General features: G+C 42.1%; 50 protein-coding genes (2 of these 50 cut by a window edge). 26 read left to right on the top strand and 24 right to left on the bottom strand.

Annotated elements, in window-relative coordinates:
- The 6 genes in view from CVP04_RS00990 to CVP04_RS00965 are tightly spaced (at most 59 nt apart) and all read left to right on the top strand, a layout consistent with a single transcriptional unit that may run on beyond the window.
- Positions 1 to 232 carry the 3' portion of a helicase-related protein gene (locus CVP04_RS00990; protein ID WP_207761600.1) on the top strand. The gene continues 2,963 nt to the left of window position 1, outside the view, so only the last 232 of its 3,195 coding nucleotides appear in the window; its start codon lies beyond the left edge, outside the window; the stop codon is at positions 230 to 232.
- Positions 229 to 2,070 (top strand): DUF1998 domain-containing protein, encoded by a 1,842-nt coding sequence (gene drmB, locus CVP04_RS00985; RefSeq protein WP_100295654.1) that lies wholly within the window; start codon positions 229 to 231, stop codon positions 2,068 to 2,070. The genes CVP04_RS00990 and drmB overlap by 4 nt, the downstream gene beginning before the upstream one ends.
- Positions 2,071 to 2,075: 5 nt before the next feature.
- Positions 2,076 to 3,275, top strand: coding sequence for a 3'-5' exonuclease (locus CVP04_RS00980; protein WP_100295653.1), 1,200 nt, complete (start codon positions 2,076 to 2,078; stop codon positions 3,273 to 3,275).
- Positions 3,259 to 4,779 (top strand): hypothetical protein, encoded by a 1,521-nt coding sequence (locus tag CVP04_RS00975; RefSeq protein WP_100295652.1) that lies wholly within the window; start codon positions 3,259 to 3,261, stop codon positions 4,777 to 4,779. The genes CVP04_RS00980 and CVP04_RS00975 overlap by 17 nt, the downstream gene beginning before the upstream one ends.
- A 6-nt stretch (positions 4,780 to 4,785) precedes the next feature.
- Positions 4,786 to 5,853, top strand: coding sequence for a nuclease-related domain-containing DEAD/DEAH box helicase (locus tag CVP04_RS00970; RefSeq protein WP_100295651.1), 1,068 nt, complete (start codon positions 4,786 to 4,788; stop codon positions 5,851 to 5,853).
- A gap of 59 nt (positions 5,854 to 5,912) precedes the next feature.
- Complete coding sequence (locus CVP04_RS00965; RefSeq protein WP_100295650.1) at positions 5,913 to 6,338, top strand: hypothetical protein; 426 nt, start codon at positions 5,913 to 5,915, stop codon at positions 6,336 to 6,338.
- A gap of 66 nt (positions 6,339 to 6,404) precedes the next feature.
- On the opposite strand, the gene CVP04_RS00960 is transcribed toward CVP04_RS00965, so the two are convergent.
- From CVP04_RS00960 to CVP04_RS00940, 5 genes are all read right to left on the bottom strand, one after another.
- On the bottom strand, positions 6,405 to 7,361 hold the full coding sequence (locus CVP04_RS00960) for an ABC transporter permease (RefSeq protein ID WP_100295649.1): 957 nt from the start codon (positions 7,359 to 7,361) through the stop codon (positions 6,405 to 6,407).
- Positions 7,362 to 7,399: 38 nt separating this feature from the next.
- Positions 7,400 to 8,917 carry a sugar ABC transporter ATP-binding protein gene (locus CVP04_RS00955; protein ID WP_100295648.1) on the bottom strand — a complete coding sequence of 506 codons (1,518 nt, stop codon included), beginning with the start codon at positions 8,915 to 8,917 and terminating at the stop codon, positions 7,400 to 7,402.
- 173 nt (positions 8,918 to 9,090) lie between these two features.
- Positions 9,091 to 10,026, bottom strand: a complete 936-nt coding sequence (locus CVP04_RS00950) for a substrate-binding domain-containing protein (protein ID WP_100295719.1) — start codon at positions 10,024 to 10,026, stop codon at positions 9,091 to 9,093.
- 393 nt (positions 10,027 to 10,419) lie between these two features.
- On the bottom strand, positions 10,420 to 11,556 hold the full coding sequence (locus CVP04_RS00945; protein ID WP_100295647.1) for a Gfo/Idh/MocA family protein: 1,137 nt from the start codon (positions 11,554 to 11,556) through the stop codon (positions 10,420 to 10,422).
- A 171-nt stretch (positions 11,557 to 11,727) separates the two neighbouring features.
- Complete coding sequence (locus tag CVP04_RS00940; RefSeq protein ID WP_100295646.1) at positions 11,728 to 13,236, bottom strand: CoA-acylating methylmalonate-semialdehyde dehydrogenase; 1,509 nt, start codon at positions 13,234 to 13,236, stop codon at positions 11,728 to 11,730.
- A 232-nt stretch (positions 13,237 to 13,468) separates the two neighbouring features.
- Between CVP04_RS00940 and iolB the strand changes: the two genes are divergently transcribed.
- Positions 13,469 to 14,299, top strand: coding sequence for a 5-deoxy-glucuronate isomerase (iolB, locus tag CVP04_RS00935; protein WP_100295645.1), 831 nt, complete (start codon positions 13,469 to 13,471; stop codon positions 14,297 to 14,299).
- Between the two features lie 85 nt (positions 14,300 to 14,384).
- Here the strand turns inward: iolB and CVP04_RS00930 are convergent, their stop codons facing one another.
- Positions 14,385 to 15,230: a MurR/RpiR family transcriptional regulator gene (locus CVP04_RS00930; RefSeq protein WP_100295644.1), complete on the bottom strand. Its 846-nt coding sequence runs from the start codon at positions 15,228 to 15,230 to the stop codon at positions 14,385 to 14,387.
- Positions 15,231 to 15,503: 273 nt separating this feature from the next.
- On the opposite strand from CVP04_RS00930, the gene CVP04_RS00925 reads away from it, so the two are divergent.
- From CVP04_RS00925 to CVP04_RS00915, 3 genes are all read left to right on the top strand, one after another.
- Positions 15,504 to 17,414 carry a bifunctional 5-dehydro-2-deoxygluconokinase/5-dehydro-2-deoxyphosphogluconate aldolase gene (locus CVP04_RS00925; protein ID WP_100295643.1) on the top strand — a complete coding sequence of 637 codons (1,911 nt, stop codon included), beginning with the start codon at positions 15,504 to 15,506 and terminating at the stop codon, positions 17,412 to 17,414.
- A gap of 91 nt (positions 17,415 to 17,505) precedes the next feature.
- Positions 17,506 to 19,380: a DUF294 nucleotidyltransferase-like domain-containing protein gene (locus CVP04_RS00920; RefSeq protein WP_100295642.1), complete on the top strand. Its 1,875-nt coding sequence runs from the start codon at positions 17,506 to 17,508 to the stop codon at positions 19,378 to 19,380.
- Positions 19,377 to 20,087, top strand: a complete 711-nt coding sequence (locus tag CVP04_RS00915) for a 3'-5' exonuclease (protein WP_100295641.1) — start codon at positions 19,377 to 19,379, stop codon at positions 20,085 to 20,087. The genes CVP04_RS00920 and CVP04_RS00915 overlap by 4 nt, the downstream gene beginning before the upstream one ends.
- A 104-nt stretch (positions 20,088 to 20,191) precedes the next feature.
- Here CVP04_RS00915 and CVP04_RS00910 read toward each other — a convergent pair whose 3' ends face one another.
- Positions 20,192 to 21,013 carry an OmpA family protein gene (locus CVP04_RS00910; protein ID WP_100295640.1) on the bottom strand — a complete coding sequence of 274 codons (822 nt, stop codon included), beginning with the start codon at positions 21,011 to 21,013 and terminating at the stop codon, positions 20,192 to 20,194.
- Positions 21,014 to 21,324: 311 nt separating this feature from the next.
- Positions 21,325 to 22,377 carry a protease SohB gene (gene sohB / locus CVP04_RS00905; RefSeq protein WP_100295639.1) on the bottom strand — a complete coding sequence of 351 codons (1,053 nt, stop codon included), beginning with the start codon at positions 22,375 to 22,377 and terminating at the stop codon, positions 21,325 to 21,327.
- A 185-nt stretch (positions 22,378 to 22,562) separates the two neighbouring features.
- On the opposite strand from sohB, the gene CVP04_RS00900 reads away from it, so the two are divergent.
- The 8 genes from CVP04_RS00900 (at position 22,563) to trpA (ending at position 30,539) form a co-directional block, all read left to right on the top strand.
- Positions 22,563 to 23,153, top strand: a complete 591-nt coding sequence (locus tag CVP04_RS00900) for an FMN-dependent NADH-azoreductase (protein ID WP_100295638.1) — start codon at positions 22,563 to 22,565, stop codon at positions 23,151 to 23,153.
- 175 nt (positions 23,154 to 23,328) lie between these two features.
- Positions 23,329 to 24,870, top strand: coding sequence for an anthranilate synthase component I (gene trpE, locus CVP04_RS00895; RefSeq protein ID WP_100295637.1), 1,542 nt, complete (start codon positions 23,329 to 23,331; stop codon positions 24,868 to 24,870).
- Positions 24,871 to 24,880: 10 nt separating this feature from the next.
- Positions 24,881 to 25,462, top strand: coding sequence for an aminodeoxychorismate/anthranilate synthase component II (locus CVP04_RS00890; protein WP_100295636.1), 582 nt, complete (start codon positions 24,881 to 24,883; stop codon positions 25,460 to 25,462).
- Between the two features lie 10 nt (positions 25,463 to 25,472).
- Positions 25,473 to 25,859, top strand: a complete 387-nt coding sequence (locus CVP04_RS00885) for a tautomerase family protein (RefSeq protein WP_100295635.1) — start codon at positions 25,473 to 25,475, stop codon at positions 25,857 to 25,859.
- Between the two features lie 37 nt (positions 25,860 to 25,896).
- Positions 25,897 to 26,898, top strand: a complete 1,002-nt coding sequence (gene trpD, locus CVP04_RS00880) for an anthranilate phosphoribosyltransferase (RefSeq protein ID WP_100295634.1) — start codon at positions 25,897 to 25,899, stop codon at positions 26,896 to 26,898.
- A 97-nt stretch (positions 26,899 to 26,995) separates the two neighbouring features.
- A complete protein-coding gene (trpCF, locus tag CVP04_RS00875; RefSeq protein ID WP_100295718.1) occupies positions 26,996 to 28,402 on the top strand; it encodes a bifunctional indole-3-glycerol-phosphate synthase TrpC/phosphoribosylanthranilate isomerase TrpF in 1,407 nt (468 codons plus the stop codon).
- A gap of 134 nt (positions 28,403 to 28,536) precedes the next feature.
- Complete coding sequence (gene trpB, locus CVP04_RS00870; protein WP_100295633.1) at positions 28,537 to 29,733, top strand: tryptophan synthase subunit beta; 1,197 nt, start codon at positions 28,537 to 28,539, stop codon at positions 29,731 to 29,733.
- A complete protein-coding gene (gene trpA / locus CVP04_RS00865; RefSeq protein ID WP_100295632.1) occupies positions 29,733 to 30,539 on the top strand; it encodes a tryptophan synthase subunit alpha in 807 nt (268 codons plus the stop codon). The genes trpB and trpA overlap by 1 nt, the downstream gene beginning before the upstream one ends.
- A 155-nt stretch (positions 30,540 to 30,694) precedes the next feature.
- On the opposite strand, the gene CVP04_RS00860 is transcribed toward trpA, so the two are convergent.
- Together CVP04_RS00860 and CVP04_RS00855 are read right to left on the bottom strand one after the other, a co-directional pair.
- Entirely contained in the window at positions 30,695 to 31,774 is a 1,080-nt protein-coding gene (locus CVP04_RS00860; RefSeq protein ID WP_207761599.1) for an SEL1-like repeat protein, read from the bottom strand.
- 228 nt (positions 31,775 to 32,002) lie between these two features.
- On the bottom strand, positions 32,003 to 33,415 hold the full coding sequence (locus tag CVP04_RS00855) for an SLC13 family permease (RefSeq protein ID WP_243385054.1): 1,413 nt from the start codon (positions 33,413 to 33,415) through the stop codon (positions 32,003 to 32,005).
- Between the two features lie 188 nt (positions 33,416 to 33,603).
- Between CVP04_RS00855 and CVP04_RS00850 the strand changes: the two genes are divergently transcribed.
- Complete coding sequence (locus CVP04_RS00850) at positions 33,604 to 34,101, top strand: YbhB/YbcL family Raf kinase inhibitor-like protein (protein ID WP_100295631.1); 498 nt, start codon at positions 33,604 to 33,606, stop codon at positions 34,099 to 34,101.
- A 332-nt stretch (positions 34,102 to 34,433) separates the two neighbouring features.
- On the opposite strand, the gene CVP04_RS00845 is transcribed toward CVP04_RS00850, so the two are convergent.
- From CVP04_RS00845 to CVP04_RS00835, 3 genes are all read right to left on the bottom strand, one after another.
- On the bottom strand, positions 34,434 to 35,606 hold the full coding sequence (locus CVP04_RS00845) for a multidrug effflux MFS transporter (protein ID WP_100295630.1): 1,173 nt from the start codon (positions 35,604 to 35,606) through the stop codon (positions 34,434 to 34,436).
- 35 nt (positions 35,607 to 35,641) lie between these two features.
- Positions 35,642 to 39,589: an ATP-dependent RNA helicase HrpA gene (gene hrpA / locus CVP04_RS00840; RefSeq protein ID WP_100295629.1), complete on the bottom strand. Its 3,948-nt coding sequence runs from the start codon at positions 39,587 to 39,589 to the stop codon at positions 35,642 to 35,644.
- 120 nt (positions 39,590 to 39,709) lie between these two features.
- On the bottom strand, positions 39,710 to 40,162 hold the full coding sequence (locus CVP04_RS00835) for a DUF441 domain-containing protein (protein WP_100295628.1): 453 nt from the start codon (positions 40,160 to 40,162) through the stop codon (positions 39,710 to 39,712).
- A 169-nt stretch (positions 40,163 to 40,331) separates the two neighbouring features.
- Between CVP04_RS00835 and CVP04_RS00830 the strand changes: the two genes are divergently transcribed.
- Positions 40,332 to 41,261, top strand: coding sequence for an AEC family transporter (locus tag CVP04_RS00830; protein WP_100295627.1), 930 nt, complete (start codon positions 40,332 to 40,334; stop codon positions 41,259 to 41,261).
- A gap of 12 nt (positions 41,262 to 41,273) precedes the next feature.
- Here CVP04_RS00830 and CVP04_RS00825 read toward each other — a convergent pair whose 3' ends face one another.
- The 5 genes from CVP04_RS00825 to fdhD form a co-directional block, all read right to left on the bottom strand.
- Positions 41,274 to 43,421, bottom strand: a complete 2,148-nt coding sequence (locus tag CVP04_RS00825) for a copper-translocating P-type ATPase (RefSeq protein ID WP_100295626.1) — start codon at positions 43,419 to 43,421, stop codon at positions 41,274 to 41,276.
- A gap of 140 nt (positions 43,422 to 43,561) precedes the next feature.
- Positions 43,562 to 43,771 (bottom strand): cation transporter, encoded by a 210-nt coding sequence (locus CVP04_RS00820; protein ID WP_100295715.1) that lies wholly within the window; start codon positions 43,769 to 43,771, stop codon positions 43,562 to 43,564.
- A gap of 110 nt (positions 43,772 to 43,881) precedes the next feature.
- Complete coding sequence (locus CVP04_RS00815; protein ID WP_100295625.1) at positions 43,882 to 44,250, bottom strand: type II toxin-antitoxin system PemK/MazF family toxin; 369 nt, start codon at positions 44,248 to 44,250, stop codon at positions 43,882 to 43,884.
- A complete protein-coding gene (locus CVP04_RS00810) occupies positions 44,244 to 44,510 on the bottom strand; it encodes an AbrB/MazE/SpoVT family DNA-binding domain-containing protein (protein ID WP_100295624.1) in 267 nt (88 codons plus the stop codon). The genes CVP04_RS00815 and CVP04_RS00810 overlap by 7 nt, the downstream gene beginning before the upstream one ends.
- A gap of 103 nt (positions 44,511 to 44,613) precedes the next feature.
- Positions 44,614 to 45,429 (bottom strand): formate dehydrogenase accessory sulfurtransferase FdhD, encoded by an 816-nt coding sequence (gene fdhD / locus CVP04_RS00805; protein WP_100295623.1) that lies wholly within the window; start codon positions 45,427 to 45,429, stop codon positions 44,614 to 44,616.
- A gap of 199 nt (positions 45,430 to 45,628) precedes the next feature.
- On the opposite strand from fdhD, the gene fdnG reads away from it, so the two are divergent.
- The 5 genes from fdnG to CVP04_RS00775 all read left to right on the top strand — a co-directional run bounded on the left by fdnG (position 45,629) and on the right by CVP04_RS00775 (position 52,228).
- Positions 45,629 to 48,694: a formate dehydrogenase-N subunit alpha gene (gene fdnG / locus CVP04_RS00795; RefSeq protein ID WP_165772751.1), complete on the top strand. Its 3,066-nt coding sequence runs from the start codon at positions 45,629 to 45,631 to the stop codon at positions 48,692 to 48,694.
- Between the two features lies 1 nt (position 48,695).
- Positions 48,696 to 49,601: a formate dehydrogenase subunit beta gene (gene fdxH, locus CVP04_RS00790; protein ID WP_100295620.1), complete on the top strand. Its 906-nt coding sequence runs from the start codon at positions 48,696 to 48,698 to the stop codon at positions 49,599 to 49,601.
- Positions 49,594 to 50,268, top strand: coding sequence for a formate dehydrogenase subunit gamma (locus CVP04_RS00785; protein WP_100295619.1), 675 nt, complete (start codon positions 49,594 to 49,596; stop codon positions 50,266 to 50,268). The genes fdxH and CVP04_RS00785 overlap by 8 nt, the downstream gene beginning before the upstream one ends.
- A gap of 63 nt (positions 50,269 to 50,331) precedes the next feature.
- Complete coding sequence (gene fdhE, locus CVP04_RS00780; protein ID WP_100295618.1) at positions 50,332 to 51,252, top strand: formate dehydrogenase accessory protein FdhE; 921 nt, start codon at positions 50,332 to 50,334, stop codon at positions 51,250 to 51,252.
- A 160-nt stretch (positions 51,253 to 51,412) separates the two neighbouring features.
- Positions 51,413 to 52,228 carry a pyridoxal phosphatase gene (locus tag CVP04_RS00775; protein ID WP_100295617.1) on the top strand — a complete coding sequence of 272 codons (816 nt, stop codon included), beginning with the start codon at positions 51,413 to 51,415 and terminating at the stop codon, positions 52,226 to 52,228.
- Between the two features lie 31 nt (positions 52,229 to 52,259).
- Here the strand turns inward: CVP04_RS00775 and CVP04_RS00770 are convergent, their stop codons facing one another.
- From CVP04_RS00770 to rsmI, 6 genes are all read right to left on the bottom strand, one after another.
- Complete coding sequence (locus CVP04_RS00770; protein WP_243385053.1) at positions 52,260 to 52,736, bottom strand: 2-thiouracil desulfurase family protein; 477 nt, start codon at positions 52,734 to 52,736, stop codon at positions 52,260 to 52,262.
- A gap of 67 nt (positions 52,737 to 52,803) precedes the next feature.
- Complete coding sequence (gene dapD, locus CVP04_RS00765) at positions 52,804 to 53,631, bottom strand: 2,3,4,5-tetrahydropyridine-2,6-dicarboxylate N-succinyltransferase (RefSeq protein ID WP_100295615.1); 828 nt, start codon at positions 53,629 to 53,631, stop codon at positions 52,804 to 52,806.
- A 117-nt stretch (positions 53,632 to 53,748) separates the two neighbouring features.
- Positions 53,749 to 54,720: an HTH-type transcriptional regulator CysB gene (cysB, locus tag CVP04_RS00760; RefSeq protein WP_100295614.1), complete on the bottom strand. Its 972-nt coding sequence runs from the start codon at positions 54,718 to 54,720 to the stop codon at positions 53,749 to 53,751.
- A 59-nt stretch (positions 54,721 to 54,779) separates the two neighbouring features.
- Positions 54,780 to 55,766 (bottom strand): 23S rRNA pseudouridine(2605) synthase RluB, encoded by a 987-nt coding sequence (rluB, locus tag CVP04_RS00755; RefSeq protein ID WP_341476042.1) that lies wholly within the window; start codon positions 55,764 to 55,766, stop codon positions 54,780 to 54,782.
- A 43-nt stretch (positions 55,767 to 55,809) separates the two neighbouring features.
- Positions 55,810 to 56,433: an L-threonylcarbamoyladenylate synthase gene (locus CVP04_RS00750; RefSeq protein ID WP_100295613.1), complete on the bottom strand. Its 624-nt coding sequence runs from the start codon at positions 56,431 to 56,433 to the stop codon at positions 55,810 to 55,812.
- A gap of 98 nt (positions 56,434 to 56,531) precedes the next feature.
- Positions 56,532 to 57,380, bottom strand: coding sequence for a 16S rRNA (cytidine(1402)-2'-O)-methyltransferase (gene rsmI / locus CVP04_RS00745; RefSeq protein WP_100295612.1), 849 nt, complete (start codon positions 57,378 to 57,380; stop codon positions 56,532 to 56,534).
- A 76-nt stretch (positions 57,381 to 57,456) separates the two neighbouring features.
- Between rsmI and CVP04_RS00740 the strand changes: the two genes are divergently transcribed.
- A protein-coding gene (locus CVP04_RS00740) for a penicillin-binding protein activator (RefSeq protein WP_100295611.1) crosses the window boundary here: on the top strand, positions 57,457 to 57,671 show its start. Its footprint extends 1,510 nt past the window's final position; only the first 215 of its 1,725 coding nucleotides appear in the window; the start codon lies at positions 57,457 to 57,459; its stop codon lies off the right edge, out of view.

Below are 57,671 nucleotides of genomic sequence, written 5' to 3'. Positions count from 1 at the left end.
TCCAGAACGAAAATCAGAAATTACTCAGCATATTCAAAAACTCGCAAAAGAATGGGATGCATTGATTCAAAATTGTCAAAATAGCTGTATTTATCAAAAGCTCGTCTATCATCATTCAGAACAAGGGCAAAAAAACCTGTTAACTACTTTAGAAAGTCCGGAAAAAGGATATTGGGCAATTTTGAATTCTATGCGTAATGTAGAACATTCCGGAGAGATTGACTTACTATGACAGAAAAGCTAAAAAATAAAGATTACAATGTATCTATCCGCTTATCTCATTTATTGAGTCACGCCTCAGTTGGTGCGGTAGTACGAGGACCAAATTGCTTATTTACAATTAAAGATATTCGTTATTGGGGAAAAGGCGATCTGATTCAATATGTGTCGCAAGTTAAAGCCGTATTGGGAATTGATAAACAATTATATACACCCACATATGACGATACAGTAAAGATCCCTGCTACTATTTTTCCTCGTTGGATGCTTTGTTCAAATAATCATTGTCGTAAACTACACTACGCTCCTTGGAGAAATAAAACAGAATGCCGGTTCAACGAGATACGTTGTTTATCTTGCGGAGGAGCTTTACAGCAAGTCAGCCTCATCCAAGCAACACCAGATGGCTATATGAATGACGTTAACTGGCACGAATTAGCCCATTGGAAAGCTCAATCTCCTGAACAAAAACAATGTGGTCTACGCTTGAATCAAGCTTATTTGACGTTAAAGCAGTCCGATAAATCCCGATTTGAGATAGGTTGTTCTATTTGCCACGCAAAAGCTGATTATTCGATCGCACAATTCAAGTCAAACAATAAAAATGGACTTGAATTTAGGACTAAGATCCAACCTTGGGCAAATGAAAATGCACCTAAAAATAACAATCAATTTCCGCAAGCTGAATTAATAGAAATAAATGATATTCGCTTACATTCACCTATTTCTAAACGAGCATTAGTGATTCCACCAGAATCAAGGATTAAACGAGATCCCATATTAGAATTACTTTCTAACAACGAGGCATTACTCAATAAAATCACCCAAGCCCGAACGCCAAAATTGCGCGAGCAGGTTATTCGCTTGGCTGCGAATAAACAATTTAATTGCCACCCAGAACAAATCGAACAAGCTCTTAAGCAATTAAATCAAGATAACCAGCTTGCTGATAATATAACGGAAGGGCAATTATTTGAAAAAGAATACCAAGCTTTTTTAACCCCAATCACAAATTTAGCCGAGGATGAAGATTTTGTTACTCAACATTTAACTCAGCAGTGGCAAGATAATGCAAAGACGTTATCCCCCAATTCTACGGCATATAAAGCTAGCCGCTTAGTTAGTCAGGTTGTTGCTGCACAACGTTTGAGAGAAATTTGGATATTAACCGGTTTCCAGCGTCCATTAAATGAAGAGGCCGCTATTATTCCAGTAGATTTAGATCACTCCTGTGATTGGTTGCCTGCATTAGAACTATATGGGGAAGGAATTTTCCTTCAAATAAATCCGGAAGTATTGCAACGTTGGGAAAAGAATCAAGCAATTATTGACCGCACTTTAAAATGCAAACAACGTTTTGAAAAAGCAGAATTAAATACGAATGGGTTTGATAATCCAGCGCTAATAGTTACACCAAGATTTATGCTGTTACACGCCTTAGCGCACAAACTTATTAAATCTCTCGAGAAAAAATCCGGTTATTCCGCTGCTTCATTAAGAGAGCGGATTTATTGTTCCACCTTGCCCGAGAATCCTATGTCTGGCATTTTAATTTATACCACCGTGGTAGATATTGCCGGTACATTAGGTGGTTTAGCTGAACTGGCGCAACCAAAATACTTATTGGGATTATTAACGGATGCTTTAGAAAGTGCGGATTGGTGTTCATTAGACCCAATTTGCGCTGAAAATGAAGGTCAGGGACCACATCGTCTTAATCGTGCAGCATGTCATTCTTGTGAATTATTACCAGAAACTAGCTGCGGTTATGGCAATATATTATTAGACCGAATTTTTATTTGCGGCAATGGCCAATTTCCCTCTATTTTATCTTTTATTGATAAGGAATAATTACAATGTCAGTATCTGAAATACAACGTTCTTATGAATTACCGACAAGATTGAATCGAGATCAATTAGAAGCCAGAGATGTAGATCTTGAAGGCTGTTATTTAATAAAAGGTGGTCCGGGAACCGGAAAATCTATTCTTGCCCTATTGCGAGCGATCAAATTGGACAGAGAAGGAATTGACTACTTATTTTTGGCTTATAATCGAACCTTAATCCAAAGTAGCCTCCAACTAAGTAATTCTCTCTTGAGTTCGCCACTCAAATGTGCCCAATGGCAATCTTGGTTCTGGAATTTTTATAAAAATACATTAAATGAACCCATTCAAATACAATCAGGCGGAAAAAGTTTTGACTGGGATTGGAATCATATCGAAAAACAGATCGAAGAGAATTTTGCTAAATTCGAACAACAACCTAAGCCCTATTTAATTATTGATGAAGGGCAAGATATGCCGCCTGAATTTTATTACACATTATTGTCCATAGGATTCGAAAATATTTATGTTGTTGCCGATCAAAATCAACAACTACAAGCAACAAAAAATAGTTCATTAATTGATATCTGCGATAATTTAGCTATTGATGAAGATAATATTTATGAGCTCAAAAAGAATTATCGCAATCAATATGACGTCGCTCGAATTGCGCAAGAATTTTACATTGATAAGGCTACAGCAAAGCCCGACTTACCAGAAAAGAAAGAGAGTTTTGAACGTTCAGGCTATTGGAATTATGATAATTTTGATCGTGTAATACAGTGGATTTTAAACTTAGCAACTAATGATCGTTCCAAATTAATCGGCGTAATTTGTCCAAATAATAAAATTCGACAAAAATACTATAACCACTTAACCAGCGTTAATTTAGAACGGCAACTCGATATTAGAGTGATAACTTATGAAAGTAATCAAAGTAAAGAAAAAGATCAAGAAATTCGCTTTGATTTAGGCGGCATAATGGTGATTAATGATAAATCCTGTAAGGGATTAGAATTTGATTATGTATTTGTTGCCGATATTGATCAAATACCATTAAGCCTAGAAAATGAAACGGATGTTATTCAAAAACAAAAGCTACTCTATGTTGTTACTACCAGAGCTAAAAACAGAATTATATTCTTAAGACAGGCCAATGTAGAAAGCAATATTGAAAATATTTTACCAAATACTGAAATTTTGGAGAGAAAATATGAACAATCAAAATGATTTATTTGATAACCTACAAATAAAAGATCTCAACCCAAATAAAAATCAAATCAAAAATTGGTATTTCATTACCAATCATTATAACTTTGGCTATATGCTAGCGGCAGGCTTTATTCAAAATCTAAAAATGTACGGTATTGATCCACATTTTGACTTAACAGAAATATTCGATGGTAATATTGTTTTATATCCAGATAATCTATCACTAGAAAAAATTGAGAACTATATTGAAGAGGAGAATCAGAAAAGAAATGGAAAGAGAAAAAGAAAATATACTACTTGCTTTTTGATGTTGAATATTAATGAAATTAACACAAAAGCAAAAGCCTTTAAAAATGGTGAATGGATTGATTTTTCTTTACCAGCAAAAGATTTTTCAGGTGTAGAATGTTTGTTATTCTCAAAAGCACTACCTATTTCTCTTATTAAAGAAATTAAAGTGTTGAATAAGAAACAAGATGATAAAGCATTACAAGATAATGCCTTAGATTTCGCTAATATTCCACTAAACTATTTTGAAACAAAAAAAATTGCTAATACTACATATCGACAAAAAACAGAAACAGATTTAGAAAAATTACAACAAAATCTACCGCACTTTGATACGGAACACAGCGAAAAATTCAAATTAATTTCTCTTAGCCGTATCGGTAGCCTTTTAGCTGTATTATATCAATTAGGTAATCAATATGATTTTGCTAATAAGTTGCTAGACACACTAGACGCCGATAACCCAGCAAAATTTTCACTTTATCAGTGTTTTCATCATAATGAACAAAAATCCGATCCCTCAGTACATTTATTGAATGAAGTGCTACATTCATTAATTTTTAATGAATATACAGATGCTAAAGCCGAGATCTTAACTTGTTTGCAGAATTTAGTACTTCAAGAAAATGTTCAACATTTTAAAGATGGGTTATTAAAAACGATTGAAAGCCAAGAACTTTCTTTTGAACAACGTTTGGAAAAATATCCAAATGCTTTAAGTGCTTCCCTTGTTATTTTCTTTGCCAAAGATAATTTAAAAGGGATTTTAAGTGAAGCGGCAAAACATAATTTAAAACCAGAAACAATTATTTATGCAGCGATATTTTTTGCTGCAAGCCAGCCATTTTTTGAATTAGATAGAAACTATAAACCAAGAATATTTACATTAAAATTAACTGAGTATTTAAGTGCTTTGAATATAAGCAATAATTTTATTAAGTTACCAAAAACCTTACTTTCTTTATTATCAAAAGAATGGACAACAGCTCAGGAAAAGTATTTATTATCCATTGTTAAACAATATAATCATAGTAATATTTCACTTGACACCATTGTTAATTTAAATAAATTACTAAAAGATGGAGAGATAAAAGATGGCAGACTTCATCTAAAAAATATCAATATTGAACAATGTATTGAAGAAAAATTTGATAGACAAATCTTCTTACAAGAACTCAAGAATATTGTTATCGATGAAAAACTAGAAATGGAAATTCGCAAAAAATTTGAGTAACTCAATATGAAAATGATTCCTAATATTCCTTATTCTACAAATAGCCAAGCGGAAAAAAGAATATTTGAACAGTTACGCCCGTTATTTAATGAACAGGATTATTATGCCTTTCATTCTCTAAATTTAACTCTGCATAATTATAAACGGGCTGGTGAAATTGATTTTTTGATTTTATGTCCCTTGGGTTTATATGTTTTAGAAATTAAAGGTGGGCGTATCCAGTGTCAGGAGGGAAAATGGTTTTTTACTAACCGTTGGGGTGAATATAATAGTAAACCGGAAAGTCCTTTTAAACAAGCTGAAACTGCGCTTTACGGTATTATGGGAAAATTATGCACTCAATTTTCACCAGATTTTATGCGAAATATTGCTATTGGCTATGGTGTGATTTTGCCTGATTGTCAATTAAATGTCAGCGGAGCAGAATGGGATCGTGCACAACTTTGTGATAACGGGCAATATCGTCATCTGGAAATTTGGTTAAAACATTTATTTAGCTATTACCGACAACGTAATCAACAAAATAAATATCTTAATTCTGAGCAAATAAGAAAAATAGCAGCTTATTTACGTCCAAATTTCGAAAGTGTCATACCATTATGTTACCGTAATGAGCAAGCATTAGATGAAATTCATTCTCTCACAGAAGATCAAATACGTATTATTGATGCAGTTGAAAATAATCAACGAATTTTATGCGAAGGCGGAGCAGGAACCGGTAAGACTTTTTTAGCGATAGAATTAGCTAAAATTTGGGCAACTCAAGGATTGCAAGTTGGTGTTATTTGCCATTCAAGTTGGCTAAAAAATTATCTACAACATCATAACAGGATAAAAAATGTGTATTATTCTACCGCACTTGGCTTGAAACAAAGTTTAAATCGAGCTGGACTGAACCATTTTGATGCCTTAATTATTGATGAAGCACAAGATTTATTACGCTTTGAATATTTAGAGAAATTACATTCCTCTGTAAATCAAGGCCTAGAACAAGGGAAATGGGCTTGTTTTTTAGATATCAATAATCAAAGCGGTTTTTCAACCAATTTGAACCTGAAGCTTATGACTATTTAAAATCACTCGCTCCGACAAGTTTAGTATTAAAACATAATTGCCGTAATACAGAAATTATTTTGCATAAAATAAAAAAAGAAACTAATGCAGATATGGGAGTAAAAGGTGCAGGTGCGGGAATTGATATTATTGAAATTAAAAATGTGCAATTACTTCTCTTGGAAAATGTTTTGCAAAATCAAATTACTCAATTTCAACAAGAAGGTATAAATGACTATCAAATCACCATTCTGACTGATGAACAGTTAGCTTGGGATATTAAAGCTTATTTGCCTCATTCAGTACAAGCTCTTGATGATTTTTCAATTCAATCTTTCCCTATATCTTATATTTCTTTTGCTACAGCAACTAATTTTAAAGGATTAGAAAATGATGTGATTATTTTTATTCATAAAGGAAAAAACTTACTGAGTAACAAAAATCTTTCTTATGTTGCAATGAGCCGAGCTAAATCTATTTTAGTTATAATTTATTTGGTTGAATGATCTAGACAGCTAACAAAGCGATATTTGTCAGCTGTCAGAACACAACGATCAAATAACCACAACCAACTAAGCCGCTTTTTTACGACGTTTTAAGGTATCAATTAATACAGCTACAACAATAATCAAACCTTTAATAATTTGTTGCCAGTATGGGTCAACCCCCAACATATTTAAGCCTTTATTGGTTGTACCAATAATCAATGCGCCGATAACACACATTGGAATCGTACCAATACCACCGCTTAATGATACGCCACCAATAACCGCTGCGGCGATTGCATCTAACTCCCAAGCTAAACCATAAGATGGATTACCTGCGTAGGTACGAGCAGCAAGTAATGCACCGACAAGACCGGATAATGCACCAGCGAATACATATACCCAAATTAAGGTTTTGGTTGTGTTGATACCACAAATTTTAGCTGCATTTAGGTTACCACCCACGGCATAAACGTGACGGCCGAAAGTAGAACGACTTAACAAGATATGTGAACCGATAACGATAAGAATATAAACAAGTACCAAACCCGGTAAACCAAAGAAATCTACATCAGAAATCCAAGTAAAGGCTTCGGAAGAAGCATCAATCGGACGACCAGAAGAATAAAGCTGCGCACCACCACGAGCAATAATCATCATTCCTAGCGTCGCAATAAAAGGCGGAATCGCGCCATAAGCTGTTAAACCACCATTTACAGCGCCCATTAATGCACCTAGAGCAATAGAAATTGCAAAGGCTAATAAAGCTGAACTAGCTGCATCTCCACCTGTTACAATAGAAGCAGCAACAACCGATGTCATTGCTACCATTGAACCGGATGATAAATCAATACCGGTTGTAATAATCGCAAAAGTAACACCAATAGCAATAATCCCGAACATAGAAACCTGTTCAATGATACTCCACACAGTACGAGCGGAAAAGAATCCATCAATGGACACAGATAATGCTAAAAATAATGCAATTAAAATAAAGACCATTCCATAAGCATTTAATATTTTTTTGAGAGTTGCACTAGACATAATTAATACCTCAATTTGTTATTCTAAGAGAAATCTTGTTATGCTTGACCTAGACCAGATGCAAGCTCAAGTACACGTTCTTGACTTAATTCATTTTGTGGAATAATGCCGGCGATATGACCTTCGTGCATTACCATCACTCGATCACTCATTGACAAAAGTTCTAGCATATCTGATGTAATCATAATGATAGTTTTACCTTGTTTGGCTAACTCCACCATTAATTTATACAGTTCGGCTTTCGCCCCCACGTCAATACCTTTAGTCGGCTCATCCAAAATCAAAATATCAGGTTCGAGCAATAACCAGCGCGCTAATAACACTTTCTGCTGATTGCCGCCAGAAAGATTATTCGTAATGACTTCTACATTAGGCGCTTTAATTTTAAGTTTATCTTTTTGGTCGTTTGCTGATTTTTGCGCTTTTGTTACCGATACCAAGAAATTCTCAAGATAAGGCGACATTTTCGGCATAATCATATTGTCGGTAATACTTAAATTTAAGAACAAACCTGTTAATTTACGGTCTTCTGTTACAAAACCGATTTTATATTTCATTGCATCTAACGGATTTTTAATATTAGCCTTTTCACCGTGAATATAGATTTCACCACTATCTGCCGGTTTATAACCAAACAACCCTTCGACAATTTCAGAACGACCTGCACCTACAAGTCCAGCGATTCCGAAAATTTCTCCTTTGCGAACAGAAAAGCTGACATTTTCATATTTTCCGGCACGGGTGAAATTTTTGATTTCAAGCACGGTTTCGCCAGAAATTTCAATGCGTTCACGTTGGAACATTTCCGACATATCACGCCCAACCATCATAGAAATCAATTCATCTTTGGTAACTTCGGAAGCTAATTTGGTACCTACATATTGACCATCACGAATAACAGTAATTTCATCTGAAACGCGGAAAACTTCATCTAATTTATGCGAAATAAAAATAATAGCGATCCCACGTTGTTTAACGGTTTCGATAATTTTATAAAGCTGCTCTACTTCGATCTCTGTTAATGCTGTGGTCGGTTCATCCATAATAATCACTTTCGCATCATTAGAAACCGCCGTTGCAATCGCAACTAACTGCGCTTTTGCTACAGAAACATCGGACATTTTTGCTGTAACGTCCATTGGAATGCCTAATTCATTGAGAATTTCTGTAGCTTTGCGATCCATTTCTTTTTGGTTTAAAAAGAATTTACCGCTCGTTAATTCACGTCCAAGATAAAAGTTATCTGCGATAGTTAAGTTGCCTGCCGGCGAAATCTCTTGCGGCACCATTGTCAAACCTGTCCGAATTGCATCTATCGGTGCATTTGGCTTAAAAGGTTTATCATCTAAAATTAATTCACCACCGGCATCTGGAATATATATGCCATAAAGAATTTTCATTAAAGTAGATTTACCAGCACCGTTTTCTCCCATTAACGCGTGAATTGTGCCACGTTTAACTTTAAGATTGATGCCGTCTAATGCTTTAACCCCCGGAAAGGTTTTGGAAACATTACGCATTTCCAAAATATATGGGGAACGACTTATATCACTCATTTATAACTCCTTATCTTACAACGCAAAATCAGTTTATTTTCTTGTTGTTTCAATATTGGGTTTTATTGGAATAGCAGAAAGTGCGGTTAGTTTTTACGAATTTTCTACTATTGAGAAATCTATTATCAAAGGTTAAATAGTGGGCAATAAATACTATTGCCCACTCATAAGGACTATTTATATCTTGCTTTATATTCTTCTTTTTTATCCGGTGTCACTAATTCAAATGGTACCCATTTCACGCTAGGCACTTTCTCACCTTTTGCTGCTAAATAAGCCATTTCTGCCCCCGTATAACCTTGACCTTGAGCTGATTGGAATACGGTCGCATCAAGCCCCTTACCTAGATGTTCCAACGCGTCTGGAGTTGCATCAAGACCAACAATAATGATGTCTTCATCTTTGATACCCAATTTATTGGTTGCAAGCATCGCACCGATTGCCATTTCATCATTGTTACTCACAACAACGTTAATACCTTTATTTGCAGGCAACACGTTTTCAGCAATAGTTAAACCACGGTCACGCTCCCATTTACCTTCTTGTTCACTGGTTACTTTAATATTGGAATGTTGATCAAAGATTTCTTTGTTGCCTTGAGTACGTTTAGTTACCGCATCTTGACCTAAAGGACCAAGAAGAATGAGTGCTTCACCTTGTTTACCACCGAGAGCATTAATAATGTAATTGGCTTGAATACGACCACCTTCAATCTCATCTGAGCCCACAAAGCTTGTTACATACTGCATATGTTCATCGTTTGGTTTACGGTTAACTACGATCAAAGGAATGCCTGCTTTTTTCGCCATCACACCAATACGTTTCACTACAGTTGGATCGGTAGGAACAACTAATAACGCATCTACTTTTTGGTCAATGAAATTTTGCACGAGGTTTACTTGAACATTTGGATCGCTGTTTGAATCGGCTAATTTGATTTCAACATCATTATGTTTAGCGTCAAAATCACGCACTGCATCTTGGAGGTAAGTTTGCCATTTATCTGCAAATGAATTCATCGGCGCACCGATAACATAATTTTTTGCTGTTACAGCTTGGGAAGTTAATAAAATGCCACCACATAACATCGCTAATAGTGTTTTCTTCATCATAATGCTACTCCTAAAAAATTGAGTTAATCACTACACGGTGAAATACAACTATATTCCATTTTAAGAATATAAATTCCAAAATTAAACAATTTGAAACAAATTGTCTAAAAGTATATTTAACATTAAACTAAATATCGAGCAATGCTAAAGTTAAAATTTTGTGAACAAGATCGAGTTTTTAGGGCAAATATTTTAAAAAAATTAGAGGAGGATAACATTTTAGATTGGCATTAAAAGTGCGGTAAAAATGATTATATTTTTGAAAAAATGTAAGAAAAAATCCCGATGACTATTCAAGAATAAATCATCCCGAAAGCAACAAAATAACAATAAAAATCATAGTATTAAAAAGGCGGACACATCGTCCGCCTCTAGGAATTATTTACTAATTTACACAACTTCCTGCACATTTACCCAGCGTTTTTCTTGACAAGATTGGGCAATAGCGTCTAGCACTCTGGATACCTTGAACCCTTCTTCAAAATCCGGATACATATCACGATTATTTGCCAAGCCATTGACTAAATCACGCACTTCTACGGTTTTTTGATCGTTAAACCCAATACCGTGTCCGGCACTTACACAGAAATTTTTATAATCTGGATGAAGCGGTCCAGTCAAAATCGTTTTGAATCCCTGACGAGACGGATCTTCATCGTGAATATAAAGTTTGAGCTCCGCCATACGTTCTTGAGTATAAGTAATCGTACCTTTTGTACCGGTAATCACATAACTCAAGCCCATTTTACGCCCACACGCAATACGAGAAGTTTCAATCGTTCCCATACAGCCATTGGCAAAACGCACCATCGCAGTGGCTTGGTCTTCATTTTCCACCGGCACTCGCTCACTTAAATTTTGTGGATTTGGACGATCTTTGATAACAGTCTCCATATCCCCGATAACTTTTTCAATATCGCTGCCAACTAAATATTGCGACATTTGTACGATATGCGCGGCTAAATCTCCTAACGCCCCTAAACCTGCTTTTTCACGAATACAGTGCCAATCTCTCGGTGTATTTTCAGAAGCAAGGTAGTCTTCATTGTGCGTACCATAGAAATGGATCACATCACCGATTTCGCCACGTTGGATAATTTCACGAGCAAGTTGTGTGGTTGGATTTTTAATGTAATTAAAACCTACGAGGGTCTTAACACCAGCTTTTTCTGCTGCTTCATACATAATTTTCGCATCTGTCGCCGTCAAAGCTAACGGTTTCTCTGAATAAACGTGTTTTCCGTTAGCAATGGCAGCTAAAGCAATTTCTTTGTGTAAAAAGTTCGGTGTACAAATATCAACTACATCCACATTAGGATCTGAAACTACATCTTGCCAGTTACCTGTTGAACGATTGAAACCGAATTCTTTGGCTTTTTGTGCGGCTAATTCTGGCGTAATTTCTGCTAAATATTCTAAAACTAATTCTGCCTCTAATGGGAAAACAGTGGGTGCTTGTGCATAAGCAATAGCGTGACAACGACCAATATAACCTGTTCCGATTAAACCTACTCTAACTTGTTTCATATTGTTACTCTCTTTCATAATAGTTTGATTTATCAAGAAATATGATCAAAATAAACTCAATAAAAAAAGACCGCACTTTTAAAGGAAAATGCTGTATTTTTGAATTTCATACAAAAGAAGATAGCCACAAGACTATCTTCTTTACATTACTCACTGAGTTTTTTTGACCTATTATAAGGTTGGCATACTAAATGCCGCTTGATGAGCGACATTTTGTTCTGGCCAACGAGTAGTGACAGTTTTCATTTTGGTGTAGAAGCGCACACCATCCGGGCCATAAGCATTTAATGCACCGTATGCTGAGTCTTTCCAACCACCGAAGCAATGGAACGCCATTGGTACAGGAATTGGCACATTTACGCCCACCATACCTGCTTGCACGCTATAGGTGAATTCACGAGCTGCCGCACCGTTATTGGTGAAAATCGCCGCACCATTACCAAATTGATGTTCATTAATAAGTTTCATCGCTTCTTGGAAACTTTTCGCGCGAACAATACCTAAAACTGGCCCAAAGATTTCTTCTTTGTAAATGGTCATTTCCGGTGTAACGTGGTCAAATAAGCAACCGCCAATAAAGAATCCATTTTCATAACCTTGAGGGAATTTATCACGACCATCCACCACAAGAGTTGCGCCCTCTTCGACACCGATATCTACATAACGTTTTACATTATCACGATGTTGACGAGTAATTAATGGACCGAAGTCATTTTCTTTTTCACCTTCTGGAGTTAAACCCGGACCATAGCGCAAAGCTTCCACTTTTGGTTTTAATGCTGCAACTAGTTTATCTGCAGTTTCATCATCAATAGTAATTGCTAATGGCAACGCCATACAACGTTCACCCGCCGCACCAAACGCCGCACCTAATAAGGCGTTAGCCGTTGCCTCAATATCCACATCAGGCATTACTAAGCCGTGGTTCTTTGCAGCACCTAATGCTTGAACACGTTTACCGTGTGCAGAACCCATTGCGTGAACGTGGGCAGCAGCAGTAGTTGAACCCACAAAACTTACTGCTTTAACACGGGAATCTTGTAACAAAATTTCATTATCGTGACGATCACCGTGCACCACGTTGAATACGCCATCCGGCAATCCTGCCTCTTTTAATAATTCTGCTAAGCGGATAGATAATGAAGGATCTGCTTTCGCCGGTTTTAAAATAAAAGTATTACCACAAGCAATCGCAATCGGGAACATCCACATTGGCACCATTGCAGGGAAGTTAAATGGTGTAATCCCTACGCAAACACCTAAAGGTTGCATTGCCGAATGAATATCAATACCACGACCAGCTTGCTCTGAAAACTCACCTTTCACTAAATGTGGAATACCACAAGCAAACTCAACAACTTCCAAACCACGAGTTAATTCACCTTGTGCATCAGAAAATACTTTACCGTGTTCTTCGGTAATTAAGCTGGCTAAATCGTCCCAATCACGTTCTAATAATTGTTTGAATTTGAACATTACACGAGCACGACGCAATGGAGAGGTTGCAGCCCAAGCAGGAAATGCTTTTTGTGCTACTTCAACTGCTTCATTCACTTCATCAGGTGTACTCATCATCACCTGACGAATTTGCTCACCGGTTGCCGGATTATAAATTGGCCAAGCAATAGTACCTTTGCTTGGAACTTGTTTGCCATTAATAAAATTCAAAACCGTTTCCATTATTTACTCCTTATATATTTTGTTTTAGATAAATTGCAAGCCGCAGCTTGTTGGTTACTAGATTAGAACAATGAAATAAAATTTTCAATTTATTTTATTGAAAACGAAATAATTGTTTCATTTTTGTGATCTATGTCTTAACTTTTATATTTTTTTATAGCTAAATTTATCAAGTGCGGTATGATTTTGGCTGAAATTAGCGAATAATTCTCAAAAATGAGGGAAATGAAATATGAGTTATCTATTATCAAAATCCAGAAAACACAATCCTACCGCAAACGGTGAAGTACAAAAGGTCACACCAGAAAATGCCGGTTGGGAATATGTAGGTTTTGAAATGTATCATTTACAGGTTGGCCAAACCTTAACATTTGATACAGAAGGAACGGAAGTCTGTTTTGTATTAGTAACCGGTAAAGCGACCGTTTCTGCCGGAGGACAGATCTTTGCCAATATCGGTAATCGTGCAACGCCTTTTGAAAAAATCCCACCTTATTCCGTTTATGTACCGCATAATCAACAAGCAGAGATTAAAGCGGAAACCTATTTAGAATTAGCAGTATGCCGTGCACCGAGTCAAGGTAGCTTACCTGTGCGTTTAATTACGCCTGAACACGTAGGTGTTGAACAACGTGGTTTCGGTAATAACAAGCGTTTAGTGCACAATATTTTACCGGAAACGGAAATTGCCGATGCGTTATTAGTGGTGGAAGTGTTCACTGACGAAGGCAATACAAGTTCTTATCCAAGTCATAAGCACGATCAAAAAGACAATGCAAATGAAACCTATTTGGAAGAAACCTATTATCATCGATTTAATCCTTCTCAAGGATTTTGTCTGCAACGTGTTTATACCGATGATCGTTCATTAGATGAATGTATGGCTGTCTATGACGGTGATGTAGTACAAGTTCCGCGTGGTTATCACCCCGTTGCGACAATAGCCGGTTATGATAACTATTATCTCAATGTTATGGCTGGACCTGTTAGAAAATGGCGTTTTACTTGGGAGGAAGATCATCAGTGGATCAATAGCCAAGAATATGCCGAAAAATTTAAATAAAGCGACATTGAAAACTGATAAGGGCTGGAATTTCCAGCCCAATTTTTTGAAACGGTAAAAGTAAGAAATCTGATTTATAAGATTCTTAAGAATTTTCCATTGATCTTTTTTCTTTTTCTAAACCTAATGCAATCGCAAGCGTTTGCACTAATGTCATTGTTGCACATTGAGATCGGAATCCGCTAACTTGCGCTTCTTTAATCACAAATGAGACATCACTAAAAGCAATAAGTGGGCTAATCTGGCTATCCGTAATTGCAATATGTTTTACATCTTTTTTTGATGTCGCACTCATAATTTCTAAAGTTTCTTTCGCATAAGGAGAAAAGCTAATTGCAACAATAACGTCACCACTTTTTACTTGATTAAGTTGTTCGTCAAACATTCCGCCCAACCCATTAATCACAAAAGAGCGGCAATCTAAATGGTGTAGCGCATAATCTAAATAACAAGCAACACTAAAAGAACGCTTCAAACCTATGATAAAAATATTTTGCGCATCGTTTAAAATTTCTACCGCACTTTTGAGTTGTTCTGAGGAGGTCTGATTACTGAGTTGCTGTAATGATTGCGTATTCGCTTGAGCAAAAATATTTAAAATATCTTTTGGTCGATCCTGACCGCTTTGTTCTGGTTCAAGCTGGCGAAAAACTTGTAAACGTTCCGTATAACTTACTGTTTCTTCGATCAGATTTTCTCGGAAAATTTGTTTCATTTCATTAAAACCACTAAAACCGAATGCATTAGCAAACCGAATCAATGTTGAAGGTGGTACTTCTGCCCGTTCAGAGATTGTCGCCACCGTATCAAAAACCACACTGTTGTGATTATCTAAAACATACTGAGCGACCTGTTTTAAGCGTTTACTTAATGATCCGTAGCGCAAGCGAATTTCATTTTGTAAATTAACTAATTTGGAATGTTCTTGCATTGTTCTCTCCAACCTTTATTTGGTCCCTAATTAAAAATAAAAATTATCGGTTTTGCGTCCCCAACGCTCACATACTATACTACTTTGAAAGAAAAATTTCATTTTTATTTTGCACTAAAAATAGCTTATTTACTTAGGCTGAAATTAATCTTTGTGATCAATATCTCAAATGTTAATTTTATTTCTAGACTTTTTTGAAATATATGTTTCAATTTAGCCATATTTTATTTCAATTAGTTTTTTGTGATAGTTTCATCACTAAGGAAAGGCGCAATGAAAACAGAAAAAACATTAGATCTTATTTGTCTTGGCCGCGTTGCCGTGGATTTATATGCACAACAAATCGGTTCTCGTTTGGAAGATGTGAGTTCTTTCGCTAAATATCTCGGTGGTTCATCCGGTAACGTAGCTTACGGTACGGCGGTACAAGGTGTGAAATCCTCAATGTTGGCTCGTGTAGGCGATGAGCATATGGGACGTTTCTTGCGTGAAGAATTACAACGTTTAGGCGTTGATACCAGTCATTTAATCACCGATAAAGAACGTTTAACCGCCTTAGTGATTTTAGGCATTAAAGACCAAGATACTTTTCCATTAATTTTCTATCGTGACAACTGTGCGGATATGGCGATTACCGCCGATGACTTTGACGAAGCCTATATTGCTTCCGCTAAAGCACTTGCTATTACCGGTACACATTTATCCCATCCGAAAACCCGTCACGCGGTATTGACTGCTCTTGAATATGCCGGTCGCAATGGCACAAAACGCTTACTGGATATTGATTATCGTCCGGTACTTTGGGGGTTAACTTCTTTAGGTGATGGTGAAACTCGTTTTATCGACTCCGAAGCCGTTACCAAATCCCTACAGGAAGTATTACATCATTTTGATGTCTTAGTAGGAACGGAAGAAGAATTCCATATTGCAGGCGGTTCAACAGATACTTTAACTGCATTAAAAAATGTACGCAAAGTGAGCAATGCAACTTTAGTGTGTAAACGCGGTGCATTAGGCTGCTCCGTATTTGAAGGCGATATTCCGGATCATATTGATGGTGGTATTAACGTTTACGGTGTGCGTGTAGAAGTATTAAATGTATTGGGCGCAGGCGATGCCTTTATGTCAGGTCTATTGCGTGGTTATATCAACGGTGAAAGCTGGGAACAATGTTGCCGCTATGCGAACGCTTGCGGTGCATTAGTAGTTTCTCGCCACGGTTGTGCGCCGGCTATGCCGACTAAAGAAGAATTGGATGATTATCTCTCTCGTGCGGAATCCGTGCCACGTCCTGATTTAGATGACAAATTAAATCACTTACATCGTGTTACCACTAGAAAACAACAATGGGACGATTTGTGCATTTTTGCCTTTGACCATCGTAAACAATTAGTGGATATGGCTACGAAGTGCGGTGCGGATCCGAAACGTATTCCAAAACTAAAAACATTATTATTAAAAGCCGCTGAACAAACTGCTAAAGAAGAAGGCATTTATAACGGTAATGCAGGTATCCTCGCAGATACTACTTTCGGTCAAGCGGCTCTAAATGAAATCACCGGTAAAAAATGGTGGATTGGTCGTCCGATTGAATTACCGTCATCCCGTCCATTACGTTTAGAACACGGTGATTTAGGTAGCCAATTAATCAACTGGCCGGCAGAACACGTTGTGAAATGCTTAACGTTCTATCATCCTGCTGATAAAGCGGAATTAAAAGCGGATCAAGATGCGACCTTAAAAGAAGTGTATCGCGCCTGCTGCCGTACCGGTCACGAATTATTGTTAGAAATCATTCTACCGGCGGATATGGAACAAAAAGAACGCTATTATGTGGATATGGTTTCCCACTTCTATTCAATCGGTATTAAACCGGATTGGTGGAAATTACCGGGCGTATCCGCAGAAACTTGGGCAGAATTAAGCAAAGTGATTGAAGCGAACGATAAACATTGTCGTGGTATCTTAATCCTTGGCTTAGACGCACCGGAAGCGGTTTTTGAAAATGTCTTCAAAGCATCCGCCAATGCGCCGTTAGTGAAAGGTTTTGCCGTCGGTCGTACCATCTTCGGACAACCGTCCGTAGACTGGTTAGCCGGAAAATTGGATGATGAAGGTTTAATTAAAGAAACATCTGAGCGTTACAGAAGATTGATTAAACTTTGGAAAAATCGTAAAAATTAATTATAGAAATTAATAGCAAAAGTGCGGTAGAAATCACCGCACTTTTTTGTTTAGGATTAAGGTTTATTGATTGCCACTGATAGGTTTTATTATGGACAGCTCACTTATCCCCAATATCGAACTCTTTATTGCACAAGTTCCACCTTTTAGCCATTTGCCCGATGACTTTATTCGCTTAGCAGCACACAATATTGAAATCCGCTATGTGCCAAAAGGTGAACAAATCACCTTACATTCACAACTCAGCAATAACGATTATCTCTATATTGTACGAATGGGCTCCGTTGAACAGCTTAATCAATCCGGACAGCTTCGAGCCAGATTGGAAGAAGGTGACTGTTTCGGTTTCAGTATTTTTAATCAGGCGGAGCAAGATAAATACCAAGCTTATGCCCTAGAAAACAGCCTGATTTATCAAATTCCTTTTTCTCGCTTAAATGAATTATTAAAGCAATTTCCCGAATATGCAGCGCATTTTTCCGCTGATGCTGGCACAAGATTAAATCGTTTTGCCCAAAATAACGTTCTGAAAAATCAAAATGATATTTTTATGAAAAAAGTTATTGATGTGGCAAACCCGAAGATTGCCCTGATTGATGCACAAACTAGCTTGCAACAAGCGGCACTAAAAATGTGTCAACAACGCCGTTCTTCCGCTTTAGTAATGCAAGAAAATAAGATTATCGGCATTATTCACGACAGGGATATGACCAAAAAAGTGGTAGCAAAAGGCTTGGACGTGAATACACTAGTGACCGAAGTGATGACGACTAATCCACCAGTGATTAATGGCAATGAATTGGTGCTGAATGCGGTTTCGATGATGATGCAACATAATATTCGCAGCCTACCAGTGATTATAGATGATCAAGTGCAAGGCATTTTAACTGCCACAGATTTGGTGAAACAAAACAGTATTCAATCAGTGTTTTTGATCAATCATATCTTCCAAGCTAACACTTTGCCTCTGCTTGTGAATATTGCCAAACAGCTACCGGATTTATTTAAAGCATTAGTAGAAAATGGTGTGGCATATAACAATATTATGCACGTTACGACCTTAATTGCCGATGCTTTTGCTCGTAAACTCTTGATGATGGCAGAACATCATCTAGGCAAGCCTCCTTGCCGTTATGCGTGGATTGTTGCCGGTTCACAAGCCCGTTACGAAATGCACCTATTATCCGATCAGGACAACGCCATTATTTTAGAGCGAAAACTGACCGCACTTGAACAGGATTATTTTGTGCAATTAGCGAAGTTTGTCAACGATGGTTTACATCAATGCGGTTATGCTTATTGCAGTGGAAATTATATGGCGAGCAATCCAGCTTGGCGCCAACCTATTGAACAATGGAAAACCAACTTTGAACAATGGATTATTAATCCTGAACTTGCAAGTTTACTAAATGCTTCCGTATTAATGGATATGCGTGGTATTTTCGGTGATCTCAGTTTAGTCGAAGAATTGCAGCATTATTTTGTAGATTTAGTGGCAAATAATAAACGTTTCTTGGCGTTTTTGGTAGCGAACAGTATTCGTGTTAAACCGCCACTCAGCATTTTCCGTAACTTTGTTTTGGTGAAAGAAGGTGAGCATAAAAATAAACTGAATTTGAAAAAACGAGCCATTAGTTTATTGGTCGATCTTGCCCGTATTTATGCTCTTGCTGCTGGCTTACCACAAACGATGTCCACAGAGCAACGTTTTAAATATTGCTATAAGCAAGGAATAATTAATCAGGAAACCGTGGATAATGCATTAGAGGCTTATCAGTTTGTTTGTAATATGCGCTTTAAATATCAAGCTAACGCCTTGCAACATCAGCAAGAACTCAATAACCATATTGACCCAAGCCAGCTTACGACCTTTGAACGCAACCATTTAAAAGATGCTTTCCGTTTAATTGCCAAGTTCCAAGAAGCAGCAGAATTACGCTTTTCACAACGGGGAATTATCCGATGATTAAACAATTATTTCAGCATTTTCACCCGTTAAATAAATTAGAAAAACAACGTAAAGCTTTTCTAGCTCAAAATGATATAACACCAAAATGGCGAGCGTTGTTTCAACAGCCTTATCCCAAAATCTCGTCAGATTTGACCGCACTATCTTTTCTCGTCATTGATTTTGAAACCACAGGTTTGAATTCGATGATGGATAATATTCTCAGTGTTGCGGCTGTTCCCATTGATAATCTAACTTTAGATATCTCCAAGGCTTGGCATCAATTTGTGGCAGAAGAACAGGAAGTAAAAAAAGATACAGCGGTAATTAATCATATACTACCACAAATGCTCAATGATGCTGAGACCTTAGATGATACGATGAATAGGTTGTTTGAATTAATACAAGGACGTATTGTCATTGCGCACGGTTCTAATATCGAGAAACGTTTTATCTTGCATTATCTCAAAGTGCGGTACAATTTAACGCAATTTCCTTTGCTGTGGCTAGATACATTAAAGATCGAACGTTCTCTAACGCAAAATCAAGACAATCATTATCAACTTACTCACGTTCGCAATAAATATCATCTTCCTGAATATGTCGGACACAATGCATTGATTGATGCTATTTCGGCAGGCGAACTTTTCTTAGCACAATTAGAAAATGTATTCGGGCAACAAAAGAAAATATTAGGTGAGATTTATCGTCGTTCGCACGAATAATTTTATTAATTATACAGCTAAAACCTAACCCATTAATAATAAAAAAGACCAAGCCGATTATCGACTTAGTCTTTCATTTCTAGATCTAGATAAATCCCAAAATACTATTTTTGATATAACGGTGCAGGACCTGTTGCGCCACCTTGTTGTGTGCCGCTTTCTTGTTGTTTCAAGACAGTACCTGATGCAGAAATTTCTACACGGCGGTTAGGACGTAAACAGTCTCTTAATGCTTGACCGGATTCGTTTTCACAAGCTTTAACTTGTTGTGCTTTACCATAACCTACGGCAGAAATATCCGCGTTTACACCTTGTTGAATTAAGCGTGCTTTAACGCGATTTGCACGACGTTGGGAAAGATCCAAGTTGTATTCTACGCTACCCAATCTGTCGGTGAAACCGGCAACTTTAACGTTTTTCGCACCGGAAGATTTTAATTGTGCCGCAACATTATCAACAACTTCAACACCTTTTGCAGTTAAAGTATCTTTATCGAAATCGAATAAGAAGTCACCGCTTAAGCTGAATGAAGAATTTCCGTTACAGCCGTTCGGATACCAATAGAAGTTTTGCGCATTCATATCTTTGTCAAATAAGACTTTATATTGACAGATTTTATGCACGCCGTTTTCGCGATAGTTGAATGCGTAATCCCATTCACGCACGCCGTATAGACCTTCCGCAAAATGCGGGCGACCCAATAGGTTATAAAGTTGATCTTTATTCATACCGCGTTCAACCATACGAACATTATCCCAGTTCGGCCAAGAACCGAATTGGCTACCGTCGTGGTTAAATACGGATTGATCGATTTTCGGCCAAACCAAATTGTCCGAAGTGCCTTCGTCGGTTACGTTACTTAGGTTACCACAAGCCGCTAGCGTTGTCGCCGCAACTGCAGAGAATAAAAAATGTGAGAATTTCATTTGTTTTACCTTAATAGTTTATGAGATATACTTTTCAGTAAGCCGTTCACAAAAATTACCGCTAAACCTTGAAATTAAAAAGATTTAACATTACTCAATAAATACGGTTATCTTGAAATCGCTTAAATTTCAATTCAATATACTAATCAGAATTTACCCTAAAGTAAATTGATAAATGCATAAAACACAAGCAATTTTGTCAACTTATGTAAAGTTGTTTAAATCACATAAAAGATCAGACCGGAACATTGATTCTTCCGATTGATTACGTCACTTTTGTCAGTTCTTAAATGTGATTTCCGTTTTCGCGTTTAAAAAAACCGAGTTTTCTGGTTTAAACCGCGCATTATGATACTTTCGGCGCTTTCTTCGGCTTGTTTTCCCAGTTTTTGTATCAGGCTTTTCTTCGTGACATATTTAACCGACAAGACGGTTTTTTCTTTCAAGGCATTTAAAATAATATCGTCGCTAGTACCGATTTCGTCCACTAAATTTAATTCAAGCGCTTGTTTACCAAACCAGTGTTCGCCGGTTGCAATTCGTTCGATCTGAAGTTGCGGGCGATTTTGTGCGACAAAATGCTTGAATAATTCGTGAGTTTCTTCCAATTCTTGTTGGAATTTTTGTTTGCCTTTTTCGGTATTCTCACCCAACACCGTCACCGTGCGTTTATATTCGCCCGCGGTCATCACATCCACATCCACTTGGTGTTTTTTCAATAAACGGTGAATATTCGGCACTTGTGCTACAACGCCGATCGAACCGATCACGGCAAAAGGCGCGGCGACAATTTTATCCGCCGTACAAGCCATCATATAACCACCGCTTGCCGCCACTTTATCCACGGCAACGGTTAATTTAATATTGTGCTGTTTTAATCGCATTAATTGCGAAGCGGCAAGCCCATAGCCGTGCACCACGCCGCCGGGACTTTCTAAACGCAACAACACTTCATCATTGGGTTCGGCAACCGACACAATGGCGCTGATTTCTTCACGCAACGCAGCGGTTTCGCTTGCCGAAATATCGCCGTGAAAATTCAGTACGAAAAGGTGTGGTTTTCGTTCGTTAACCGCTTCACCTTTTTTCGCCTTACTTTTTTCCGCTTTTAGTTTGCGTTTTTCCTCTTTTTTACGCGCTTTTTCCGCTTGCTTAAAGGCTTCGTCGGTTAAATGAAAATCGCGCAATTTTGTGTGATTTTCCTTATATTCCGCCGATAAATCCGTAATCACTAATTCGCCGCTTTGTTGAGTTTTTTTCTGTTTCAAGCTGATAATCAAGGCAATTCCGCCGATTAATAACAACAATACGGTTAAAATTTCCAAAATAAATAATCCGTAGCCAAACAACAATTCAGACCACATAAATATTTCCTTCAATTAATGATAATAAAAGACCGATTATCATAACGGATCCCGACTAAAGTGCAATTTTCTTTTTGATTATTTCCAATAGGTTAATAATATTTTTCTAAAAACAAGGTTTATTTCTGAAAAATAACTTTTATAATGGACGAGAATTTTATTTCCGAATCACAAAAGGATAACTTATGAACAACGTATTAGTATTAAAATCAAGCATTCTTGCCGATAACTCACAAACCAATCAGCTTTCCGATTATTTCGTTTCAAAATTGCAAAATGCCAATGTGGTTGAACGTGATCTTGCGGCAAATCCGCTCCCTTATTTCGACGGCGTGACGGCAAATGCCTTACGCGGCGAACCGAAAACCGAACAAGAACTTGCTTTAGTCGCGCTTTCCGATCAGCTTGTCGCCGAGTTAAAAAACGCCGATACCATTGTGATCAACGCGCCGATGTATAATTTTAACATTCCGACACAATTAAAAAGCTACATTGATTTTATCGCACGCCCGCGTGTCACATTCCAATACGGTGCAAACGGTGCGGAAGGTTTAGTAACCGGCAAAAAAGCCATTGTATTAGCGGCATTCGGCGGGATTCACCAAGGACAAGCGACGGATTTAGTCACTCCGTATTTAAAAACCTTCTTAGGCTTTATCGGCATTACCGACGTACAATTCGTTTATGCGGAAGCTATCGGATTCGGGCCGGAAGCCATTGAAAAAGCGCAAACTGCGGCAAAAGCGAAAATCGATCAAATTGTTACCGCACTTTAATTGCATTTTTATCAACCAACATACTCGGCGGGTCGTTGCACCCGCCTTGTTTTTATCCGCTCTCCCCTATTTTCTTTTTTGTTTCGAACAATCCAAGAAAAATAAAGATATTCCTTGACAAAATAATAATGCACTAGTTTAATAGTACAAAATAATTTTACAAAGGAATGCCGCAATGTCTCAACCTTTTATCTCCGCATTAAGCCGCCCCGTTGATTATCACAACGATCCGACGGCGGTTTTTGCGACACTCTGCAAAGAACAGAAAAATACCCTTTTATTGGAGTCCGCCGAGATCACTAGCAAAAACAGTCTGAAAAGCCTGTTGTTGATCAATCCGGCAGTGAAAATCAGCTGTATCGGTCAAGTTGTCACATTTAATGCATTAACTCCCAACGGATATGCCGTATTACCGCTAATTAAAGAAAAGTTACAGGGTTTGGTATCCGTTTCCGTCGATATGCCAAATCAGCTTGTCGTTGAATTTTTCCCGTTAAACCCGAATCTTGACGAAGACAGCAAATTGCAATCCGTCACCGTGTTCGACGGATTGCGCTGCATTACGGATCTGTATCGTCACAGCGATACGCCGGTGTTGCTCGGCGGGCTTTTTGCTTATGATTTGGTTGCTTCTTTTATTCCGATGGAAAATATCACCTTGAATGACGACGGTTTAACTTGTCCGGATTATGTGTTTTATTTAGCCGAAAATTTATTGGTTATCGATCATCAAAAACAACAAACGGTTTTACAAACCTTCTGTTTCAACCAACGCGAACAAGCCGCTTTGCAACAAAGTGCGGTAGAAATCAGCCGAAAATTACAAAAAATCGAACCGCACTTGCCGATTCAAGCGGCATCCACTGAAGTTTCCACCGATTTGGACGACGACAAATTCAAGCAAATTATTCAGGATTTGAAACATCATATTAATATCGGCGATGTGTTTCAAATCGTGCCTTCGCGCCGTTTTTCCTTGGCTTGCCCGAATTCTCTCGCCGCCTACCGTCAATTAAAACGTAATAATCCGAGCCCTTATATGGTGTATATGCAAGATGAAGATTTCACCTTATTTTGCGCCTCGCCGGAAAGTGCACTGAAATATTCGGCGCAAGATCGCCAATTAGAAATCTATCCGATTGCCGGATCTCGCCCGCGCGGATTCGATGCACAAGGCAATATCGATCCGGAATTGGATGCGCGTTTGGAACTGGAGTTGCGTTTGGATAAAAAAGAATTGGCGGAGCATTTGATGCTGGTGGATTTGGCGCGTAACGACATCGCCCGCGTCTGCCAAAGCGGTACGCGCTATGTGAAAAATCTAATGCAAGTGGATCGCTATTCGCACATTATGCATTTGGTTTCCCGCGTCGTCGGACGGCTTCGTCCCGAATTGGACGCACTGCACGCTTATCAAGCCTGTATGAATATGGGCACGCTCACCGGTGCGCCGAAAATTAAAGCAATGCAGTTGATTTATCGTTTCGAAGGACAAAAACGCCACAGCTACGGCGGCGCGGTGGGCTATCTTTCTTCCGACGGCAATTTCGATACCTGTATTGTAATTCGTTCTGCGTTCGTACAAAACGACATCGCCTATATTCAAGCAGGTTGCGGCGAAGTATTGGATTCCGATCCGCAAGCGGAAGCGGACGAAACCCGTCACAAAGCCAAAGCCGTCGTTAATGCGATTATTCAAACCAACAGCCGAGGATAAGGAATAAATTATGGCAAACATCGTTTTTTTAGATAATTTTGACTCATTTACTTATAACTTGGTTGATCAATTCCGCACATTGGGACACCAAGTCCAAATTTATCGCAACGATTGCGATCTGGATTTATTGGAAAAAATCGCCCTCGCACAACCGAACACCATTTTGGCTCTGTCGCCCGGTCCGGGGAATCCCGCCGAAGCGGGCAATTTATTGCCGTTAATCAAACAATTAATCGGCAAAATTCCGATGATCGGCATTTGCCTCGGTCATCAAGCCTTAATCGAAGCTTTCGGCGGCAAAGTGATTCACGCCGGCGAAGTGTTGCACGGCAAAGTATCGGCGATTCACCACGACGAACAAGCAATGTTCGCCGGACTAAGTAACCCAATGCCCGTTGCGCGTTATCATTCCCTAATGGGCAGCGAATTGCCACCGGAATTGATTGTCAACGCCGATTACAACGGAATTATTATGGCATTTCGTCATCAAGACTTGCCGATTTGCGGTTTCCAATTTCATCCGGAAAGCATTTTAACCGTGCAAGGCTCGAAATTATTGGAAAATGCGATTCACTGGTTATTAAATCAATAAGGACATTGCGATGATTATCGTTTACGGACTCAAACACCGCCTCAGCCCGCGCAAACAAGCATTAATGGAAATTATTTTCCACTGTTTGCATTTGGAACTGGATATTCCGCCGAAAAAACACGCATTACGTTTTATCGGCTTGGACGCGGAAGATTATTTTTATCCGGAAGGTCGCAGCGAAGATTTTACCGTGATCGAAATTAATCTAATGCAAGGACGAACGGAATTTACCAAAAAACGCTTAATCAAAATGCTGTTTTGCGAATTAGAAGATAAGTTAGACATTTCGCCGATTGATATTGAAATCACCATAAAAGAGCAACCGGCGCATTGCTGGGGATTCCGCGGAATGACCGGCGATGAAGCAAACGACTTAACTTACAGTATCTATCGCTAAAAAACACCGCACTTTAATAAAAATAAAGGAAGATATTATGCAAATCGATCAACTACTCGGCTTATTATTTGATAAAAAAACCTTAACCCAAGAACAAGCGCAAAGCTTATTCACCGCTGTCGTACAAGGCGAATTAAGCAACGAACAGCTCGCCGGCGCCTTAATCGCCCTCAAATTACGCGGCGAAACGCCGGAGGAAATCAGCGGCGCGGTAAATGCTGTGATCGCCAATGCACAGCCGTTCCCGACACCGAATTACGCCTTCGCCGATATTGTCGGCACCGGCGGCGATAACGCAGATACCATTAATATTTCCACCGCCTCGGCAATCACCGCCGCCGCTTGCGGTATTAAAGTCGCCAAACACGGCAATCGCAGCGTCTCCAGCAAAAGCGGCGCAAGCGACGTACTCACTGCCTTGGGCGTAAGAATCAATATGGATGCCGACACCGCGCGCCGCGCCTTAGATGAAATTAATCTATGTTTTTTATGGGCGCAGCAATATCATCCCGGTTTTAAACACGCCGTTCCGGTGCGCCAAGCGCTAAAAACACGCACGATCTTCAATATATTAGGCCCGCTATGTAATCCGGCGCGCCCGAAACATCAATTATTAGGCGTTTATTCGCCGGATTTAATTCAGCCTTATGCGGAAACCGTAGCGCGTTTAGGCCATAAACATACAATTATCGTACACGGCGCCGGCTTGGACGAAGTGGCGATTCACGGTAAAACGGACGTTGCCGAAGTGCGCGACGGCAAAATCGAGCGCTATACCCTGTCACCTTATGATTTCGGTTTTGAACCACAGCCTTTAGAAAGCTTACGCGGCGGCGATCCGCAAGAAAATGCACGAATGATCACCGCACTTTTACAAGGCAACGGCAAACCCGAACACACCCAAGCCGTCGCAATGAACACGGCATTATTACTCAAATTATTCGGCAACGAAGATCTGAAACATAATGCGGAAAAAGTCTTGAATCTTTTGGCAACCGGCAAAGCCTACGACACATTAACCGCATTAACTCGCTATTAACCCGTTGCCTTCTACGCGTTTTATCCGCTATCATCGGCGAATAAAACGCGTATAATATTGACCAATTTTCTCAGCCGACACAACACTTATGACAACAATGAATTTAAACGACAAACCGACGATTTTACAAAAAATCGTGCTGGATAAAATCGAATGGATCAAACAAAAACAAGCGGTATTTCCGCTTGAAAGTTTTAAACAAAATATCACAAAATCCGACCGCTCTTTTTATACGGCGCTGGCGAAAGGCACGCATCAACGTCCCGCTTATATTTTGGAATGTAAAAAAGCCTCACCGTCGAAAGGCTTAATTCGCGCCGAATTTAATTTGGACGCCATTGCCAACGTTTATAAGCATTATGCGGCGGCGGTTTCCGTGTTAACCGATGAAAAATACTTTCAAGGCAATTTCGCTTATATCAAAAAAGTGCGCGATATTGTCGCCCAACCGGTGCTATGTAAAGATTTTATCGTAGATGAATACCAAGTGTATCTGGCGCGTTATCACCACGCGGACGCGATTTTATTAATGCTTTCGGTGGTGGATGACGAAACCTATATGCGCTTAGCGAATTTAGCCCATAGCTTAGGAATGGGCGTTTTAACCGAAACCTCCAATCAAGCGGAATTGGATCGCGCCATTGCGCTGGGCGCAAAAGTTATCGGCATTAATAATCGCGATTTACACGATTTGTCCGTCGATTTAAATCGCACGCCGTCGCTTGCCCGCCAGATTCCGGCGGATCGCATTATTATCAGCGAATCAGGCATTTATTCTCATCGCCAAGTGCAACAGTTAAAACCTTATGTGCACGCTTTCCTGATTGGCAGTAGCTTAATGGGTAGCGAAGATTTAAACAGCGCGATTCGCGCCATTATCTTCGGCGAAAACAAAGTCTGCGGCTTAACCCGCCCGCAAGATGTCCGCGCCGTTTATGCACAAGGTGCGTTATACGGCGGCTTGATTTTTGCGGAAAAATCGCCGCGTTGCCTGTCATTACGCCAAGCGCAAGAACTCGTGGTGCAAGCGCCGTTACGTTTTGTCGGCGTATTTCAAAATCAACCTATTGATTTTATTTGCAAAATTGCCGCGCAATTAAACTTATTTGCCGTGCAATTACACGGCTCGGAAACGGAAGAATTTATCACCGCACTTCGCACCGAATTAACACCAAATTGCCAAATTTGGCGCGCGATTTCCGTGGATACCGAACAACAAAGTGCGGTGCAAATTCAGCCGATTTCCGCCGTTGATCGCTACGTTTTCGACAGCAAAAACGGCAATCGCCAAGGCGGCACCGGCGAAACCTTTAATTGGGCAACCATTCCCGCCGAACTTAAAGATAGCATAATGCTCGCCGGCGGTATCAATGCAGAGAATTTGGATTCGGCACTTGCGCAGCATTGTTTAGGCATTGATCTAAATTCCGGCGTAGAAAGTTCGGCAGGAATAAAGGATCACACTAAACTGGCACAATTATTTAACCGTATATTAGATAATTAACTTATTTCTCAAGAATCACCTTAATTCATCACCCTGCTTGAAAAAGTGGGGTGTTTTTTATAAAAAACACTACACTTTTATGTACTAGTGTAGTAGTATGAAAGAAGTTAAAACACTTAGTCAAAGGAAGCACTATGTCAGACACAATTTTAAACCCTTATTTCGGTGAATTCGGCGGAATGTATGTTCCGGAAATTTTGGTGCCGGTATTAAAACAGCTGGAAAAAGCCTTCGTTGAAGCAAAAGACGATCCAGCGTTTCAACAGGAATTCCAAGATTTACTGAAAAATTACGCCGGCCGCCCGACCGCTCTCACTTTATGCCGTAATTTAACTCAAGGCAGCAAAACCAAACTTTACTTAAAACGCGAAGATTTATTACACGGCGGCGCACATAAAACCAATCAGGTGTTAGGTCAAATTTTACTTGCCAAACGAATGGGAAAAACCCGCATTATCGCCGAAACCGGTGCGGGACAACACGGTGTTGCCACCGCATTAGCTTGTGCAATGTTAAATATGCCGTGCAAAATTTATATGGGCGCGAAAGATGTGGAACGCCAATCGCCTAACGTATTTCGGATGCGTTTAATGGGCGCGGAAGTGGTGTCCGTGCAAAAAGGATCCTGTTCGTTAAAAGACGCCTGCTGCGAAGCGATGCGCGATTGGTCGGCAAACTATGAAAACACCCATTATTTATTAGGCACGGCGGCAGGCCCGCATCCGTTCCCGACCATTGTGCGCGAGTTTCAAAAAATGATCGGCGAAGAAACCAAACGCCAAATTTTAGAAAAAGAAGGTCGCTTGCCTGATGCCGTAATCGCAGCTGTCGGCGGCGGATCCAACGCAATCGGAATGTTCGCCGATTTCATCGAAGAAAAATCCGTCCGTTTAATCGGTATCGAACCGGCGGGCAAAGGCATTGCAACCGGCGAACACGGCGCACCGTTGCGCCACGGCACGGTCGGGATTTATTTCGGAATGAAATCACCGATTATGCAAACCAAAGACGGACAAATCGAAGAATCTTACAGCATTTCCGCCGGATTGGACTTCCCTTCCGTTGGGCCGCAACACGCGCATTTGCACGCTATCGGACGCGCCGAATACGAAAGTATCACCGATGACGAAGCCCTTGACGCTTTCCAAGCCTTAGCCCGCCACGAAGGCATTATTCCTGCATTGGAAAGTTCGCACGCATTGGCGCACGCTTTAAAATTAATTAAACAAAATCCGGATAAAGAACAGCTATTAGTGGTGAATTTGTCCGGTCGGGGCGATAAAGATATTTTTACAGTGGATAAAATTTTAACGGAAAAAGGAGCGATCTAATGGGACGTTTTGAACAAAAATTCGCACAATTAAGCGCGCAAAGTCAAGGTGCATTCGTGCCTTTCGTCACCCTTTGCGATCCGGATTTCGACCGCTCTTTTGAGATTATTTGCACCTTGGTGGATAACGGTGCGGACGCGCTTGAACTCGGTTTTCCGTTTTCCGATCCGCTATTGGACGGGCCGGTGATTCAAGCGGCAAATAATCGCGCGTTAAACGCCGGTTGCAGCACGGAAGAAAGCTTCCGCTTATTAGAAAAAGTGCGGTCGAAATATCCGAATATTCCGATAAGCTTATTACTTTGCGCCAATTTAATTTATGCGCAAACTTTGGACGGTTTTTATCACCGCTGCGCACAAATCGGCGTGGATGCCGTTTTGGTTGCCGATATTCCGTTATTGGCGGCGCAACCTTATATTCAAACGGCGAAAAAACACGGCGTACAACCGGTGTTTATTTGCCCGCCGAATGCGGACGAACAAACCGTTCAAGGCATCGCCGAACACACCGAGGGCTATACCTATTTAGTTTCGCGCGCCGGCGTGACTAGCGCAGAAAACCAAAGCCACGCGGCGAATTTGGATAATTTAGTCGAGCAACTGAAAAAACACGGCTCCGCACCGATTCTACAAGGTTTCGGCATCGCCCGACCGGAACAAGTGAAAGAGGCATTGGCTCTAGGCGCTGCCGGTGCGATTTCCGGCTCCGCCACGGTAAAAATCATTGAACGTAATTTAGATAATCACGCCCAATGTTTAACCGAACTTGCCGAATTCGTGCGTAATATGAAAGCGGCGACGTTATAATTTTGTACCGCGCGATTATTTAACGGCGCAAAAAGGGCGTTTTTCAAACGCCCTTGTTTATTTTCCGATTTTCACTTGCAAAGCCCATCCTACGGCTCTAAAAATCCCAAAATTGAATATGAACTTTGCATTAATATTACTCCCTTAGTTAAAAATTATTTAGATAAAATTTGATAGTTTTTACAGCCGTCACTATCACCACCATCACAAGCTTGTTTAAAAAGCGCTTTAGCTTTTTTAGTATCTTTTTTTACACCTTGTCCTTTAAAATATATCACACCTAAATTAAATTGGGCCATTGCATCTCCTTGTTCCGCCGCTTTTTGATACCAATAAGCCGCTTGTTTAGCATCTTTTTTGACACCTTCTCCGTGCTCATACATAGATGCTAAATTATTTTGAGCACTTGCATTTCCTTGCTCCGCCGATTTTTGATACCAATAAACCGCTTGTTTCACATCTTTTGTGACACCTTGTCCTTTCTTATACATAATGGCTAAATTAAATTGAGCATCCGAATCTCCTTGTTTCGCCGCTTCTTGATACCAATAAGCCGCTTCTTTATCATCTTTTGCAACACCCAGCCCATTCCCATACATAAAAGCTAAATTATTTTGAGCGGTTGCATTTCCTTGCTCCGCCGCTTTTTGATACCAATAAACCGCTTGTTTATCATCTTTTGCGACACCTTGCCCTTTTCTATACATAACGGCTAAACTAAATTGAGCTTTTGCATTTCCTTGCTCCGCCGCTTTTTGATACCAATAAGCCGCTTGTTTATCATCTTTTGTGACACCTAGCCCATTCCCATACATAAAAGCTAAATTATTTTGAGCTTTTGCATTTCCTTGCTCCGCCGCCTTTTGATACCAATAAACCGCTTGTTTATCATCTTTCGTGACACCTTGCCCTTTTCTATACATAACGGCTAAATTGAATTGAGCTTGTGCATCTCCTTGTTCCGCCGCTTTTTCATACCAATAAACCGCTTGTTTATCATCTTTTGTAACACCTTGCCCATCATCATACATAAGAGCTAAATAAAATTGAGCTGCTGTATCTCCTTTTTCGGCGTAATATAAAAACCCTTTAAAGGCTTTATCATATTGTTTATCTTCATAAGCCTGCACTACATCATCAAAAGACATTGACTCCGCAGAATTATTTGCCTGAACAACGCCACTAAAACATAACATTGCCAACGCAGTTAAACGAAAAATACGAGAAAATTGCATAGAAAACTCCTGTTTAGATAAGATTAAAAAACAGGCTTATTTGAACAAAAAAAAACAAATGTCGAGTATTTTTTATTCAATTAACAATAATTGGTAGAATGGGCGTAAGTCCACAAAAATGAATATGAGGGGAATGGAATAAGGTGAACTTCCGTCCACCCTATCTTCTTATTTATTCACCTTTTAGTGCAAACATAACACTAAAGTGCGGTGATTTTTCTGTTTGTTTTACCACAACAAGCTGGTTGCCAATATCCAAATAATGCTGAGTATTGGCCCTAAAAGCCCGATGACAATGCCGCCTAAGCGGAATTCCGATTGTTTTACTAAACCCGTACTGAAAGCTATGGCGTTCGGTGGGGTGGAAACCGGTAAGAATAATGCGCAAGAGGCGCTTAATCCGATCACTAACGGTAAAATCATCGGATTGACATCGTCGCCGTTAATCATCGCCAAGAGGGATACGCCCATCGGAATAAGAATGGTTGTCGCCGCAGTGTTACTCATAAAGTTGGACAAAAGAACGGTGATAAAGCCGAACAACACCAATAAGCTTATGAAACTGACTTGAATACCGCTGATTTTCTCAACAAAATGCGTTGCGATTTGTTGTTCTTCGATCGCCAATCCCAAGGCTAGCCCGCCGGCGACCAGCATTAAAGTATCCCAAGGTAATTGACGCACATCTTTCGCATCCAACACGCCTAACATTGTTAATCCCACAATCGGAATGCCTGACGCAGCGGCAACCGGAATGCCGATCCATTTGGAAGTCAACCAGCAAAACAAGGTAATCGCCAAAATAATCAACACGATGCCCTTATGAGTTTTCTCTTGCACACTTTCACTTTGTTGCGTCACCGATAAAAAATCAAAATCCAAATCGCCCTGTTCCGCCACATTGTATTTTTTCACCAACACTTTCCAGAAAATAAATAACAACACGAAAGCGAGCGGCGTGCCGACGATCATCCATTCTAAAAAAGAAATCGGATAACCTAATTTTTCCAAGGCGCCGACGGCAATCGCATTCGGTGCGGAGCCGATAATCGTGCCCATTCCGCCGACCGAAGCTGCCGCCGGAATGCCGAGCAATAAGGCTTTCGATAAATTTATGCGATTTCCTAAGCCGGAAAATAACGGACTGACGGTGGCGATCATCATTGCCGTTGTCGCCGTGTTACTCATTAACATTGACATTATCGCCGTAACTAACATCAATCCCCACAATACATAAACCGGATTAGTACCGAATTTCGGCAACACGGCTTTTAATAGCATCAAATCCAGTTTAGTTTTTTTCATTGCTTCGGCGAGGAAAAAACCGCCTAAAAACAGCCAAATCACGCTATCCGACCACGTTTGCAAATATTTCATTGCATCGTAAGCTTCGCTTTTTCCCATAATCAAAACTAAAAAACCGATGATCAAGATACTGACTGAAAAAGGCAGAATGGCTTCCGTAACCCATAAACTGATAGAAAAAAATAGTAAAAATAAGACGTAATTTTGGATTCGAGTAAATGTGTCGTCCGAGAACAGCAAGGTCATTACAAAGGCAAAAAGAAAGGAAAAACAAAAAAAGAATAAATTTCGATTGCGCGCCGTCGATAACAGGCTAAAAAAAGTTTTTATATTCATACCCTCTCCTATTTCTGAAACCCATTTTCATTCTAATAAAAAACCTTCCGTTAGACTGTGATCCCATTCAAATAAATCACTTCTTAATTTGAAATAATCCGAGGATTTTCAATCGAAATAATCCCATAGATTTTTCAAAAACAAAGGCTTATACTGAAATTCTCTTAACCCGAACAGGAGGAAATATGATGCAGCTCATTAGCCGCGCCATTCGACAAGGCGAGTTTGAAGATAAATACGGCAAACGCGGAAACCAATTCAGCCCGAACGGAATGCCGACTTATTCGATTCCTTTTGAAATTCATAATGCGCCCGAAGGCACGCAATCTTTTGCTGTCGTCTTGGAAGATAAAGACGCAATTACCGCCTCCGGTTTCGTGTGGATCCATTGGTTAATCGCCGATTTAACCCGCACTTCTCTCGAAGAAAACGAAAGCATAAGCGCGACGGATTTCGTTCAAGGCGCAAACAGTTGGGCAAGCGTATTAGGACAATTCGATCTTACCGAAGCCTCTTATTACGGCGGAATGGCGCCACCAAATTGCCGCCACCGCTATGAATTAATCGTTTATGCTTTGGATTGCAAACTTAACTTAGCGCAAGGCTTCCGCTTCAACGATCTGCATTTTGCAATGCAAGGACATATCCTCACCCAAGCGAGCATAATGGGGACTTATGATGTCTAAAATCGGTTGAATGGTCATTGTTTTTCTCTTTTTTAAGGCATTATTTATGCCTTATTTTTTCGACAAAGTGCGGTGATTTTTTGCCCTAAAGTGCAATTTCATCAATAACTGACTACACAATCAATATACAATACAATATATTCCAGTTTATCGACAAAGTTTTTTTATTATCGGGGCGTATACCATACGCCCCTACATAAACACCATAACATTTTGATTTTCAATGGATTTTTAATTTTTCGTAGGGGCGTATGGAATACGCCCCTTTCGCATCATAGGTTGTCAATAGTCTAAGACCGCACTTTCGTGTGCGGCCTGAGATAAACAATCCGTTAATCTTTCAATTCGTTTCGAACTAAAAAATAAATCACCGTCAACACCGCGCCGGCGCAGAATATGGCAAGTGCGGTCGAATAAAAAATATTTCCCATTCCAACTAAAGGCGACACTACGGCGCCGAGGAAGAACGGGCAAAAGCCTAATAATGCCGAGGCGCTGCCGGCATAACGGCGTTCGCGATCCATTGCCAATGCGGAAACCGTCGGCAGTAAAATCCCGATAAATAACAATAAGAGGAAGAATCCTGCTTCAACCGCCCAGACATTCATTTGCGTAATTAAGCTAAAAGCAACGAAGCAAGCTAAAATCAAGGCGCCGAAAGTACCGCACTTTAAGGCAAGTTTCGGCGCAAGTTTTCCGCCGATATTCGAACCGATCACCAAAGCGGCGCCGTTAGCGGCAAAGCATAAGCTGAACAGGAATGCGCTTAGTCCGTAAAAGCTTTGAAAGATAAAAGGTGAAGCGGCGATATAGGCGAACATTCCCGCCGTGGAAAAAGATTGCATTAACACGAATTGCATAAAAATCTTGTTGCGAAAAATAGGCCCGAACACCTTGAATCCTGCTAACACGCCGGTTTGCAGGCGTTTTTCCGCGGCTAAAGATTCCTTTAAGCGCAAACAAATGATGAATAATACCGCGCCAAGTGCGGTCAAAAAAATGAAAATTCCGCGCCAGCTCATATATTCCAACAATAAACTGCCTAACACCGGTGAAACAATCGGTGCAATGCCGTTCACCGTCATTAACAAACCGAAAAAGCGCGTCATTTCTCTGCCGCGATAAAGATCCGTTGCAACGGCGCGAGAAATCACCACACTGCCCGCCGCCGCGACACCTTGTATGCCGCGCAAAATGACAAAGCTTTCCATATTCGGCGAAAACACTAAAAGTGCGGTGGTAATCGTGTAAACAATTAACGACAGCATTAACGGTTTTTTACGCCCGAATTTGTCGCTTAGCGGGCCTAAAAATAGTTGTCCCACCGCCAAGCCGACCATTGCACTGGTTAAGCTTAATTGGGTCATCGAGGTATTTACCGCGAAAAATTCCGCCAGTTGCGGCAATGCCGGCAAATACAAATCAATGACAAAAGGCCCGAAGGCGGATAATACGCCCAAGAGCAAGACTAAAAAAACCTTGCCGTTTGCTGTTTTGCTTTCCATATTTACTCCTAAAAATAACAGGGAATCCCCTTAAATTAACCCAAGGTTTGAATCACATTTAAAACGCGTTTATCCGATACCGGATATTTCGTGCCCAGCTGCTGAGCAAATAAACTGACGCGAAGTTCTTCGATCATATAGCGAACTTCCAGAATTTCCGCCGAAATCGGTTTAGATTTCGGTAATTTCGCTAATAATTGTTTATACGCCGTTGTCACCTGTTCAACGCGCAACATCGCCGCCCGATCGCGGTTAATATCTTGCGCCAGTTTATCCATTCGCTTATCAATACCTTGCAAATAGCGCAATAAATCCGGCAGGCGCGCATAACCGCTTTTTTCTACAAATCCTTGATAAATCAAGCCGTTAAGCTGTTCTTTAATATCCGATAAGGCAAATGCCATTGTAAAATCCATTTTGCCTTTCAAACGTTTATTTATCTCAAAAGTGAGCGTCAATAATTGTTCCGTTTGTCGGGCGATATCAACGGTCACTTCATTGAGATTTTCCCGCACATAATCGCGCAATTTGTCAAAATCCGTTTCGTTCCACACCACGCCGCCGAAATCCTCAATCAGTTTATCCACCGCGCAAGCGATACAGTCGTCGATTAAATCCAACACGCGACCGAAAGGCGCAAAATACAAGCCGAGTTTGGATTTATTCGGCAGTTTTTCGTGCAAATATTTGATCGGCGACGGCACGTTAAGCAGCAATAAACGGCGCAAACCTTGCTTCATCGCCACCGCTTGTTCGAATTCGGTTTCGAATAATTTGATTCCTACGGATTCTTTTTCGTCCACAATCGCCGGATAAGCTTTCACGGTAAATCCGCGTTTTTTCTGTTCGTAATATTGCGGTAATTGATCGAAATTCCAAAGATGAATGCCGCTTTGCTCGATACCGTCGTCCGCCACCGCCGAAATGCTTTCTTGAACCTGATCTTTCAGTTGAAATTTCAGCTCGTCCAAATCCATACTTTCGGCGATTTTTTTGCCTTTATCGTCAATCACGCGGAAAGTCATTTTTAAGTGCGGTGGTAATAAATCAAGATTCCAGCTTTCGCGTTCCACCGTCACGCCGGTCATTCGGCGCAATTCATAGCTTAAACTGTCTAATAACGGTTTTTCCAATGCCTGCGCGCGACCTAAAAAAGCTTGCGCATAATTCGGCGCCGGCACGAAATTGCGGCGTAAAGACTTCGGTAAGGATTTGATTAAGGCTATAATCAGCTCGTTGCGCAAGCCCGGAATTTGCCAATCGAATCCGTGCATTTCCACCTGATTTAACAACGGCAACGGAATGTGTACGGTCACACCGTCGGCATCCGTACCCGGTTCGAATTGATAGGTTAATTTCAGTTTTAGATTTCCTTGATGCCAGAAATTCGGAAAATCCAATTCGCTGACTTGGGCATTTTCATTGGTTAAAAATGCTTTTTCGAAATTCAATAATTCCGGATCGTCACGCTGCGCTTTCTTCCACCAAGTATCGAAATGTTTTTGCGAGACCACTTCCGCACCCACGCGCTGATCGTAAAATTCGAACAGTACGCGCTCGTCCACCAAAATATCGCGGCGGCGGGTTTTATGTTCCAATTCTTCCACTTCACGAATCAATTTTTGATTTTCGAAAAAGAATTTATGTTTCGTGTGCCAATCGCCTTCCACAAGCGCCGATTGAATAAAGATCTCGCGGCTGATGACCGGATCTATCGCACCGTAATTGACCGTTCTGCCCGCCACAATCGGCACGCCATATAAGCTGACTTTTTCTTCCGCCACCACCGCGCCTTGCGATTTAGACCAACGCGGCTCGGCATAAGATTTTTTAATTAAATGCAAGGCGAGCGGTTCAATCCACTCCGCGTCAATTTCCGCCGCCATTCTGCCCCATAATTTCGAGGTTTCCACCAATTCCGCCGCCATACACCATTTAGGTTGTTTTTTAAACAGGACGGAATTCGGGAAAATGGCAAAATGTGCGTTTCGTGCGCCTAGATATTGTTGTTTTTCCGCTTCTTTCATCCCGATATGGGACAACAATCCGCTTAAAAGTGCGGTGTGAATTTGCACATATTCCGCCGCTTGCGAATTAATCGGCAAGCCCATTTCGCGCACGGCTAAACGGATTTGTTGGTAAATATCCTGCCATTCGCGCACGCGCAAATAATTCAAATAATCCTTTTGACACAAGCGTCGGAATTGATTTTTGCTTAGGGCTTTTTGTTGTTCTTGCAGATAATTCCACAAATTCACAAAAGCTAAGAAATCAGATTTTTTATCGGCAAAGCGACGATGTTTATCGTCGGCGGATTGTTGTTTTTCTTGCGGTCGTTCGCGCGGATCTTGGATTGAAAGTGCGGACACAATAATCATCGCTTCGTGCAAGGATCCGTTTTGGCTCGCTGCAAGCAACATTTTGCCCAAACGCGGATCCACCGGTAATTGCGCTAAGCGTTTTCCTTGTTCCGTCAGTTGGCGAACATTTCGTCGAAATGCCGTGTCGGCATCCTTAGGTTTTACCGGAGAAATCGCTCCTAATTCTTCCAATAATTTCAGACCGTCTTGTACTTGTCGGGTATCCGGTTTGTCCACAAAAGGGAAATTTTCAATATCATCCAAGCCGAGCGCGGTCATCTGCAAAATAACCGACGCCAAATTGGTGCGCAAAATTTCCGGATCGGTAAATTCCGGACGCGAATTAAAATCTTCTTCCGAATAAAGTCGAATACAAATCCCTTCGGATACCCGTCCGCAGCGTCCTTTTCGTTGGTTCGCCGAAGCTTGCGAAATCGCCTCGATCGGCAAGCGTTGCACTTTGGTGCGGTAACTATATCGCGAAATACGCGCCGTACCCGGATCAATGACATATTTAATACCCGGCACGGTGAGCGAGGTTTCCGCTACGTTAGTAGCTAAAACAATGCGATTTAATCCGCTCGGATGAAAGATTTTGTTTTGTTCCTGCGCGGAAAGTCGGGCATATAACGGCAAAATTTCCGTATGTCGCAGCTCGTGCTTTTGCAAAGCTTCCGCCGTATCGCGAATTTCCCGTTCGCCGTTGAGAAAAACCAAAATATCGCCGCGCCCTTCCGATTGCAATTCATCCACGGCATTTAAAATGCCTTGTAACTGATCTTGTTCTTCATCTTCGACAATCGGACGATAGCGCACTTCCACGGGATAAGTTCGACCGGACACTTCGATAATCGGCGCATTATTGAAATGTTTGGAAAAACGTTCCACATCAATGGTCGCCGAGGTGATAATTACCTTCAAATCCGGACGTTTCGGCAAAAGCTGTTTTAAATAACCGAGAATGAAATCATTGTTTAAACTGCGTTCGTGCGCTTCGTCGATGATTAAAGTATCATATTGATTTAAAAAGCGATCCGTTTGAATTTCAGCAAGCAAAATACCGTCTGTCATCAATTTAATTTGCGTTTCGTCACTGATCTGATCATTAAAACGCACTTTATAACCGACCAATCCGCCGAGTTCCGTGTGTAATTCTTCCGCAATACGCGTAGCCACCGAACGCGCGGCGATTCGACGCGGCTGGGTATGACCGATTAATCCTTTTTGTCCGCGTCCCAGTGCCAGACACATTTTCGGCAGCTGCGTGGTTTTGCCCGATCCCGTTTCACCGGCGACGACGATCACTTGATGATCCTGTATTGCGCGTAAAATATCCTCTTTGCGCAAGCTCACCGGTAAATTAGACGGAAATTCCACCGCACTTTTTTCCGTCGTAAATTTTTCTGCCATAGCACGGCGCTGTGCAAATTTTGCTTGTGCCGCTTGAATTTGTTGTTGAATTTCCGCCGCGACGGTATCGCGCGCTGCTTGATTTTTAATTCGAATCAAGCCTTTAATGCGAGAAAGCAAACGACGCTGATCGATGATCATCATTTCGTCTAATTGCGCCGCGAGAGATTGCTGTAACGGATTGAATTCTGTTTTGTATATTGCTTTTTTCATTCTTTTATTTCACGATTTTTCACGCTTGCATAAATCGACACAAGCCGACCGATTAAAAAATCTACGCCGTCAACCGGCAAAATCCGAAGGACGGCGCTTGTTATACCTAATAATCGTTGATTAAGATTTCCCTAGAAACAGCGATAAAATACCCGCCGCAATAAGCGGCCCGACCGGCACGCCGCCGAGAAACGCCACGCCTAAAATCGTACCGAGCAATAAGCCGGTCAATAAGGTCGGCTGCGCGCCCATTAAGCTGACGCCACGTCCGCCGAACCACGCCACCAACACGCCCACCGCAACGGCAAGAAACATTTTCCAATGTAAAAATGCGCCGAACGAAGGCAGCTGAATTTTGCCGGAAATAATCGGGCTTAATACGCCGATAGTTAAAATAATAATGCCGAGGTTTAAGCCGTATTTCTCCATAAACGGAATATATTTGGCTAAAAAGGTTTGTTGCATTAACAACAGCACAGCGGCGGAAATCGTAATGGAATTGTTGTTACCCAATACGCCGAGCAAAATCAGCACTACTAATAACAGCGCAACGGAATTCACTTGTAAAGACATAAAAATTGCCTCCCGAAATATTCAAAAGATAAACCGCACTTTTGAAAAGTGCGGTCGGAAATTACGCAAATTATAGCAATTTTCCGCGATTCTGTGGTTTTTATTTTCATTTCAATGATGAAAAGGTGTAGTATGAAATTCAAGTTGAATCCGATTATTGGTGAATTTTATGGAGATCGCTTTCCTGCTTGCCCAAAAAATTGCCGAACTGACCTTAGCCGTTTTAATGGGCTACGCTTTAGTTAAAGCCAAAGCGTTAAATTCGAAAGACAGCTACCCGCTTTCCGTCGTCGGGCTGTATATTATCAGCCCCGCGGTGATGATTAATGCCTTCCAGATTTCTTATACGCCGGCGATTTTGCAAGGATTATTGCTGTCGCTGGGAATGGCTGTCGCCTTGCACATTATTTTGATCCTGTTTGGGCGTTTGTGTAAGAATTTGTTCAAACTGGATCCGTTGGAACACGCCGCCTCCATTTATTCTAATTCCGGCAATTTGATTATTCCTTTAGTTGCGGCGTTATTCGGGCAAGAATGGGTGATTTACGCCAGTTGTTTTATCGTGGTGCAAACCTTTTTATTTTGGACGCATTGCCGGATGTTGCTGTGCGGCAAATCCAATTTAACCCTAAAAACCGTATTTAAAAACGTGAATATTTTGTCGATTATTTTGGGCGTAACGCTGTTCGCGTTTCAAATCAAATTGCCCGCCGTAATTACCGGCGCTTTATCCGCCGTCGGCGCGATGATCGGTCCGAATGCAATGATTATCGCGGGAATGCTAATCGCCTCTATTCCTTTGCGCTCGATTTTTTCTTCGAAACGAATTTATTTGGTGACGTTTTTGCGTTTGATCTTAATTCCGATTTGTTTGATGTTGGTGATTAAACTTACCGGAGCGGCACACTGGGTGGAAAACGGCGAAACCATTGCGATGATTAGTTTCCTTGCCACCACCAGTCCAGCGGCGGCAACGGTGACGCAAATGGCGCTATTGTTCAATAAAAATGCACAGAAAGCTAGCGCCATTTACGGTGTCACCACCTTGCTTTGCGTGGTGACTATGCCGTTGATTATCGCCTTGTATCAGCTTATTTGAGCTTAGATCTTGTTAATCTTTAATTTTAAAACGCAGTAAACGATTGGCGTTTGTGACAACGGTAATGGAAGATAATGCCATTGCCGCGCCGGCAACCATTGGGTTAAGCAACACGCTGAACAGCGGATAAAGCGCACCGGCAGCGAGCGGAATACCCAATGCGTTATACACGAAAGCACCGAATAGATTTTGTTTCATATTACGCAAAATGCCTTTTGACAGCATTAATCCGTCGGCGACGGCGCTAATGCTATGGCGCATTAAGGTTAATTCGGCGGTTTCTACAGCAATATCACTGCCGCTTCCCATTGCGATGCTCACATCCGCTTGCGCCAATGCCGGCGCGTCGTTGATACCGTCGCCGACCATCACGACTTTATGTCCTTGTTGTTGCAATGCTTGAATCGCTTGCGCTTTGCCGTCAGGTAATACGCCCGCGATAACTTGATCAATGCCCGCTTCCTCGGCGATCGCTTGTGCGGTTTTTTCTTGATCACCGGTCAACATTACCAGACGATAACCCTGACGATGTAAACGCCGCAGCGCCGTAACGCTGTCCTCGCGTAACGGATCGCGAATGACAAATACGCCGGCAAGTTGATCGTTAACCGCTAAAAAAATCACCGTTGCGCCTTTTGCGCTTTCGCGATCGGTCAAATCTGTCGCCGATTGAATATCAATCCGCCGTTGCGCCATTAATGTACCATTGCCTAGCAAAATACGCGCACCCGCCACTTCACCGCTAACGCCCAAGCCTTTCAGGGTGAAAAATTTTTCCGGTTGAGGTAAATTCAGCTGTCTTTCCGTCGCTAATGCCGACACGGCTTTAGCTAGCGGGTGTCCGGCACCTTGTTCCAACGCGGCGGCAAAAGTAACGATTTGTTGTTCATCAAAACCGTTAAAGCAATAAAGTGCGGTCACTTTCGGCTCACCTTTTGTCAAAGTACCGGTTTTATCAAACACAATCGTATCCGCTTCGGCGGCTTTTTGCAGCGCGTCGGCATCGCGCACTAAAACGCCCAATTCCGCCGCGCGACCGATACCGGCAATAATCGACATCGGCGTTGCCAATCCCAATGCGCAAGGACAGGCGATAATCAATACCGTGGTAAACACCACCAAGGTATAAGACAATTTCGGATCCGGTCCGACGGCATACCACAAAATCGCAGCAAGTATTGCAATAGTGACGACCACCGGCACAAAAACCGCTGCGATATTATCGGCAAGTTGCCCGATTTTCGGTTTGCTGCTTTGCGCTTGGCGCACCAATCGAATAATGCGCGACAAGGTGGTTTGCTGCCCGATTTGTTCGGCGCGGAATAATAATGTGCCGTCCGAAACCAAGGTACCGGCGCTGACTTTATCACCCGTTTGTTTTTCTACGGCAATCGGCTCGCCGGTTAACATACTTTCGTCAATCCACGCAACACCTTGAATAATCGTACCGTCCACCGAAACGCGATCACCGGTTTGCAAACGCAAAATCATTTCTTCTCGCACTTGCGCCAACGGAATTTCGTGCACGCCCTGCTCGTCCACCACTTTCGCCGTCGGCGGCGTAAGATCCAATAATCGCTCAAGAGCGCGCGAAGAATGTTGTTTCGCTTTGGCTTCCAACATTTTGCCGATATTGATCAAACCGATAATCATCGCGCTTGCTTCAAAATACAAATGTCTGGCTTGCAGCGGGAAAAAATCGGGATAAACACTGACGAACATTGAATACACCCACGCGGTTCCGGTGCCTAGCGCCACTAACGTATCCATCGTTGCGCTTTTTTTACGCAAATTGTGGCACGCACTACGATAAAAATGTCCGCCGCTAAAAATCATTACGATCAACGTAACGAATCCCGTTGCGATCCAAAAAGCTTGGTTTGTCGCAGTGACGATCATTCCGTCGATAAAACCCCAAACCATCAACAAAACGCCTAACGATAAGGCAATCACGCCTTGTCGTTTGCGTAAAGAAATCTCCGCACGAATACGGGCTTGTTGTTTTTCCCGACGGGTGGTTTCATCCTCAACTAATTCCGCTTGATAACCGGCGTCGATCACTGCGCGAATCAACGCATTGGTATCCGGTTGACCAAAAACCAATGCGGTACGTTCGGCGAGATTAATTTGCGCGTCACTCACGCCGTTGACGTTCAGCAATGCTTTGCGTACTTTGGCAACGCAAGCGGCGCAAGTTAAGCCGTCTAATGATAAGGTGGTTTGAGCTTGCTGTTCGAACGCTACCTTTGGTTCGGCATCCGGTTGTTCCGCCGATTCGGATGCCGCTTCAGGTAGCGGAGTTACTTTGAATCCGTCGCCAATTCCGCTTGATAACCGGCTTCGATAATCGCATCGATTAACACTTGCGGCGCCACATCACCTTCCACCGTTGCGGAAGTAAGCGTCACCTCGGCGCTTGTCACGCCTTCAATGGCATCTAAGGTTTTTTTCACGGATTTTACGCAATGTTGGCAGGATAATTCGCTTAATGCTAAAACGGTTGTTGTCATTTTTTCTTCCTCTTTAATGATTGAATGAAATGAATTTTCGCCGTTAAGCATAAAGCTTAACCTTAGGTTAAGGTCAAGTGTTTTTTTGTGAGGTCGCTTAGTTTTTAGAATCAATACAACTGAGGATCAATTAAATCCACCAGTTTCATTACTACTTCATCGATTAAGTAATCCTCAGCTGTCGTAGCATATTTTGCATTACGCGCTTGTAAATCCAAGGCTCTGACCTGATGGCATAAAATTACGCCCGTTACTTTGCCGGATTTGGTGCTATTGCCGTCCATTACGACGGTAACGCTCTGTGAACGTGCCGCATTACCCCCGCTTGAAATCGGGCAACAAATGCTAACGCCTAATGCTTTGTTAAGAACTTGTTCGGAAACGACGATAAAATAATGCGGGCTGCGCAATTCTTTTCCACTGGTCGGATCGGGATCAACATACCAAATTTCCCCTTTTTTCGGCACTCGCATTACCATATTTCTTTTCCTTGCGGCTCATCATTCCAGTCTGCCATTTCGGCATTTAACGCAGCGATCTCTTGACTATCAATACCGGCGAGCAGCTGTTTTAAACTTTTACTCCCTTTAGGTTGCCGTTTTGGCGCGCTTAAAATCACAGAGTCACCTTGCATTTCGATATTGACGCTGTTACCGACTTGCCAGCCCATTTGCGTAACGATCGCATTCGGCACGGTTAATACCATTGCGCCGCCTTGTTGTCTTAAGCGTCCTAACATAATTCTCTCCTAAAGTGCTACTTTGTGAGATATACTAGAACAAGAAACAAGCAAAAACAAGGGTTCTTTTAGTGTTTTTTTCATAATCCAATCGCAAAAATCATCAAAAAACCAACCGCTCTTTTCCGCAATATACCGTTGCGCGTCCTTCTCTGGCGAAGCCGATTAAGGTGAGATCGCTGCGTTGTGCCATTTCCACCGCCATTCCCGTTGCGGCGGATACGGCGATTAGCATTTCGATGCCGCAAGCGACGGTTTTTTCCACCATTTCATAGCTTGCTCGGCTGGTGACTAGCACAAAGCCTTGCGGTTTGTTTTGCTTCACATACCAGCCTAATAATTTATCTAAGGCGACGTGCCGTCCGACGTCTTCCCGAATTGCTAATAAATGCCCTTGCGGATCAAAAAACGCGGCGGCGTGGGTGGAACCGGTTTGCAAACCTAGCTTCTGTGCGGCGCGCAAATCACGCAAACAATCGTCCAATCTCGCTAATTCTAGGCGTAAAGTGCGGTGTAAAATCGGCAAGTTTTTTGTAATTTGCGCGAGTTGTTCCGTACCGCAAATGCCGCAGCCCGTGCGTCCGGTCAGATTTCGCCGACGTTCTTTCAACGCCACGAAACAACGGGTCGCCATTTCAATTTGCACTTCAATGCCGTGACAGCTGTGCTCAATATCCATTCCGTAAATATCTGCCGGTTTGTCGATAATGCCTTCCGTGATGGAAAAGCCGAGGGCGAAATCTTCCAAATCTTGCGGCGAACACATCATTACGACGTGGCTGATGCCGTTATACACCAAGGCGACCGGCACTTCCGTCGCAATAATCTCATCTTTTTCCTCGCAGTGTAAAACCGGATTATTTGTTTCTAATGTTAATTTTTTGTAACAAAAATTTGCTTTTTTTGTGATTGAGATCAAGTTATGTCCCCTTATCTTCGCTAGCTTTTATCCGCAAAAAAGCGTATTCTACGTGAGATTATCAGTTTGTTTAAAATGTAATACATTTTTGTAACATTTTGACCGAACCGAATCGTCAGCTACTCATCAACGAATGATTTAAGTTTACTACTACAAAACAATTCAACAAACCCTTTTTGTTGAAATCAAGGAGTACTTTATGCAGGTCAGCAGAAGAAAATTCTTTAAGATCTGTGCAGGCGGTATGGCGGGAACATCGGCTGCGATGTTGGGATTTGCCCCGGCAACGGCATTAGCCGCCCCTCGCGAATATAAATTATTGCGCGCCAAAGAAACGCGTAATACCTGCACATATTGTGCCGTAGGCTGCGGTATGTTGTTATACAGCCTTGGCGACGGCGCAATGAATACGAAAGGGAAACTCTTTCATATCGAAGGCGATCCGGATCATCCGGTCAGCCGCGGCGCATTATGCCCTAAAGGTGCCGGCGCATTAGATTATGTCAACAGCGAACGTCGCGTTCGTTATCCTGAAGTCCGCGAAGCCGGCTCAACGGAATGGAAACGTATCTCTTGGCACGAAGCTATCGAACGTATTGCTCGCCATATGAAAAACGACCGTGACGCCAACTTTATCACACACAATGAACAAGGATTAGAAGTCAACCGTTGGATGACGACAGGTTTCTTAGCCGGTTCCGCTTGTAGCAATGAAACCGGTATTTTGACGCAAAAATTCGTTCGCTCCCTTGGTATCGTATTTACCGACAACCAAGCGAGTATCTGACACGGACCGACGGTAGCAAGTCTTGCTCCATCATTCGGTCGCGGTGCGATGACCAATCACTGGGTTGATATTAAAAATGCCGATTTAGTTATCGTGATGGGCGGTAACGCAGCGGAAGCACATCCTGTCGGTTTCCGTTGGGCGATTGAAGCCAAAAAACAAAACGGAGCCAAATTAATCGTTGTGGATCCGCGCTTTAACCGCACGGCAGCCGTAGCGGATATTTATATGCCGATTCGTCCGGGTACGGATATTGCATTTTTATCCGGCGTCATTCGCTATTTGCTCAACAACGATAAAATTCAACACGAATACGTTAAACATTACACTAACGCTACTTTCTTAATTAACGAAAACTTCAAGTTCGAAGACGGTTTATTCTCAGGTTATAACCCTGAAACTCGTCAATACGATAAATCCACTTGGGCGTATCAATTCGACGAAGAAGGACAACCGAAACGCGATATGGCAATGCTAGATCCGCGTTGCGTCATCAATATGCTTAAAACGCACGTTGATCGTTACACGCCGGAAATGGTGGAACGTATTTGCGGTACGACGCAAGAATATTTCTTACAATTCTGCCAAGAAATCGCTAAAACCTCCGCACCGGAAAAAGCGGCAACTTTCCTTTATGCTTTAGGTTGGACGCAACATACGGTGGGTTCGCAAAATATTCGGACAATGGCGATGATCCAATTATTATTGGGTAATATCGGGGTTTCCGGCGGCGGCGTGAACGCGTTACGCGGTCACTCTAACGTACAAGGTATCACCGATTTGGGTTTATTCCCTCGGATGTTGCCGGGTTATATTCCGTTGCCGACGGACGGTGATGCGGATTTAAGCTCGTTCCTCAATCGAATTACACCGAAAACAATGATGAAAGATCAAGTAAACTATTGGCAAAATACGCCGAAGTTTATGGTGAGTATGCTGAAATCCTTCTACGGCGATAACGCGACGCAAGATAATCAATTCGGTTATCATTATTTGCCGAAATTACCGAAAGGCGGAACGGATCAATTCCGTTATATCGAGGATATGTATCAAGGCAAAGTCAACGGTTTCTTCTGTCAAGGAATGAACCCGATCGCCTCTTATGCGAACTCCGGCAAGATCATCAAAGCGCTGAGTAAATTAAAATTCTTGGTGATTATGGATCCGCTGGTCACCGATACCTCTGAATTCTGGAAAAACTACGGTGAATTTAACGATGTAAAAACTGAAGAAATTCAAACCGAAGTCTTCCGCTTGCCGACAACTTGTTTCGTCGAAGAAGACGGTTCTATCGCTAACTCCGGTCGTTGGTTGCAATGGCACTGGAAAGGCGCCGAGCCGCCGGGCGAAGCGAAAACCGACGGCGAGATTTTATCGGAACTACGCGCCGAATTGCTTCACCTTTATCACAAAGAAGGCGGCAAAGCGCCGGTTAAACCGTTAGAAGCGATGAGTTGGAATTACGCGAATCCGCTTGAACCGAAAGCGGAAGAAGTGGCGAAAGAAAATAACGGCTATGCCTTGGAAGATTTATACGACGCCAACGGCAACCTGATTTTGAAAAAAGGTCAGCTGCTTTCAAGCTTTGCACAAATGCGTGATGACGGAACGACTTCAGGCGCTTGCTGGATTTATAGCGGACAATGGACGGAAAAAGGCAATCAAATGGCGAATCGCGATAACTCGGATCCGTCTAATTTGGGTAACACCCTCGGTTGGGCGTTCGCGTGGCCGATGAACCGTCGTATTATTTATAACCGTGCTTCCGCCGACTTAGCAGGAAATCCGTGGAATCCGAAACGTCAACTCATTAAATGGAACGGTAAAAACTGGAACTATATCGATGTGGCGGATTTCGGCACGGCGGCGCCTAACAGCCCGACATTGCCGTTTATTATGCAACCGGAAGGCGTCAGCGGATTATTCGTGCGCGAACGAATGGTTGACGGCCCGTTCCCTGAACATTATGAACCGGTAGAAACGCCGATCGGCACCAATCCGTTGCACCCGAACGTGGTTTCCAGCCCGGTCGCACGCGTATTGGACAGCGATAAAGCGGATTTAGGCACATCAAGCGAGTTCCCATATGTAGGAACGACTTATCGCCTGACCGAGCATTTCCACTATTGGACGAAAAATTCCTTATTAAACGTGATTGCACAACCGGAACAATTCGTTGAGATCAGTGAGCAATTAGCGGCGGAAAAAGGTATTCGAAACGGCGATCACGTCAAAGTTTCCTCTAAACGCGGCTATATTAAAGCCGTTGCTGTGGTGACGAAACGTATTCGTCCGTTAGTTGCCGATGGAAAACCGATTCACACGGTGGGAATTCCGATTCACTGGGGCTTTGCGACCGTCACTAAAGCGAAGAAAGGTTTCTTTGCTAATAACTTGACAGTGCGCGCCGGTGATGCGAATACGCAAACGCCGGAATCGAAATGTATGTTAGTCAATATCGAAAAAGCGGAGGCATAATATGGGAGTCGTTCAATCTCAAAATATCATCAAATCCTCCGCGACATCGGTATTTACACCGGCACCACACGCGCGGGATCATCAAGTGGAAGTGGCGAAATTAATCGACGTCACCACTTGTATCGGTTGTAAAGGCTGCCAAGTCGCTTGTTCCGAATGGAACGACTTGCGCGCCGAACCGGAAAAATGCGTCGGTTCTTACGATAATCCGATTGATTTGAACGCGAAAGCTTGGACGGTAATGAAGTTCAACGAAGTGGAAGAAAACGAGCGTTTGGAATGGCTTATTCGCAAAGACGGCTGTATGCATTGTAGCGAACCGGGCTGTTTGAAGGCTTGTCCTTCGCCGGGCGCGATCATTCAATATGCTAACGGTATTGTGGATTTCCAATCGGATAAATGTATCGGCTGCGGTTATTGTATCGCCGGCTGTCCGTTTAATATTCCGCGAATGAATCCGGAAGATCATCGCGTATATAAATGTACGCTATGTGTGGATCGCGTTACCGTCGGGCAAGAACCTGCCTGCGTGAAAACTTGTCCGACCGGCGCGATCCGTTTCGGTAGCAAGGAAGAAATGAAGCAATATGCCGAAACGCGTATTGCGGATTTGAAAGCGCGCGGCTATAAAAATGCCGGACTTTACGATCCGGAAGGTGTCGGCGGCACGCACGTTATGTATGTGCTACACCACGCGGACAAACCGGAGCTTTATTCCGGCTTACCGAAAGATCCGCAAATCAATATGACGGTGAAACTCTGGAAAGATGTCTTAAAACCGGTTGCCGCTGTGGCATTCGGCGGTATTATCCTCAGTGAAATCGCCCACTATCTTGCGGTCGGGCCGAATACGGAAGAATTGGAAGCACACGATGAAACGGAACACGAAGGAGGCAAAGATGAGTAAGATCACGATTAGTAACGATCACAAAATCGTGCGTCATAAACTTCCTGCACGATTGAGCCATTGGTTATTAGTGATTTGCTTTTTTACCACGGGTTTATCCGGCTTGGCGTTTTTCTTTCCGGATTTCGCTTGGCTGACGGATATTCTCGGTACGCCGCAAATCGCCCGAATGGTTCATCCGTTCACCGGTTTGATTATGTTCGTCGCATTCGTCATCCTTTGCTTGGTTTACTGGCGACATAATATTCCGGAACGAAACGACTGGGTTTGGCTGAAAAATATCCACGAGGTATTAAAAGGCAACGAACACGCCGTTTCCGACAACGGAAAATATAACCTCGGTCAAAAAATGTTGTTCTGGACGTTGATCTTGGCAATGTTCACCTTATTAGTCACCGGCATTATTATGTGGCGACAATATTTCGCCCATAATTTCCCGATTCCGGTGATTCGCATTGCCATTTTACTCCACTCCGCCAGCGCCTTTATGCTGTTCACCGGTATTATGGTACATATGTATATGGCGTTCTGGGTGAAAGGATCCATTCGCGGAATGGTAGAAGGTTGGGTTACGGTACGTTGGGCGAAAAAACATCACCCGCGTTGGTATCGTGATGAAGTCGAACCGAAACTGCAACAACAATTAGCCGATAAACAAGGCAAATAATCCCCTTAAACCATAAAAGTGCGGTAAAATTTACCGCACTTTTTTAACAGCGATACAAATAAAATGAGTATTAAAATTCTTCCCGAAAATGAAATTCAACAAGCGGCGAGCTCTTTCCATAATCCGCCCTTATTATTTGCCAACCCGAAAAATCTTTATCAACGCCGGATTAAACGCTTAACAGATTTAGCGCAAAATCATCCGATGCAAGATTACCTGTTGTTTGCTGCCGACATTGCTCAAGCGCAGCTTGATTTATTGGAAAATACGCCGCTTGGCAAAATCGAGCATTTGACAACAATCTCAACAACCGCACAAACGACGCCGCTTGATTATGCCCGTTGGCAGCGCGATGATTACTGGCTAACCGCTTTAAATGCGCTGTTAGCGCAAATCAAAACCAACGAGAATCTTAACGAAAGCTTGTTGACGACTATTGATTGGTTAGAAAAAGCCTCGCAAGCCGAACTGAATCACCTTGCGGATAAATTATTGGCGCAAGATTTTTCTGCGGTCGAAAGCGACAAAGCGGTCTTTATTTGGGCGGCGCTGTCTCTTTATTGGCTGCAGTTGGCACAACAAATTCCGCATAACGCCAAAATGGAAAGCGGCGAAAACTTACACCTTTGTCCGGTTTGCGGCTCGGCGCCGACGGCGAGTGTGGTTCATTTCGGCGCGACCCAAGGTTTGCGTTATTTACATTGTTCTCTGTGCGAAAGCGAATGGAATATGGTACGCAGTAAATGTTCGAACTGCGATCAAAGCGGAAAGTTGGATTATTGGTCGTTAGACAGCGAATTCGCGCCGGTGAAAGCGGAAAGCTGCGGCGATTGTCACAGTTATTTGAAAGTGATGTATCAGGAAAAAGATCCGCACGTCGAACCTATTGCCGATGATTTAGCCTCCGTTTTCTTGGATGTGGAAATGGAAGAAAAAGGTTTCGCCCGCAGCGGCATCAATCCTTTTGTTTTTCCTGCCGAATAATCGGCAAAAAATCACCGCACTTTTGCCCCATTTATCTACAGACCACCTACAGACGGCGCCTCTCGCCGTCTTTTCTTCGGCAAAAATCAATGCGGTTTATTTCTTTTATCGCCCAAAATCTCTATAATTCGGTTAAATTCTATCGTTAATAAGGAAATCTATGACCTATCAAGTGGTTGCCTTCGACCTTGACGGCACGTTATTAAATAGTCAGGGACAAATTCTGCCTTCCAGTAAACAGGCGATTCGACGTCTTGTAGAAAAAGGCATTAAAGTCGTTTTAGTGACCGGTCGTCATCACACCGCCGCGCGCCCTTATCATTACGAATTACAGCTGGATACGCCGATTATTTGTTGTAACGGCACTTATCTTTACGACACCGCAACGAATTCGATGCCACTGGCAAATCCGCTTTCCAAAGCACAAGCTTTGCAAGTGGTAAAAGTGGCGGAAAAATATCAAACGCATTTGTTAATGTATTCGCGCGATGCGATGAATTTTCTACAAATTAACGAACATATGCAAAAATTCAGTGCGTGGGTGCAACATTGCCCGGAACAAATTCGCCCGAATTTACGCCAATTAGACAGTTTCGAACAGTTGATTCGACGCGAAGACGAAATTATTTGGAAATTCGTTATCAGTCATCCGCAGCGCAGCGTAATGGAACAAGCGGTTGCCGAGTTACCGACGGATCAATTTAGCTGCGAATGGTCTTGGATCGATCGCGTGGATGTGGCGAAAAACGGCAATAGCAAAGGCGGACGGTTGAAAGATCTGTTAGCCCTTTGGCAAATCAGTCCGGAAAACGTAATTGCTTTCGGTGATAATCATAATGACATCAGTATGCTTAATGCCGTCGGCTTAGGCGTGGCGATGGGCAATGCGGAAGAAGAAGTGAAGCGACAAGCGAAATTAGTCACATTAAGCAACGATGACGACGGTATCGCACAAATTTTGCAGCAATATTGCTAATTCGATGGTCGGAAAGTCCCCCTTTCCGACGTTATTTTTCCTCATCTTGGTATTCTTTTTTCAAACGATTTTCCAATTCCGCCAAATTCAATTCGGAAAAAACCTCGATATGATGCCGACGTAATAATTGCGTGGTCAATCCTTCGCCTTCGATTAAAGTGCCGCTAAAAGTGCCGTCATAAATAAATCGACTGCCGCAAGACGGGCTGTTTTCTTTTAATACGGCAATTCGGCAATGCGTTTGTTTCGCCCGTTGTAATACAGCGTCGGCGCCACGTTGAAATTCGGCTAGAACGGATTGTCCGTTACAATCAATGATATCGGCAGCAATAATTTCCGCCGGCAAACGCGGAATCGGCAATCCGCCCAGCACTTCGGGACAAATCGGGATGATATTTACGTCGTATCGGCGTAAAAGTGCGGTCAATTTTGAGGAAAAATTATTGCCGCCGGAATATTTCACGTTTTCGCCCAATAAACAGGCGCTGACCAATATATTTTTACTCACGTTTCTTTCCCTAAAATAAAAAAGCCGAACAGCATCAGGCAATTCGGCTTTTTCAGAAATTGACAGATTATTCGTCGATAGTACGCAATAATTCGTTGATACCGACTTTACCAAGGGTTTTGGCATCCACTTTTTTCACGATCACGGCGCAATATAAGCTGTATTTGCCATCTTTAGACGGTAGGCTGCCGGAAACCACCACGGAACCCGCCGGTACGCGGCCGTAGAAGATTTCGCCGGTTTCGCGATCATAAATTTTGGTGCTTTGACCGATAAATACGCCCATTGAAATTACGCAACCGTCTTCCACGATCACGCCTTCCACCACTTCGGAACGCGCGCCGATGAAACAGTTATCGCCGATAATGGTCGGATTCGCTTGTAACGGTTCTAACACACCGCCGATACCCACACCGCCGGATAAATGCACGTTTTTACCGATTTGCGCGCAAGAACCTACGGTCGCCCAAGTATCCACCATCGTACCTTCGCCCACATAAGCGCCGATATTCACATAAGACGGCATTAATACCGCATTTTTAGAAATATAAGCACCTTTACGCACGGTTGCGGAAGGCACTACGCGGAAACCTTCTTGTTGGAAACGCGCTTCATCGTAATCGGCGAATTTCAACGGCACTTTGTCGTAATATTTGGTTTCCGCACCGTCGATCACTTGGTTGTCGTTAATGCGGAAAGATAAAAGCACCGCTTTTTTCAACCATTGGTGTGTCACCCATTCACCGTCGATTTTTTCGGCAACACGATATTTACCGCTATCTAAACCCTCGATAACTTGTTCGATCGCCGCGCGAGTTTCGGCATCAACGGTTTTTGGCGTAATTTCGGCGCGACGTTCAAATGCCGCTTCAATGATATTTTGTAAGTTTGACATACTGTTTCCTATAAGAAGTAATAAAAAATAAGCCGTAGTTTTATCATATTTTCGCACAAAACACACCCTTTTTATCGGGTTCCTTTTTATCCGAGGCGAAAATATTAACGAATCCGATTAACGCACGCTTAAGGTGACATTGTCGAATAATTTTTTCACTGCGTTATTATCGTGTAATCTTTCCGCTTTCTCAACCAACGGACGCGTCAAGTGCGGTGAAAAATAATTAATAAAATCATACATATAATTACGCAAGAAAATACTGTGTTTGAAAGCGATTTGGGTCATACTGGCGCGGAACAAATGACTTGCGTCGATCGCCAATAAATCCGAATCGGCTTCAGTGTGCGCCATTGACGCCATAATTCCGACGCCCAAGCCCAAACGCACATAAGTTTTAATTACGTCCGCATCCGTTGCCGTAAATACAATATTCGGCAAAATGCCGGCGCTGTTGAAGGCATAATCCAAATCCGACACGCCGGTAAAGCCGAAGGTATAAGTTACCAACGGATATTTACCAAGTTCTTCAATGGTTAAATTTTCACATTGCGCTAACGGATGATCCGGTTTCACAATCACCGAGCGATTCCACATATAACAAGGCAACAAAACTACATCATCGAACAAATATTGCGCTTCCGTGGTAATGGCGAAGTCCACTTCGCCGGACAATAACGCATCATAAATTTGCGTCGGCGAGCCTTGATGAATATGCAAACTGACGTCCGGATATTGTTTGGAAAAACGTTCCACCACCGACGGCAACATATAACGCGCTTGAGTATTCGTCGTGGCGATCCGCAATACGCCGTGATTCGGCTGGGTATATTCGTTCGCCACCGCTTTAATGCTTTGCGTTTTAACCAATAATTCCCGCGCGATCGCAACGATTTTCTTTCCGGCGGGTGTTAAGGCTTTAATGTGTTTGCCGTTACGTTCGAAAATTTCCAAGCCTAACTCGTCTTCCAATAAACGCACTTGTTTACTGATTCCCGGCTGTGAAGTGAATAACGTATTGGCGGCTTCGGTAACATTTAAATTTTGGTTAACGATTTCGACAATATAACGAAGTTGTTGTATTTTCATAAAATCTTCTCAAAATTAACCGCACTTTTTCGTTGAAAAACTTAAAGTGCGGTGTGTTTTTAGGCTTTTTTATAACGTTTATTTAATTCCGTATAACGTTTCACCGCTTTACGGATTTGTCCGGTTTTCGGACGGCGGCGTTGTTTGGTCACATCCAACTTGCTTTCCGTTTCCGGCGGCAAGCCGACCAATTCGCGCAAATAATTGACATTCGCCAAATCCATTTCTTCCCAACCGCCGCGCGGTAAGGATTTCATTAATTTAATATTGCCGTAACGAATGCGAATCAAACGGCTGACTTGAATACCTTGCGATTCCCACAAACGGCGCACTTCGCGATTGCGTCCTTCCATTAACGTGACGTCAAACCATTGGTTGATGCCCTGTCCGCCGACCGCTTTAATCGCTTTAAAATTCGCCGGACCGTCTTCCAACTGCACACCTTTTTTCAATCGGTTGATCATCGCGTCATCCACTTGACCGAAAACGCGCACCGAATATTCCCGTTCCACTTCACGGCTCGGATGCATTAAGCGATTCGCTAATTCACCATCGGTGGTAAATAGAAGTAAACCGGAGGTGTTAATATCCAACCGTCCTACCGCAATCCAACGCGAACCGGTTAAACGCGGTAAACGATCGAATACCGTGGCGCGTCCTTCCGGATCCCGCCGCGTACAAAGCTCGCCTTCCGGTTTGTAGTACATCAACACGCGACAAACTTCTTTTTGCGCTTGGGTTAAATTGACCAAATGCCCGTCAATACGCACTTTAACGCCGGAATGCACATCAATGCGATCGCCCAATGCGGCGATTTTTCCGTCCACACTGACGCGATTTTCGGCAATCATTGCTTCAATCTCGCGGCGCGAGCCTTGACCGGCGCGCGCCAGCACTTTCTGTAATTTTTCCCCGTCTGCCGCCGCTTTATTCGCATTAATCGGCGTATTTGCTTTATTTCCCGTGGCGGAGCTTTTCCCTTGCGCTACGGATTTAGACGTAGAATAAGATTTCGTTTCGCGCGTGTTTGTGGTTTTTTCTTTCATATTTCCTCTGTTGTCGCTTTCACAAGCGTCTTAGCTGTTAAAATTAGACGAACGGCGCAGTTTCTCCGCTGCCTTCGCGTAAAATCACCGGTGTGTCTTCGGTTAAATCCACCACCGTCGTCGGTTCTTGACCTAAATAACCGCCGTGAATAATTAAATCCACTTGGCGTTCCAAATGATCACGGATTTCTTCCGGATCCGATTGAGTAATATGTTCTTCGCCCGGTAACATCAACGAGCAAGATAAAATCGGTTCGCCCAAAGCGTCCAACAACGCCAAGGCAATGCGATTATCCGGCACGCGAATCCCGATGGTTTTGCGTTTGGACGTCATTAAACGACGCGGTAATTCTTTGGTTGCCGTCAGAATAAAAGTATAACGTCCCGGCGTATTATTTTTAATCAATCGATATGCAGTATTACTCACCACCGAATAAGTCGATAATTCGGATAAATCGCTGCAAACCAAAGTAAAATTATGATTTTCCGGCAAGCGACGAATTTGTACGATTCGATCCATTGCGTGTTTATCGCCCACCGAACATCCCAACGCATAGCCGGAATCCGTCGGATAAACGATCACGCCGCCGTTGCGTAAAATTTCAACGGCTTGATTAATTAAACGCGGTTGCGGATTTTCGGGATGAACATAGAAAAACTGACTCATTACGTTTTCCTCTTAAAACTAAATTAGGCGCAATTATACACAAATCGCCGCCTTTATATAACCTTTTTTCATAAAAATAGGCGCTATGTCCAAGATTATTAATCTTTATTTTTTTCCAATGCAAATTGATATAACGCGTTTTTCTTATAACCGTAAAGTTCGGCGACGATTGCCGCCGCTTTTTTCAACGGCAATTCTTGCGCAATTAAGGTTAAGGCTTTCACTGCTTGCGCGGAAAATTCCGTTTCTTGCTTTTGCGGCAGCCCTTCAATAATCAACACCATTTCGCCTTTGGTGCGATTCGGATCCTCCGCAACCCACTGGCGCAAAAGCCCGACGAGATCACCGTGAATGGTTTCCCAAGTTTTGGTGATTTCACGCGCCAAAACAACATAACGATCCGCGCTGAAAACCGCTTCAATATCTGCCAAGCAATCTAAAATACGATGAGTGGATTCATAAAAAATCAAAGTGCGGTCTTCTTGCGCGAGATTTTCCAATTTATCGCGGCGCGCTTTGCTTTTTGCCGGTAAAAATCCTTCAAAACAAAACCGATCGGATGCAATACCCGACGCGCACAGTGCGGTAATTGCCGCACAAGCGCCCGGCAACGGCACGATTTTAATTCCCGCTTGGCGACATTGTCTGACCAAATGAAACCCCGGATCGCTAATTAACGGCGTACCGGCATCGGAAATCAAGGCGATATTCGTACCTTGCCGCAATTTTTCCACGAGCAAGCCGGCTTTTTGCTGTTCATTATGATCGTGTAAAGCGAAAAACGGCTTTTTGATACCGTAATGACTTAATAACAACCCGCTGTGACGCGTATCTTCCGCCGCAATTAAATCCACTTGCGCAAAAGTTTCCAGTGCGCGCTGGGTAATATCCTGCAGATTTCCGATTGGTGTGGCGACGATATACAAAGTTCCGATTGAATTATTCATTTTTTAACTTCTTTTATTTGATTTTAATCATTGAGATAAGTAAGATCATTCCGATTGTGTTCACAACGGAGTAATTATGACTATTCTATTACAACGCATTAATTTAAAAAATCAATTAATGCCTTTTTTATTCGCGCTGCTGCTTGCCGGCTGTTCGTCCTTATTCGGCAGTAGCTTCACCGGCGTGTTAAAAAATGATGCGAATGCCAATTCCGAGTTTTATATGAATAAAATTGAGCAAACGCCGGATCTTGAAGATCAACAAACCTATAAATTATTGGCGGCACGTGT

Source organism: Caviibacterium pharyngocola (assembly GCF_002795405.1).
GTDB lineage: Bacteria > Pseudomonadota > Gammaproteobacteria > Enterobacterales > Pasteurellaceae > Caviibacterium > Caviibacterium pharyngocola.
Note: the sequence above shows the minus strand (reverse complement) of the source record. Positions and strands in the feature narration are given on the sequence as shown.

What these genes read in the sequence shown, in the direction of transcription:
- CVP04_RS00940 (WP_100295646.1), bottom strand. Translation starts at nt 13,236, where the DNA reads ATGGAAACGGTTTTGAATTTTATTAATGGCAAACAAGTTCCAAGCAAA.
- CVP04_RS00885 (WP_100295635.1), top strand. Translation starts at nt 25,473, where the DNA reads ATGATTATCGTTTACGGACTCAAACACCGCCTCAGCCCGCGCAAACAA.
- CVP04_RS00810 (WP_100295624.1), bottom strand. Translation starts at nt 44,510, where the DNA reads ATGTTAGGACGCTTAAGACAACAAGGCGGCGCAATGGTATTAACCGTG.
- CVP04_RS00775 (WP_100295617.1), top strand. Translation starts at nt 51,413, where the DNA reads ATGACCTATCAAGTGGTTGCCTTCGACCTTGACGGCACGTTATTAAAT.
- CVP04_RS00750 (WP_100295613.1), bottom strand. Translation starts at nt 56,433, where the DNA reads ATGAGTCAGTTTTTCTATGTTCATCCCGAAAATCCGCAACCGCGTTTA.
- CVP04_RS00830 (WP_100295627.1), top strand. Translation starts at nt 40,332, where the DNA reads ATGGAGATCGCTTTCCTGCTTGCCCAAAAAATTGCCGAACTGACCTTA.
- CVP04_RS00910 (WP_100295640.1), bottom strand. Translation starts at nt 21,013, where the DNA reads ATGAAATTCTCACATTTTTTATTCTCTGCAGTTGCGGCGACAACGCTA.
- CVP04_RS00960 (WP_100295649.1), bottom strand. Translation starts at nt 7,361, where the DNA reads ATGTCTAGTGCAACTCTCAAAAAAATATTAAATGCTTATGGAATGGTC.
- CVP04_RS00820 (WP_100295715.1), bottom strand. Translation starts at nt 43,771, where the DNA reads ATGACAACAACCGTTTTAGCATTAAGCGAATTATCCTGCCAACATTGC.
- drmB (WP_100295654.1), top strand. Translation starts at nt 229, where the DNA reads ATGACAGAAAAGCTAAAAAATAAAGATTACAATGTATCTATCCGCTTA.
- CVP04_RS00835 (WP_100295628.1), bottom strand. Translation starts at nt 40,162, where the DNA reads ATGTCTTTACAAGTGAATTCCGTTGCGCTGTTATTAGTAGTGCTGATT.
- CVP04_RS00975 (WP_100295652.1), top strand. Translation starts at nt 3,259, where the DNA reads ATGAACAATCAAAATGATTTATTTGATAACCTACAAATAAAAGATCTC.
- CVP04_RS00915 (WP_100295641.1), top strand. Translation starts at nt 19,377, where the DNA reads ATGATTAAACAATTATTTCAGCATTTTCACCCGTTAAATAAATTAGAA.
- CVP04_RS00890 (WP_100295636.1), top strand. Translation starts at nt 24,881, where the DNA reads ATGGCAAACATCGTTTTTTTAGATAATTTTGACTCATTTACTTATAAC.
- hrpA (WP_100295629.1), bottom strand. Translation starts at nt 39,589, where the DNA reads ATGAAAAAAGCAATATACAAAACAGAATTCAATCCGTTACAGCAATCT.
- dapD (WP_100295615.1), bottom strand. Translation starts at nt 53,631, where the DNA reads ATGTCAAACTTACAAAATATCATTGAAGCGGCATTTGAACGTCGCGCC.
- trpB (WP_100295633.1), top strand. Translation starts at nt 28,537, where the DNA reads ATGTCAGACACAATTTTAAACCCTTATTTCGGTGAATTCGGCGGAATG.
- rluB (WP_341476042.1), bottom strand. Translation starts at nt 55,766, where the DNA reads ATGAAAGAAAAAACCACAAACACGCGCGAAACGAAATCTTATTCTACG.
- trpA (WP_100295632.1), top strand. Translation starts at nt 29,733, where the DNA reads ATGGGACGTTTTGAACAAAAATTCGCACAATTAAGCGCGCAAAGTCAA.
- CVP04_RS00930 (WP_100295644.1), bottom strand. Translation starts at nt 15,230, where the DNA reads ATGCAAGAACATTCCAAATTAGTTAATTTACAAAATGAAATTCGCTTG.
- CVP04_RS00920 (WP_100295642.1), top strand. Translation starts at nt 17,506, where the DNA reads ATGGACAGCTCACTTATCCCCAATATCGAACTCTTTATTGCACAAGTT.
- CVP04_RS00785 (WP_100295619.1), top strand. Translation starts at nt 49,594, where the DNA reads ATGAGTAAGATCACGATTAGTAACGATCACAAAATCGTGCGTCATAAA.
- CVP04_RS00925 (WP_100295643.1), top strand. Translation starts at nt 15,504, where the DNA reads ATGAAAACAGAAAAAACATTAGATCTTATTTGTCTTGGCCGCGTTGCC.
- trpCF (WP_100295718.1), top strand. Translation starts at nt 26,996, where the DNA reads ATGAATTTAAACGACAAACCGACGATTTTACAAAAAATCGTGCTGGAT.
- CVP04_RS00980 (WP_100295653.1), top strand. Translation starts at nt 2,076, where the DNA reads ATGTCAGTATCTGAAATACAACGTTCTTATGAATTACCGACAAGATTG.
- sohB (WP_100295639.1), bottom strand. Translation starts at nt 22,377, where the DNA reads ATGTGGTCTGAATTGTTGTTTGGCTACGGATTATTTATTTTGGAAATT.
- CVP04_RS00845 (WP_100295630.1), bottom strand. Translation starts at nt 35,606, where the DNA reads ATGGAAAGCAAAACAGCAAACGGCAAGGTTTTTTTAGTCTTGCTCTTG.
- cysB (WP_100295614.1), bottom strand. Translation starts at nt 54,720, where the DNA reads ATGAAAATACAACAACTTCGTTATATTGTCGAAATCGTTAACCAAAAT.
- CVP04_RS00860 (WP_207761599.1), bottom strand. Translation starts at nt 31,774, where the DNA reads ATGCAATTTTCTCGTATTTTTCGTTTAACTGCGTTGGCAATGTTATGT.
- iolB (WP_100295645.1), top strand. Translation starts at nt 13,469, where the DNA reads ATGAGTTATCTATTATCAAAATCCAGAAAACACAATCCTACCGCAAAC.
- CVP04_RS00900 (WP_100295638.1), top strand. Translation starts at nt 22,563, where the DNA reads ATGAACAACGTATTAGTATTAAAATCAAGCATTCTTGCCGATAACTCA.
- CVP04_RS00945 (WP_100295647.1), bottom strand. Translation starts at nt 11,556, where the DNA reads ATGAAACAAGTTAGAGTAGGTTTAATCGGAACAGGTTATATTGGTCGT.
- fdxH (WP_100295620.1), top strand. Translation starts at nt 48,696, where the DNA reads ATGGGAGTCGTTCAATCTCAAAATATCATCAAATCCTCCGCGACATCG.
- CVP04_RS00950 (WP_100295719.1), bottom strand. Translation starts at nt 10,026, where the DNA reads ATGAAGAAAACACTATTAGCGATGTTATGTGGTGGCATTTTATTAACT.
- rsmI (WP_100295612.1), bottom strand. Translation starts at nt 57,380, where the DNA reads ATGAATAATTCAATCGGAACTTTGTATATCGTCGCCACACCAATCGGA.
- CVP04_RS00855 (WP_243385054.1), bottom strand. Translation starts at nt 33,415, where the DNA reads ATGAATATAAAAACTTTTTTTAGCCTGTTATCGACGGCGCGCAATCGA.
- CVP04_RS00815 (WP_100295625.1), bottom strand. Translation starts at nt 44,250, where the DNA reads ATGGTAATGCGAGTGCCGAAAAAAGGGGAAATTTGGTATGTTGATCCC.
- CVP04_RS00955 (WP_100295648.1), bottom strand. Translation starts at nt 8,917, where the DNA reads ATGAGTGATATAAGTCGTTCCCCATATATTTTGGAAATGCGTAATGTT.
- fdhE (WP_100295618.1), top strand. Translation starts at nt 50,332, where the DNA reads ATGAGTATTAAAATTCTTCCCGAAAATGAAATTCAACAAGCGGCGAGC.
- CVP04_RS00970 (WP_100295651.1), top strand. Translation starts at nt 4,786, where the DNA reads ATGAAAATGATTCCTAATATTCCTTATTCTACAAATAGCCAAGCGGAA.
- CVP04_RS00850 (WP_100295631.1), top strand. Translation starts at nt 33,604, where the DNA reads ATGCAGCTCATTAGCCGCGCCATTCGACAAGGCGAGTTTGAAGATAAA.
- trpD (WP_100295634.1), top strand. Translation starts at nt 25,897, where the DNA reads ATGCAAATCGATCAACTACTCGGCTTATTATTTGATAAAAAAACCTTA.
- trpE (WP_100295637.1), top strand. Translation starts at nt 23,329, where the DNA reads ATGTCTCAACCTTTTATCTCCGCATTAAGCCGCCCCGTTGATTATCAC.